This window comes from Alteromonas sp. BMJM2 (assembly GCF_027257845.1).
Classification (GTDB): Bacteria; Pseudomonadota; Gammaproteobacteria; order Enterobacterales; family Alteromonadaceae; genus Alteromonas.
On the sequence record NZ_JAPVOT010000008.1, the window covers coordinates 115,344 to 173,014 of the forward strand.

General features: G+C 44.1%; 40 protein-coding genes (1 of these 40 only partly in view). 4 read left to right on the plus strand and 36 right to left on the minus strand.

What is annotated here, in order from left to right:
- The 5 genes from nhaC (O9X84_RS10800) to O9X84_RS10820 all read right to left on the minus strand — a co-directional run.
- On the minus strand, nt 1–1,032 hold the 5' portion of the coding sequence (nhaC, locus tag O9X84_RS10800) for a Na+/H+ antiporter NhaC (RefSeq protein ID WP_269519765.1). It extends 363 nt beyond the left edge of the window; the window shows 1,032 of its 1,395 coding nt (coding positions 1–1,032); its start codon is at nt 1,030–1,032; the stop codon falls past the left edge of the window.
- A gap of 111 nt (nt 1,033–1,143) precedes the next feature.
- Entirely contained in the window at nt 1,144–2,577 is a 1,434-nt protein-coding gene (locus tag O9X84_RS10805) for a DUF2254 domain-containing protein (RefSeq protein WP_269519766.1), read from the minus strand.
- Nucleotides 2,578–2,694: 117 nt separating this feature from the next.
- Nucleotides 2,695–2,841: a DUF2256 domain-containing protein gene (locus tag O9X84_RS10810; protein WP_081926553.1), complete on the minus strand. Its 147-nt coding sequence runs from the start codon at nt 2,839–2,841 to the stop codon at nt 2,695–2,697.
- A complete protein-coding gene (locus O9X84_RS10815; protein WP_269519767.1) occupies nt 2,828–4,366 on the minus strand; it encodes a cryptochrome/photolyase family protein in 1,539 nt (512 codons plus the stop codon). Before O9X84_RS10815 ends, O9X84_RS10810 begins: the two co-directional genes overlap by 14 nt.
- The gene (locus O9X84_RS10820; RefSeq protein WP_269519768.1) at nt 4,367–5,794 is read right to left on the minus strand and encodes a cryptochrome/photolyase family protein; all 1,428 of its coding nucleotides are present in this window, start codon (nt 5,792–5,794) and stop codon (nt 4,367–4,369) included.
- Between the two features lie 124 nt (nt 5,795–5,918).
- Here O9X84_RS10820 and O9X84_RS10825 point away from each other — a divergent pair, with 124 nt between their 5' ends.
- A complete protein-coding gene (locus tag O9X84_RS10825) occupies nt 5,919–7,247 on the plus strand; it encodes a DASH family cryptochrome (protein WP_269519769.1) in 1,329 nt (442 codons plus the stop codon).
- A gap of 58 nt (nt 7,248–7,305) precedes the next feature.
- A complete protein-coding gene (locus O9X84_RS10830) occupies nt 7,306–8,973 on the plus strand; it encodes a cryptochrome/deoxyribodipyrimidine photo-lyase family protein (protein WP_269519770.1) in 1,668 nt (555 codons plus the stop codon).
- 37 nt (nt 8,974–9,010) lie between these two features.
- Here the strand turns inward: O9X84_RS10830 and O9X84_RS10835 are convergent, their stop codons facing one another.
- A complete protein-coding gene (locus tag O9X84_RS10835; protein ID WP_032096224.1) occupies nt 9,011–9,298 on the minus strand; it encodes a hypothetical protein in 288 nt (95 codons plus the stop codon).
- A gap of 130 nt (nt 9,299–9,428) precedes the next feature.
- Here O9X84_RS10835 and fabA point away from each other — a divergent pair, with 130 nt between their 5' ends.
- Nucleotides 9,429–9,947 carry a 3-hydroxyacyl-[acyl-carrier-protein] dehydratase FabA gene (fabA, locus tag O9X84_RS10840; RefSeq protein ID WP_032096223.1) on the plus strand — a complete coding sequence of 173 codons (519 nt, stop codon included), beginning with the start codon at nt 9,429–9,431 and terminating at the stop codon, nt 9,945–9,947.
- A gap of 75 nt (nt 9,948–10,022) precedes the next feature.
- On the opposite strand, the gene rmf is transcribed toward fabA, so the two are convergent.
- The 28 genes from rmf to O9X84_RS10980 all read right to left on the minus strand — a co-directional run bounded on the left by rmf (nt 10,023) and on the right by O9X84_RS10980 (nt 50,546).
- On the minus strand, nt 10,023–10,199 hold the full coding sequence (rmf, locus tag O9X84_RS10845; RefSeq protein ID WP_032094108.1) for a ribosome modulation factor: 177 nt from the start codon (nt 10,197–10,199) through the stop codon (nt 10,023–10,025).
- A gap of 375 nt (nt 10,200–10,574) precedes the next feature.
- Nucleotides 10,575–12,332 carry a DUF3466 family protein gene (locus O9X84_RS10850; protein ID WP_269519771.1) on the minus strand — a complete coding sequence of 586 codons (1,758 nt, stop codon included), beginning with the start codon at nt 12,330–12,332 and terminating at the stop codon, nt 10,575–10,577.
- 12 nt (nt 12,333–12,344) lie between these two features.
- Nucleotides 12,345–14,285, minus strand: a complete 1,941-nt coding sequence (gene uup, locus O9X84_RS10855; RefSeq protein ID WP_269519772.1) for an ATP-binding cassette ATPase Uup — start codon at nt 14,283–14,285, stop codon at nt 12,345–12,347.
- Nucleotides 14,282–14,515: a glutaredoxin family protein gene (locus O9X84_RS10860; RefSeq protein ID WP_269519843.1), complete on the minus strand. Its 234-nt coding sequence runs from the start codon at nt 14,513–14,515 to the stop codon at nt 14,282–14,284. The genes uup and O9X84_RS10860 overlap by 4 nt, the downstream gene beginning before the upstream one ends.
- Entirely contained in the window at nt 14,512–16,608 is a 2,097-nt protein-coding gene (rlmKL, locus tag O9X84_RS10865) for a bifunctional 23S rRNA (guanine(2069)-N(7))-methyltransferase RlmK/23S rRNA (guanine(2445)-N(2))-methyltransferase RlmL (protein ID WP_269519773.1), read from the minus strand. Before rlmKL ends, O9X84_RS10860 begins: the two co-directional genes overlap by 4 nt.
- Nucleotides 16,609–16,670: 62 nt before the next feature.
- Complete coding sequence (gene pyrD / locus O9X84_RS10870) at nt 16,671–17,678, minus strand: quinone-dependent dihydroorotate dehydrogenase (protein ID WP_269519774.1); 1,008 nt, start codon at nt 17,676–17,678, stop codon at nt 16,671–16,673.
- Between the two features lie 71 nt (nt 17,679–17,749).
- Nucleotides 17,750–22,588 carry an NAD-glutamate dehydrogenase gene (locus O9X84_RS10875; protein ID WP_269519775.1) on the minus strand — a complete coding sequence of 1,613 codons (4,839 nt, stop codon included), beginning with the start codon at nt 22,586–22,588 and terminating at the stop codon, nt 17,750–17,752.
- Nucleotides 22,589–22,762: 174 nt separating this feature from the next.
- The gene (locus O9X84_RS10880; RefSeq protein WP_269519776.1) at nt 22,763–25,081 is read right to left on the minus strand and encodes an efflux RND transporter permease subunit; all 2,319 of its coding nucleotides are present in this window, start codon (nt 25,079–25,081) and stop codon (nt 22,763–22,765) included.
- Between the two features lie 15 nt (nt 25,082–25,096).
- Complete coding sequence (locus O9X84_RS10885; protein WP_269519777.1) at nt 25,097–26,143, minus strand: WD40/YVTN/BNR-like repeat-containing protein; 1,047 nt, start codon at nt 26,141–26,143, stop codon at nt 25,097–25,099.
- A 79-nt stretch (nt 26,144–26,222) separates the two neighbouring features.
- Nucleotides 26,223–27,590 carry a DUF1329 domain-containing protein gene (locus tag O9X84_RS10890; protein ID WP_269519779.1) on the minus strand — a complete coding sequence of 456 codons (1,368 nt, stop codon included), beginning with the start codon at nt 27,588–27,590 and terminating at the stop codon, nt 26,223–26,225.
- A 12-nt stretch (nt 27,591–27,602) separates the two neighbouring features.
- The gene (locus O9X84_RS10895) at nt 27,603–29,666 is read right to left on the minus strand and encodes a DUF1302 domain-containing protein (RefSeq protein WP_269519780.1); all 2,064 of its coding nucleotides are present in this window, start codon (nt 29,664–29,666) and stop codon (nt 27,603–27,605) included.
- Nucleotides 29,667–29,939: 273 nt separating this feature from the next.
- Nucleotides 29,940–30,182: a DUF2835 family protein gene (locus O9X84_RS10900; RefSeq protein WP_269519781.1), complete on the minus strand. Its 243-nt coding sequence runs from the start codon at nt 30,180–30,182 to the stop codon at nt 29,940–29,942.
- Nucleotides 30,169–32,781 carry an aminopeptidase N gene (gene pepN / locus O9X84_RS10905; RefSeq protein ID WP_269519782.1) on the minus strand — a complete coding sequence of 871 codons (2,613 nt, stop codon included), beginning with the start codon at nt 32,779–32,781 and terminating at the stop codon, nt 30,169–30,171. The genes O9X84_RS10900 and pepN overlap by 14 nt, the downstream gene beginning before the upstream one ends.
- Before the next feature lie 31 nt (nt 32,782–32,812).
- Nucleotides 32,813–34,288, minus strand: a complete 1,476-nt coding sequence (gene nhaC, locus O9X84_RS10910) for a Na+/H+ antiporter NhaC (RefSeq protein WP_269519783.1) — start codon at nt 34,286–34,288, stop codon at nt 32,813–32,815.
- An 83-nt stretch (nt 34,289–34,371) separates the two neighbouring features.
- On the minus strand, nt 34,372–35,706 hold the full coding sequence (locus O9X84_RS10915) for a sodium-dependent transporter (protein WP_269519784.1): 1,335 nt from the start codon (nt 35,704–35,706) through the stop codon (nt 34,372–34,374).
- 83 nt (nt 35,707–35,789) lie between these two features.
- Nucleotides 35,790–37,832: a carboxy terminal-processing peptidase gene (gene prc, locus O9X84_RS10920; RefSeq protein ID WP_269519785.1), complete on the minus strand. Its 2,043-nt coding sequence runs from the start codon at nt 37,830–37,832 to the stop codon at nt 35,790–35,792.
- A gap of 2 nt (nt 37,833–37,834) precedes the next feature.
- Complete coding sequence (gene proQ, locus O9X84_RS10925) at nt 37,835–38,503, minus strand: RNA chaperone ProQ (protein ID WP_269519786.1); 669 nt, start codon at nt 38,501–38,503, stop codon at nt 37,835–37,837.
- 16 nt (nt 38,504–38,519) lie between these two features.
- Nucleotides 38,520–38,810 carry a hypothetical protein gene (locus tag O9X84_RS10930; protein ID WP_032094124.1) on the minus strand — a complete coding sequence of 97 codons (291 nt, stop codon included), beginning with the start codon at nt 38,808–38,810 and terminating at the stop codon, nt 38,520–38,522.
- The gene (locus O9X84_RS10935) at nt 38,807–39,265 is read right to left on the minus strand and encodes a GAF domain-containing protein (RefSeq protein WP_269519787.1); all 459 of its coding nucleotides are present in this window, start codon (nt 39,263–39,265) and stop codon (nt 38,807–38,809) included. Before O9X84_RS10935 ends, O9X84_RS10930 begins: the two co-directional genes overlap by 4 nt.
- 12 nt (nt 39,266–39,277) lie before the next feature.
- Nucleotides 39,278–40,024 carry an SIMPL domain-containing protein gene (locus tag O9X84_RS10940; protein WP_269519788.1) on the minus strand — a complete coding sequence of 249 codons (747 nt, stop codon included), beginning with the start codon at nt 40,022–40,024 and terminating at the stop codon, nt 39,278–39,280.
- 394 nt (nt 40,025–40,418) lie between these two features.
- Complete coding sequence (locus O9X84_RS10945; RefSeq protein WP_269519845.1) at nt 40,419–41,498, minus strand: pyridoxal-phosphate-dependent aminotransferase family protein; 1,080 nt, start codon at nt 41,496–41,498, stop codon at nt 40,419–40,421.
- A 649-nt stretch (nt 41,499–42,147) separates the two neighbouring features.
- Nucleotides 42,148–42,666, minus strand: coding sequence for a gamma carbonic anhydrase family protein (locus O9X84_RS10950; RefSeq protein ID WP_269519789.1), 519 nt, complete (start codon nt 42,664–42,666; stop codon nt 42,148–42,150).
- Between the two features lie 149 nt (nt 42,667–42,815).
- Nucleotides 42,816–43,676, minus strand: a complete 861-nt coding sequence (locus O9X84_RS10955) for an acyl-CoA thioesterase (RefSeq protein WP_163106322.1) — start codon at nt 43,674–43,676, stop codon at nt 42,816–42,818.
- Nucleotides 43,669–45,522, minus strand: a complete 1,854-nt coding sequence (locus O9X84_RS10960; protein ID WP_269519792.1) for a protein kinase domain-containing protein — start codon at nt 45,520–45,522, stop codon at nt 43,669–43,671. The genes O9X84_RS10955 and O9X84_RS10960 overlap by 8 nt, the downstream gene beginning before the upstream one ends.
- A gap of 2 nt (nt 45,523–45,524) precedes the next feature.
- Nucleotides 45,525–46,376, minus strand: a complete 852-nt coding sequence (locus O9X84_RS10965) for a 23S rRNA (adenine(2030)-N(6))-methyltransferase RlmJ (RefSeq protein WP_269519793.1) — start codon at nt 46,374–46,376, stop codon at nt 45,525–45,527.
- Nucleotides 46,377–46,600: 224 nt separating this feature from the next.
- Nucleotides 46,601–48,364 (minus strand): dihydrolipoyllysine-residue acetyltransferase, encoded by a 1,764-nt coding sequence (locus O9X84_RS10970; protein ID WP_269519794.1) that lies wholly within the window; start codon nt 48,362–48,364, stop codon nt 46,601–46,603.
- 17 nt (nt 48,365–48,381) lie between these two features.
- The gene (locus O9X84_RS10975; RefSeq protein WP_269519795.1) at nt 48,382–49,359 is read right to left on the minus strand and encodes an alpha-ketoacid dehydrogenase subunit beta; all 978 of its coding nucleotides are present in this window, start codon (nt 49,357–49,359) and stop codon (nt 48,382–48,384) included.
- Nucleotides 49,359–50,546, minus strand: a complete 1,188-nt coding sequence (locus tag O9X84_RS10980; RefSeq protein WP_269519796.1) for a thiamine pyrophosphate-dependent dehydrogenase E1 component subunit alpha — start codon at nt 50,544–50,546, stop codon at nt 49,359–49,361. Before O9X84_RS10980 ends, O9X84_RS10975 begins: the two co-directional genes overlap by 1 nt.
- A 521-nt stretch (nt 50,547–51,067) precedes the next feature.
- Between O9X84_RS10980 and O9X84_RS10985 the strand changes: the two genes are divergently transcribed.
- A complete protein-coding gene (locus O9X84_RS10985) occupies nt 51,068–54,487 on the plus strand; it encodes a S8 family serine peptidase (RefSeq protein ID WP_269519797.1) in 3,420 nt (1,139 codons plus the stop codon).
- A 106-nt stretch (nt 54,488–54,593) separates the two neighbouring features.
- On the opposite strand, the gene rmuC is transcribed toward O9X84_RS10985, so the two are convergent.
- Nucleotides 54,594–55,985, minus strand: a complete 1,392-nt coding sequence (gene rmuC, locus O9X84_RS10990) for a DNA recombination protein RmuC (RefSeq protein ID WP_269519798.1) — start codon at nt 55,983–55,985, stop codon at nt 54,594–54,596.
- A 132-nt stretch (nt 55,986–56,117) separates the two neighbouring features.
- The gene (locus O9X84_RS10995; protein WP_269519800.1) at nt 56,118–57,647 is read right to left on the minus strand and encodes a fumarate hydratase; all 1,530 of its coding nucleotides are present in this window, start codon (nt 57,645–57,647) and stop codon (nt 56,118–56,120) included.
- Between the last annotated feature and the right edge of the window lie 24 nt (nt 57,648–57,671).

A 57,671-nucleotide genomic window follows, 5' to 3' on the forward strand; every position in this document is an offset into this window, starting at 1 on the left:
AAGCGAACTTAAAAAACCGGCTCCGTGTAAAACGCCGCCTAAGGCGATAGCCATTAAGGCAAGCAATAGTGTCCAGCTCATGCTCGTTATACCGCCGCGACCGAGTAACGCGTCTAAGTTTTCGATGCCAGTCGATTCCGGTTTATTTTCCCATAGCGCATTCAACACGCTGATAAAGCTCTCGCCTTGATAAAAGATGGCAATAAACACGGCGAGTAAAATACTGAATGACATGGTGACTTCTGCAGGTACTTTTTTAATGCTTAAGGTGGCCAATACTATAAGTGGAAGCAAGGTGACAATGGGTGTCAGGCTATAGTTGTTTGCCAGTGCATCTTGAATCAACGCGACTTCACTTAGGTTAAGGTTTTGATCTCCATAGCTTAACCCTATGACTACAAAAATGATGAGGGTGATAATAAATGTAGGTAACGTGGTAAAGAGCATGGAATAGATATGGCGAAACAGTGTGGTTCCAGCACTCATTGCTGCAAGGTTTGTGGTATCTGAAATAGGTGACATTTTATCGCCAAAGGTAGCACCACAAACAATCATTCCCGCCACCAATGGAAGTGGAATATTCATGGTGCTTCCTATACCTATTAACACAACGCCCAGTGTACCCACCGTGCCCCAAGACGTTCCAGTTGCCACAGACATAATCGCGCACAGTATCATGCCAACGGCTAAGAATAAGCTAGGGCTTAGCCAGCTCAACCCGTAATACATCAGCGTCGCGATTGTACCGCTGTGCATAAAACTAGAAATTACCATGCCAATCAATATGAAAATATAGATAGCGGGCATGGCTCGAGCCAGTGAATTTGTCATTAGCTCGCGAATTTGTAGGTAGTTGTACCCAATTAAATAGGCATTTAAACCCACCCATATTAGGCACAAAAACATCAGCGCATGCAGACTAATACCCAGTCCAAAAATACCGCCAGCTAGGGCAATAACAATCACGCTAAAGCAGATGAAAGACTGCAGGAATGAAGGCGTGCGCAGTGGCGATTTAGTGGATTTGGACATAAGTAGTAAGATTGCCTATTAGCGACTAAATTATTGATTAAAGCGCACTCGTGTTTATAGGTGCATTTCGTTAGTTTAGCTATTCGTTATTGGTAATACTTTTTATAAGGACTATTTATCATTAGCGCTTTGGGAGTTACCTCGGTAGATTTTTTCTAACCGCGCTTTATCTTGCTCAAAGCACAGTTGCTGCTCACTGCGTTTAAAGCTTTGTGTGGCAAAGTCATTCGCCACTTTTGAAAAATCAGACGCTAATTCGCTACCGGTGTCTTTTTTGAGTTTCTCGAAACACGCAAATAACGTTCGTAATGACTTTTGAATTCTTATGGCAACTTCAATGTTGCCAGCGCCATCTCTTGCGATACTTGTATATGCGTCATCAAAGATATCGTGTATTGAAATTTTAGGAACGGAAATGCGGTCGTACTTTGGTTTTTCATAATGGGGTTTGTCATTATGCGGTTTCTCATAATGCGGTTTGCCATGATTCGGTTGTTCATAGGTATTGTCGTCTGAGGTCCTTGCTGCTTTATTATGGTTGGAGGCGCGCCCGTCCTGATTGGTTTTGTCAGTGTTCTTATCTGGTTTCGACCACAACAGCATTAAACGGGTGATACTGCTAACAATGCCGATTGCAGTTCCGTGGTCGTTTACCGATGGAGACAATGCACGTGACGCTATTTCTGCTAGCACAATAAAACCAAAGCGTGGATCAGCCTCAAAAGAGCGCGACGAACTTATATTAAACGCTGAGATTAACCCTTCACAGTCAATATCTTTATTCACGTAAGCGATGTGTTTTTCCGGCGTAACAAATTCCCCAGGCAGCATGGCAATGTTAACAAACAGATCGTTGTTGTTTGCCCACTCTTGAATCTTGGCAAGGTCTATTAGCTGTATGTACCCAACCTCTGAGGTCTGTACCGCAAAACTCCCCTGCTCTTTAATATCGCCTGCTGGTATGGCGCCTAAGCAGGGGTTTTTAATTCGTTGCTCAATGGCGCGCTGTGTCGCTTCTTCAACTTTCAGTGTGGTAGATTCAACTCGACCCAAACGAGCTACACTGTCAACCCAACGAATAAAGGTTAAAATTACCACAGCAAATGCCAAACAGGTAATGCAGAAGAGCAGAAATACACCCGCCTGTTCGTAAAACCCCTGGCTCATTGCAGTCAGAGCAACTGCGCTGTAAATAAACGCGCCAACAAATGTTGATAGCGCGTTTTGCGATACATCATCTGAAATGATGAGCCCGAGTGAGCGAGGTGTTGATGACTGGCTTGCAGATGCATACGCATTTACCATGGCACCGGCGGAAAACGTGGCAATCACCATCATGCTCGATGCCATAATAGAAAGCAGTGTTTTAACCGAATTAGGTTCAATTTTTGGTAGGTGTTCAGCAAGAGAAGTGCCGTCTACTATCTTTGCAGCGAAAACCGCGAGTAGCGAAAGCAGGCAGAAACTTAAAGGTTTAATCCACAATTTTTCTTTAAAACTGAATAGCAAAAACCGTACTTTATCTACCGACAATGGCGCGTCCATACCTTTACTCCTGTTGGTTTTTACTTGTTAGTATTGTTGTCTGATGCTTACTTATATTCGGCGGGGATATAAATAGCAAGGGCGAATGTAGGCTCGCCCTTTCACTTATGTTACCAATTAACTTGCTGGTGTCTTGTTTTTGTTACCGGCGCACCGTTTAGAACAGTAGCGAACGTGCTCCCAATCTCTTTCCCATTTTTTACGCCAGCTAAATGGCCTGTTACATACTGGGCACATTTTGGTAGGCAGATCAGACTTCTTCATTTTTCGTTATCTTCGTTAAAAACTTGGCGGCATCCTCTTTCATCGCATTAATATTGTCTTCTTTCATTCGGCCATAGGTCTTAAGGATCATAGCCATGCGATGGTTGTTACTGAGCTTTTCCTTATTCTTATCAATGAAATGCCAATATAAGTAGTTAAATGGACAGGCTTTTGGCCCCGTCTTTTTTGACACTTGATAGCCACAATTTTTGCAATAGTTAGACATTTTATTGATGTAGCTACCGCTTGCTACATAAGGCTTGCTGGCTAAATTTCCGCCATCACTATACAAGATCATGCCAGCCACATTAGGTAGTTCTACCCACTCATAGGCATCAGCATACACCGCGAGATACCAGGCCTGCACTTGTTCAGGGCTAAGTTCGGTGAGCAAACTGAAGTTTCCAATCACCATAAGTCGCTGTATATGGTGGGCGTAGGCATTTTGCTTTGTTTCTTTAATGCATTGACGCATGCAGTTCATATTGGTTTGCGCGTCCCAAAAGAACTCAGGCACATTTCTGTCGTTATTAAAGTAGTTATCCGTTTTAAGTTGCGGCATAAAGTGCCAATAAAACCCACGAATGTACTCACGCCAGCCTAGAATTTGACGAATAAAGCCTTCGGCGGAATTAAGGGGAACTTGCCCGCTGTGATAGGCTTGCTCCGCGGCGCTTATCGCTTCTTTGGGTGTCAGCATGCCGCAGTTTAAATAAAATCCAATATGTGAATGATACATCCACGGTTTGCCTTCAACCATTGCGTCTTGATACTGACCAAAGTTAGGCAGGCGTTCCTCAATAAACGTATTCAGTACCTTAAGGGCATCTTTACGGGTGACAGCAAAAAAGAAGTCGTCTAGGTCGCCAAAATGATCGGCAAACTCGTTTTCAACAAGCTCAATGACCTCTCTAGTTATATCGTCAACATCAAAGGTGCTGTGTTTTGGTACTTTATGATCGTCTGGCATCGATTCGCGATTTTGTGCATCATAATTCCATTTGCCGCCAACAGGATCTTTTCCTTCCATGAGTACGTTATGCTTTCGACGCATCTCACGGTAAAAGAATTCCATGCGTAGCTGCTTTTTCCCTTCGGCCCAGTCACTAAATTCCTGAGGCGTTGCGAGAAAGCGATTATCTTCTGAGATTTTAACGGGCTTTTTTAGCGTGTTTTCCCATTGCTGTATACTACTTAGAAGTCGGTGCTCGCCCGGGGAGGTAACAACCACTTGGTCAAAGTCGCCAGCACTTAATGCCTCCTCAACCTGAGCCAATAAGCTGCCCTTGTTGCGTTCATCATTGTAGGTAACGTAATCTACGTTGTAGTTGTTATCTTTTAGTTCTTGTGCAAAGTGGCGCATAGCACTGAACAAAAACGCTATTTTCTTTTTATGATGCTTTACGTAGGTTGCTTCTTCCCTCACCTCTGCCATTAAAATGGTGTCTTGCGTCTTTGTTGCATTCGCAATAGCCGGCAGATTATCGGTAAGCTGATCGCCTAAAACCAGAATGAGTGAAGCCATCTATTTTCCTTTAATTTCTTGGAAAGCATCAAGAGCACGCTGCCTAGAGGCTTTTAAATCTACAATGGGTTCGGGGTAACTTTTACCTAACTCTAACTTGGCGTCTTTGGCTATTACGCCCGGTGTTTCCCAGGGCTTATGAATGTACTTATCGGGAAGTTCGTTTAATTCAGGGCAGTATTTACGTACGTATTTACCTTTCTTATCAAACTTCTCGCCCTGCAAAATCGGGTTAAATATTCTAAAGTATGGGGAAGCATCGGCGCCTGAGCCAGCCACCCATTGCCAACCTGCGCTATTACTTGCTAAATCTGCATCTAACAAGGTATCCCAAAACCATCGTTCACCTTCGTGCCAACTTAAAAGTAAGTTTTTAACAAGGAACGAGCCAACAATCATACGTACCCTGTTGTGCATATAACCTGTTTGCCACAGTTCGCGCATGCCAGCATCCACAATCGGAATACCTGTATTGCCGGTTTGCCACGCTTTCAGTGCTTTGGCGTCTTTGCGCCATGGGAACTTATCGAACTTGTCGTTAAAGTTTTTATTTGGCAATGTAGGGAAATGAAACAGCAGGTAATAGCTAAACTCTCTCCAGCCAAGTTCACTCAAATAGGTGTCGATACTCTTATCTTCTGTGGAGCCGAATTTATCTTTTATCGCATACCACACCTGATTGGGAGACACTTCGCCAAAGTGAAGATGGGGAGAAAGTCTCGACGTTCCTTTCATAGAAGGAATGTCTCTGCCGTCTTTGTACTGTCTAGCCGCGTGTTGTATAAACTCTGACAGGTTGTCCGCTGCACCTTCTTCACCGGGCTTCCACATTTTGCTAATGGTAGAGTCCCATTTAATCTCAGGAAGCAAGTTTAGCGCATCAAGTCCGTCATCTTTATACTCATCATCCGCGTAGGTAATCCTCGCTGGAGGCGCCTTGGGATAGCGTGGCTCTTCAATCTTTAGGCAACCATTTCGATAGTAAGGTGTATACACTTTATAAGGTGTTCCATCTTTTTTTAATACCTTCATCGGCTCCCAGAGTAAGCTGCCGTTACTGCTGTAAGCTTCAAAATCACTATCAATAAGCTGTTTTTTAATTTCCTTGTCACGATTTATTTGCCACGGTTCGTAGCAGCGATTCCAAAAAATCGCCTTAGCGTTGATCGCTTCCATAATCTTTGGGATAAGTACTTTCGGGTCACCCTTAAAGATTTTTAAGTGGCCGTTTAGCCTGTCATTAAGCGAGGTAAGCGAGTGATGCAACCACCATTGACTCGCGCCGCCAGGTACCCTCCCATCGGGAGTGGTATCGTCATAAATGTAAATGGGGAGAATTTTACCCATATCACAGGCTGCGTTAAGTGCTGGGTTGTCATTCACTCTGAGGTCTTGTCTAAACCACATAATACTTACGGGAACGGTCACTTTTTTTCCTTAATGTGTTGCTCTAATCTTTGATTACTAACGTAATTGAACTTGTACGCAATTCGGCGGGTTCAGGATCCGTTGTGATTACAAAAGTGATATAAAAATAAACCTGAGAATTACTATGTCAAATCAAAACCTTAGCAGTGACAATACAACATCAAAACAACGAGGTGTCTTTTGGTTTAGACACGATTTACGGCTTCACGACCAAGTTGCACTGGACTCGTTGTGTGAGCAAGTAGACGAAATTTCTTTTATTTATATATTTGATGAGAGCTATTTTTCACCCTCCAAATACGGGTTGAAACAGATTGGTGATAATCGATATCAGTTTTTACTGGAAACGCTCAGCGACCTTAAAGCGTCGTTAGAAAAGAAAGGACATAAACTCACGGTTCTCAAGGGCAGTATTTCAGAATGTTTGTCTAATGTACTGAAGCAAGGTCAATTTACCCATCTTGGAGTGACTAAACATTGCGGTTTTCATGAACAGAAACAAATAGAGGAACTTGCTCGGTGCTATCCAAACATGTCTATTGTTGAGGGTGAGTCGATAACACTGTTTAATGAATCTGACTTACCCTTTTCAATTGAAGAAATGCCTGATGTGTTTAGCCCGTTTCGCCGTAAGGTGGAAAAAAAGCTAAATCCTAGAGAAGTTTGCAGCCCCGTTGACATCTATCCTACTGCATTTGCCCTTGAGCATCTCTCTGCCGATACGTTAATTATTGAAAACGAACTCGCCAACCAACGCGAAACCTTGCAACAGAGCAGTAATGATTTTGAAGGTGGTGAAAGTGCAGCCCTTGAGCATCTAAATAAATACCTATTTGAGTGGCATGCTGCAGCCACCTACAAAGAAACGAGAAACGCCTTGGACAGTTGGCGTGATAGCACAAAGTTGTCACCGTGGCTTGCCGTAGGCGCATTGTCGCCAAGAGAGGTCGTACGCCAAGTTACCTTGTTTGAAGAACAGGTTGAGAAAAATGAATCCACTTATTGGATTTATTTTGAACTGTTGTGGCGTGATTTCTTTCATTGGCTTCAAGCAAAATACGGAGACAAATGGTTTAAATTTGGTGGTATTCAGCAAAAAGTGCCGGGCACAACGCATGACCCCAAGGTGTTTGTTGATTGGTGTAATGGCAATACCGGTTACCCCATTATTGATGCCTGCATGAAACAGCTAAAAGCGACAGGCTATATGTCTAATCGCGGAAGGCAATTAGTAGCGAGCTGCTTTGTACACGAATTACAGCAAGACTGGCGCTTTGGTGCAGCATGGTTTGAAAATCAGTTACTCGATTTTGATGTGGGCAGCAATTGGGGCAATTGGCTTTACCTTGCCGGCGTGGGAAGCGACCCTCGCGGACATAGACAGTTTAACCTCGATAAACAAACGGCCACCTATGACCGAGACGGTGCATTTCGTGATAAGTGGTTAACCTAAGTATTTTAGAGAGCGAGATATTCAAGAGAATGAACAGCAAGCAGGTGAACATAGAAGTATGACTCAACAAGCCGTTTCTGTAATTTGGCTTAAGCGCGACCTCAGGCTTCGAGACCATCAGCCGCTGTTTGATGCTGTAAATAACGGTGACAACATCCTTTTACTTTATTGTTGGGAGCCGTCCTTGCTTGCCGATCCTCATATGGATGTTCGTCATTGGCGATTTGTAGAGCAGAGTCTTGACGATATTAACGCCCAATTACCCAGCGGTATTCGAGTATTGCAGATGCACATGGAGGTGCATGAGGCTCTATCGCAGATTCAGGAATATTTCACCATATCCTCCCTAAGAAGTTACCAAGAAATTGGGCTTTTGGTTACGTATAACCGCGATAAGGCAATAGCAACCTATTGTATTAAATGCAAAATACCATTTTTAGAGTGTAATACAGGCGCAGTGATAAGGGGCTTGCCTAACCGTGCACGTTGGCAGAAAAATTGGGAGGCACACTTTAATTCCCCAACCTATGATTTCGATATTCAATTGGCAAAATGGGTAAATTGGACTCAGCATGCGCGTTTAGCTGATAGTGACACCACCTACTCTGCTTTTTTACTTTCTGGCTCAAGTTCTGATGTGAAACCTGGCTCAATTTCAGGTGCACTTCAAAACCCATTAGTATCAGGTGGCGCATCAGCATCAAGTAGTGCAACAGAGAACTCAGCTGAAGGCTCATCTGAAGCCTCACATGATGAAGGTAGCGGCCAAATGCAAAAAGGAGGAGAAAAACGAGCGTGGCACGTAATGAAGCATTTCTTTGAGGAGAGAGGAAAGTACTATCACAAGCATATATCTCGCCCTTTTGACGCTCGTCGTTCCTGTTCGCGATTAAGCCCCTATCTTGCTTGGGGAAATATCTCCATCAAGCAAGTTTATCATTTTGTTGAAAAAGAAAAGCAAATAAAGAAAGCGTCCTCCGGTAAAGACAAAGCACTGTGGTCGCGAGCACTGTCGGCCCTAACATCCCGGCTTCACTGGCACTGTCATTTCATTCAAAAATTTGAAAGTGAACATACTATTGAATGGCGACCGATGAATGCTGCCTATGAAAAATTTCCATTTATTGATGGCCCCGAGGCAGAGCGACGTTTTCATCATTGGAAAAACGGGACTACCGGCTACCCACTGGTTGATGCCTGTATGCGGGCTCTCGCCCAAACGGGTTATATTAATTTTCGAATGAGGGCAATGGTAACGAGCTTTTTGTGCCATCATCTCAATGTACATTGGCTAAAGGCGGCGCACTATTTGGCCACACAATTTTTAGACTTTGAGCCTGGTATTCATTACCCGCAAATTCAAATGCAGGCCAGCGTAACAGGCATTCATACGGTGCGCCTCTACAATCCACATACTCAATCTATGAAACTGGATCCAGAGGGCATGTTCATTAGGAAGTGGGTACCAGAGCTTGCCGAATTGCCCGGTGACACTGTGCATGCTCCCTACGCCATGCCGCCCTTAGAAGCGATTATGCTGAATTTCGATGTTGAAAAAGACTATGTGTTACCAATTGTGGATATTGGCAGTATGGCGAGAAAGACCGGGGAAAGATTGTGGCAGTATAGAGAACGGGACGACGTATTGCGCGAAGCTCGTCGAATAGTGCATCGCCACACCATGCAAAACAGCCCGAGTAGACAGTGGCTAAAAAAGAAAGCCTAGTTTCAGTTATCACCTAATTTGATTATCACACCACCTGTTAACGATTGTTCTTTCTGAGCCACTCGGTAAGAAGCTTAATTTGCCCGCATTTGTACGATGCATACATAAGACGCATGGCATTTGACATGGCCTCGCTATCTGTCCACCCAGTCTTCTCGCGAATTTCGTCATAACACGCTTTGGCTTCTGGAGACACATAGCCGCGCACGAGTTTTTTACCGGCTTCTTTTTGACGTTCTCTAAAGCGTCGCTGTTTATCAGCATTTGCTTTCGCTTTATCGCTGTTATTTTTTTGAAGCGCTGTTTTTGATTGTTTTTCTGTCATATTGTTCACGTACCTTTTGAAGAATTTAGTGTACCACGCGTTTTTCTTTATAAAAATGACTGTTCGGAGTTGTTTAGCGCACAACTGTTCGCTAAATTAGCACTGAAATTTAAAACAATACGAGTTGGGAATGTCTGAGAGAAAAAATAGCTTTACTAGAGACGACTTACTAGCGTGTAGTCGTGGGGAAATGTTTGGACCAGGTAACAGCCAACTTCCTGCACCTAATATGTTAATGATGGACCGTGTGGTCTCTATAACCGAAGATGGTGGAGAACACGGTAAAGGTGAAATTATCGCTGAGTTGGATATATCACCAGACCTATGGTTTTTTGATTGTCACTTTCCTGGCGATCCGGTAATGCCCGGCTGTCTTGGTTTAGATGCAATGTGGCAGCTTGTCGGTTTTTTCCTGGGCTGGAGCGGCGGTCCGGGTAAAGGCAGAGCATTAGGCGTAGGTGAAGTAAAATTTACTGGCCAAATTTTACCAACAGCAAAGAAAGTCACTTACAAACTCACTATGAAACGCGTGATAAAACGTAAACTCTTCATGGGTATGGCTGATGGCACTGTGGAAGTTGATGGTAGAGAAATTTATGCGGCGAAAGACCTCAAAGTAGGTCTGTTCCAAGATACATCAAATTTCTAATTTTTCCGCAAGTACAAAAAAAGCCCCTTATTTAGGGGCTTTTCCTTTTGCATAATCAGTATAAAAGAGAATGTATTATTTTACAGTAAGTCCTAAGTGCCTATCTTCTACCGCCTCACGCCATCCACCTAACCACTGTGAACGGGTTTCGTTCTGCTGAAATGGACAATTTTCCTTCGCACGACCACTAATACCAGCTTGATAGCCTTTAGAATGTGCACGTGTCATTTTATCTCTTTTTTGTCTTTTCATTGACTAGCCTCTTCTGTTTGTTGAAAGTACAACAACGTCAGTTCGCGGGCGCTCTACATCATATTTATTAAAAGTGCCGGAAAATCTTTTGCGTACATTACTTAGATAGTGCACTTAGCCAATTGGTTCAAGAGAATTTTGAAATTAAAATTCTTGACATTTAATAAATGAATGAAGTTTATATGAAATTATTTTTACAGTTTTGTGAATTTTTTTCGCACATATTTTTTGTGAACGAATGAACGTTTGATTTATGAACAGACATAAAAAAGGCCACTCAACAAGAGTAGCCTTTAACGTCATTTACTTTCAAGGAAATGTGCAACTAGGTAATCACTATTACGTGTAAGTACTAATGAGTAATTAATAAGAACCTTAGCGTTTAATTCTGCGTCTAAATAATCCAGCTAACAACATACCACCTAATGCTAATAGCCCTGTCGATGCGGCCTGTCTTTCATATGGCTGCTCATTTTCAGGTACTTCACAGTCGTCTATTGTGCCGTTTGATAGCGGAGATAGTTTAACCGCAACAATAGAATCAACGGCGTTAGTTTCACCGGCGCTGTCTACAATTTCCACGCCAGTAATATACTTACTGGTGGTTCTTAGGCGTGCGTTAGCAATTATTTCATTGTTATCGTTAATATCTACGGCTTCAACAAGCTCGTAGGTGTTATCACAAGACACCAAATCGTTTAAATCAATTAACTCTTCAGTTTCAATGTTGTACATGAAAGCCGTTGTTTGACGCTGGGTTTCATTCGTCGCTGTCACATCTGCGCTACCCACAACAATATTATTGTTGTTAATCGCATTCGGCGTTACGCCACCGCTAGTGAAAAATCCCTCTGGGTATGCTTTCTCTTCAGTTTCTAAGTTGTAGACAAAGAGACGAGAGCGTGAAGCCGTACTTGATGGCGGCAACACTGCACCGGTTACCCAGTTGTTATCATTAATACCAATGGCTTGGCTTATGATATTTTCATCACGAGGAAGTAATTCAATAGTTTCACCGTCTCTAAACACGGTTGCTACACGCTCACTTTCCGCTCTTGCCGATGAATTTGGGCGAGTAATAGCAACAAAATCCCCGGTTAAGCTTTCACCGACTGCAATACCTTGCTCATTAATATCGAAAGCGTAGGTATAAAGGTAAAAGGTGTTGTCCTCAGCAGGCTCTTCAATCAGCGGATACGTCTGTGTGTCAATAACATCGCCGTTGACATCAAGTTGCCAAATAGTGGCGTTAACTTCTGACAGGCTTACAAAGGCTGGAACCGAAGGGTTTTGTGCTGTCACAAAAGGCGTAGATACGCGAGGAGCAGTAAATTCGCCCGTGTATAAATTGAATAAACAACGGTCAACAGAAATATCACCGCGCTCTTCGTCATCGTCACAGCGCGCTACCGCATCATCAACAGCGGTTTGAAAGCTTACCGTACTGAATCCAGCTACTTGTAGATTATTGTTGATAGCTCGCGCTGAAGCAAAACCGCCGAGGGTATCATCTACAGGAGGAAGTACTTTGGTCGTTCCAGATACTTGCACAAACGCCTGCTGTGAAGACTCTGGGTACGTATAATTAATGGTGTCACCGTCAGCATTCTCATAGGCATCTAAAACAACTAAACCGCCAGAGTCGCCGACAATATAATTGCCGCTAAGGCTGTCTCTGCCCGATACCCGAACTGATTGAGTGTAATCATCAAATTTATCGGTAATTTCGTCTAACCCAGGTACTAATTCCGCATCTACTGTATCGGTAATGTAGGTTCTAAACTGTGTCAGCTTTTGAATCTGAGGAAACGTTTGGTTGCTAATGATATAGCTGACAATAGTGGAGTAATCTGAGTCGGTAAACACCCCTTCCCTCGCACTATCTTCATCTTCCAGCGAAGGACCAAAAGTTTCGAAGAAAACGGTGCCATCGATCAGTTGGTCAACGTCGATGGGAGGATTGTATTCAAGCTGCGCTATCGTTAGCATTTGTCCTGCTTCATCAATAGAGCGACCAAAATTGCTTCTTGCAGAATCCTGTAGCGGAAGAGGTGTCACTGAGTAAGTTGCGGCATAAGCCGAAACACTTCCTGTTGCCAACAGAACGGCGGCGGCAAGCTGAGTTCGTTTCATCTAAAATCCTATTTACTGCTGATTATCTTCCAGCATACTTTCTAATTCATCCCATCGCGCATATTTTTGGGACAACAATAATTCTTGATCTGCTAAAAGCGCTAAGGCTTTTGCAGTGGTGTCACTGTCTTTTTTGAAGAATTCAGGGTCGTTTACCTGTTCTTGCATCGCTTCTAGCTCGGCCTCAAGACTTTCTAGCTCGGCGGGAAGTGATTCCAGTTCACGTTGGTCTTTGTATGATAACTTTTTAGCCTTGCGGGGTGAAGGCTTAGCACTAGGACTATCTGAACTTGAATTAGTTTCATTCCTAGACTTCGCTTTTTCTTCTTTTTCAACCTGAAGGCGTTTTTCCTGCTGCCCTTTATACCAGCTTTCAACGTCAGTGAAACCCCCAATAAACTCACGGAGTCTTCCCTCACCTTCAAATACTAAACTGCTATTTGCTACATTATCCACAAATTCCCTATCGTGGCTCACAAGTAACACAGTACCTGTATATTCGTTAAGCAGGGTTTCTAACATTTCCAGTGTTTCAACATCCAGATCGTTAGTCGGTTCATCGAGAACTAACAGGTTGCTGGGTTTAAGCATAAGCTTAGCCAGCATAAGGCGATTTTTTTCTCCGCCAGAAAGTGACTTCACCGGCGCATTTACACGCTCTGGTGTAAAGAGATAATCTTGCAGATAACTGATAACATGTCTGGGGTGACCGTTAACCATTAAATCTCGTTTGCCATCGCCCACAGCGTCAATCACTGTCTGCTCTAAATCAAGACCATGCCTGTGCTGGTCGAAGTACGCGACTTCTAAATTTGTACCTCGCTTGCAGTTACCACTATTTGCTTCTAGCTCGCCTAACAGCAATTTGATGAGCGTACTTTTACCACTGCCGTTAGGGCCGATAAGCGCGAGCTTGTCGCCTCTTAGTACATTCAGGCTCAAATCTTTAACAATGCAAAGCTCACCAATGTTGTAGGAAAGGTTTTCAACTTCGAAGACCATTTTGCCAGAGCGTGCACCTTGGTGCTGGTTTACCACTGCACTTCCTTGCACTGCGCGGCGCGCCTTGCGTTCATCACGTAATTTTTTAAGCGCTCTTACGCGACCTTCATTTCTTGTGCGACGGGCTTTAATACCCTGTCGTATCCACACTTCTTCTTGCGCTAGTTTTTTATCAAACTCAGCGTTTTGCGAAGCTTCGACTTCAAGGTCGTGCTGTTTTTTCTCTAAATAGGTTTCGTAATTGCCTGGGTAGCTGGTGATGCCGCCGCGGTCTAGATCAATAATACGGGTCGCCATAGAACGAATAAATGCTCGGTCATGACTCACAAACACAATGGCACCATTGTAATTGCTCAAGCTTGATTCTAGCCACTTGATCATTTCAATGTCTAAGTGGTTAGTCGGCTCATCAAGAAGCAATAGATCAGGCGAACGTACAAGTGCTCTTGCCAGCGCCGCTTTTCTTCTCCAACCACCGGAAAGCGTCGATAACGACGTTTCTGGCTCAAGTTTAAGCATGGTAAGGGTTTGTTCAATTTGTTGTTCAAATTGCCAAGCATCACGTGCTTCTAAGGTTTCTTGTAAACGCTGTAATTTATTGAGATTAGCTTCGCTGGGATCTTCACCAACCAATCGAGTTTGATGAAAATAGTCTTTAAGCGTCTCGCCAATGTCAGATAACCCCTCTGCCACGTAATCAAACAAGGTGACGTCAGTGGTTTGCGGCGGGTCTTGCTCTAAACGCGCAATTACTGTGTTGTTCTCAATAATTCGCTGGCCATCGTCGGCAATGATGTCACCAGAGATAACCTTCATCAACGTTGATTTTCCACTGCCATTTCGACCAACAAGACACACCCTTTCCTTCGGCTGTACCACAAGTTCAATACCGTCTAATAGCGGCGGGTTGCCATAAATAACCGTAATATTTTTTAACTGCAAAATACTCACTGCAGAAATGCCTCCAGGTCGGCACTGTCAAAAGGCCAACCGATTTCTTTGTTTGTGTCTTCCCGTTTTAATACGGGAATGCGTGCACCATAAAGATGATAAAGCTCGGTGCTGTCTCTTATATTTACTTTCTCTACTGTTAGCGACGAAAACACGCTGGTTTTCGCAAGCTCGACGTCAGCTAGGTCGCACAAACCGCATTGTGGTCCCGTATAGAAAAATATCTTCACGCCTGCAATGTCCAGCACTGATGAATTTTACCCTTTCTGGCAAAGTCTTCAGGAATGGTCTTTGCCGTAATATTTTCAATACCAAATCCAAGGGCCTCAAGGGCTTGGGTATCAAGTTTAAATCCGCGCTTGTTGTTAGAAAAGATAACTGTACCGTTTTCATTTAAACAGGCTTTTGCCCGAGTTAACATATCAACATGGTCACGCTGAACGTCCCACGTATTGCTCATGCGCTTGGAATTCGAAAACGAAGGTGGGTCGATAAATATCAGGTCGTACTTGCCTTTGTGATCCGCCAACCAGGTTGTACAGTCGGCCTGAACAAAAGCGTGAGGCCCATCAAGCTTATTAAGCGCTACATTTTTCTTCGCCCAGTCTAGATAGGTGTTCGACATATCCACGGTGGTGACTGATTTCGCACCGCCTTTTGCCGCGAATACCGACACGCTGCCCGTGTAAGAAAACAGATTAAGCACGTCTTTGCCCTTGGCCATATTCATAACAATCTGGCGGGTATCGCGATGGTCTAAGAACAAACCGGTATCTAAGTAATCCGTCAGGTTTACTAAGAAACGTGCGCCGTTCTCATACACTTCCATCATATCGCCAGACTGATTAAATTTTTCGTATTGCTTAGTGCCTTTTTGCTGGCTACGCACTTTTAACACAATGTTTTTAGGCGCAATGCCCGTTACTGCGGGTAAATGCAACAGCACTTCTTGAAGGCGTCTGCGCGCCTTATCTTCTGACACTGTCTTAGGTGGTGCGTACTCTTGTACCACTAACCAATCGCCATACTTATCCACGGCCACGTTGTAGTCAGGCAAGTCAGCGTCATAAATGCGATAGCAGTTTGTATCTGCGCTTTTTAACCAAGGTTTGAGTTTTTTAAGATTTTTCTTAAGGCGATTAGCAAATTCATGGTTACCGGTGTCTTCGCTGAACTGAACGGTATTTTCTTCGTTTAACACATAGTTAGCTAAACGACATTCTAGCTTACCGTTATTCATTGCGTAGTCTTTGCTCGCGCGCAGCTTAAGTACTCGCAACAAGTCTCGGTTACTGCTTAAAAGGGATACATGCCAGCCTTTCCACGCTTCTTTAAAACGCTTGCCCCATTCGCTGAATAACGGAATAAGAGACGTCAGTTCCCCTAATCGCTCACCGTAGGGCGGGTTTGACACAATGTACCCTGGTGTAGCGATAGGTGGTGATGATTTGGTGGCATCTTGCTGACTAAAGCCAATATCGTTGTAAACCCCCGCAAAATCAGCATTGGCTTTTGCGATTGAAATCATTTTACGGCTAAAATCGGCAGCATAGATACCGCTAGTAGAAGGCTTTTGATTGTCTAAGGCGTCATCAACGAGGTTGTCCCACGTACTCTCTTCGTGACCTAACCACTTGGTGAAACCCCAGTATGAACGCTTAATCCCCGGAGCGATATTACGCGCGATATACGCAGCCTCAATGGCGATAGTGCCCGAGCCGCACATTAAATCGACTAATGGCGCATCGGTGTTTTCAGTCCAACCGCTTCGCATCAGCATGGCGCAAGCAATATGCTCTTTAAGAGGCGCATCACCCGCTTCTTGTCGGTATGCACGTTGATGCAAGCTCGCCCCCGCCAAATCTATACCGATAATAACGTTGTCACGTTGCAAGCGGGCGTAAACGGAAATGTCAGGGTGTCTGCGCTCAACAGACGGCCTTGCCAAACCTTCTTCAACAAACGTATCAACGATGGCATCTTTAATACGAACAGCCCCAAACTGGGTGTTTTTTATCGCAAAATTAGTTCCCACAAATTGAACAGACAGCGTATGCCTAGAGTCCATTTGCATCTGCCAATCTACGGTCATTGCCGTATCGTAAAGGCTTTCGGCGTTATTTGCTTTGCCCGATGCTAAAACCCAAATTACTCGGTTAGCCAGTCGCGACCATAAGCAGAGTTTATAGGCGTCTTCTTTAGAGCCCTCGAACTGAAGCATACCAGGAGCTTGCTTTATTTGTGCCTCAGGACACAAAGTGAGCACTTCTTGTTTAAGTAGTTCGTCGAGACCGCGGCTGGTTGTAACCAGAATTGTATTCATTCATTTACCTGTAACTGGCGCACGACATTAGCACGTGCGCACTTTATGAGAGTTCGGGGGTATTATAACGCGTTTACGATACGTTTAACGAGCGATGGACCTTGATAAATAAAGGCCGAGTATAACTGGACCAAGGATGCACCAGCATCTAGGCGTGCCTGAGCAGACTCAGGCGAATCTATACCCCCTACGCCGATAATAGGCATAGCTTTGTCCAATGCTTTATTTAATTTCTTGGTTACTTGTAAACTCATGTCAGTCATCACTGAACCGCTAAGCCCGCCCATTTCATTAGCATGGGCTAAACCTTGCACTGCATCACGAGACAGCGTTGTATTCGTGGCAATGACCCCATCCATTTTGCTGTTCATCAAAGATACCGCAATACTGTTTATCTCTTCATCGCTCAAATCAGGGGCGATTTTAATGAACATGGGCACATATTTACTGTGTGTCTGCGTTAGCGTTTCTTGAGCGGCTTTAAGACCTACAAGCAGTGAGTCTAATGCTTCGCCGTACTGTAGATTTCGTAGCCCTGGCGTATTAGGCGACGAAATATTGATTGTGATATAGCTGGCGTACGGATAAACCTTGTTTAGGCAAATAAGGTAATCTTCTAGAGCCTTGGCGTCTTCGGTATCTTTATTTTTACCAATATTGATGCCGATGGGACCTTTGAATTTGGCTTCTTTCACTTGTTCAATCAGGTGGTCAACACCTTTGTTGTTAAAACCCATGCGATTGATAATGGCTTGCTTTTCAGGTAGGCGAAATAAGCGTGGCTTAGGGTTACCCGGCTGTGGACGAGGCGTAACGGTGCCAATCTCAACAAAGCCAAAGCCCATGCTTGAGAATGCATCTATGCAATCACCGTTTTTGTCTAACCCTGCAGCAAGACCCACTGGGTTATCAAACTTAATTCCTGCTACCGTCACTGGTTTTGCAATAGGCGTGGTGCTGTACATCCATTTCAGCGGTGTATGTTGCGTTTTATTCAGCCAGTTAATAGTAAGATCGTGGCTTTTTTCAGGTTCACACTGAAGGAGCAGCTTTTGCACTAAAGATTGCATGGGTATTCTAACGCTCGCTAATATAAAAAAGCCCTGTTGAACAGGGCTTAAATCATTAAGGTGCGTGTATTCTAATGGTTAGACTTCACGCTTAAAAGCATCAATTCACGTAAAGCGACAGAAAACTTCGCAAATTCGTGCGTTGTGCTCGTTTTAAACTCAGACATCATGTGATACCAGCGCTTTAACAACACTTGGTTGCTGTCTATCCAATCATCAAGAATTTGATCGGCATCTGCAACATCGGTGCGTGATTGCAGCAAGTTAGCGGCAATAGAACGCTGCTGCCAATCCAGCTCTTCTCTATAAGATGCACGAGCAAGAGCTTGCCAATGGTTGCTTACTGCCTGATTATTGATTTGGTCAAGGAACCAATGCAGTTCCAATCTCGAACCAAGTTGATAATAAAGCTTAGCGACCACATCGGTCTCATGTTTATCAGCATCAACAATTTGTGCCAAATCGAAACTAGAGAACATGTTCGAGAAGCTGGCTACTTGATAGGCAATATCATGGGGCACGTCTTGCTCGATATATTTCTGCGTAGTAGCCTCAAGTTGCGAATATTCACTTTCCACCAAATAGTGCTGAAGGTTCTTTGACAAGGTATCGAACGTACCGCGATAGTTTTCGATGGCGTCTTCTATAGACTGAGCTTTATCGCCGTGTCGAATATACCAACGGGCGCCTCTGCGCATAATGCGCCTTGCTTCATCAAGCATCGTAAGTTGAAGCTTGGCACAAATGACATTGTCTAAATCTTCGATACGGCTCCATAGGCTGTCCATATTAAAAATACCGTGAACAATTGCATAGGCGTCGGCAATTTCGCTTACGCTGGCGCCGGTTTCTTCCTGTAAGCGGAAAACGAAATTCAAACCCATATCGTTAACCATATTATTGGTTAATTTGGTGGCAATAATTTCACCGCGCAGTGGATGCTGCTGCATATGTTCGTTAAAGCGGCTGCGAAGCACTTCAGGGAATGCCTCTAACAACAGGCGAGCATGATAGGGATTTTCAGTGATCTCAGTAATATTGAGCGCATCTTTCATCACCATTTTGCCGTAGGCAATTAACACACTTAGTTCAGGGCGCGTTAAACCTTGGTCTGTAGCAACGCGATCTGAAATTTCATCATCACTTGGAATAAACTCAAGCTCTCTGTTTAATTGCCCTTCCCTTTCTAATCCGTGGATAAAGCGAAGTTGCTCTTTAAGCTGTTTTACACCAGCTAATTCAGTAATTGAAATAGACTGGGTTTGACGATAGCAATCTTTAAGCACAATGGCAGACACATCATCAGTCATATCATAAAGCAGCTTGTTGCGTTGCTTGATTGTAAGCTCACCGTCATTAACTAGACTATTAAGCAGTATTTTGATGTTGACTTCGTTATCAGAGCAATCAACACCGCCCACATTATCGATAAAGTCAGTGTTGACTCTACCGCCGTTAGCAGCGTATTCAATACGACCTAGTTGAGTAACACCGAGGTTCCCCCCCTCACCCACAATTTTCGCCTGAACGTCTTTACCGTTTACCCGTAAGTCGTCGTTAGCGCGATCGCCCACCGCAGAATGTGATTCTTTAGAGCTCTTAATGTAAGTACCGATACCGCCATTCCACATTAAATCGACAGGCATCTTCAATACATTATGAATAAGCTCGTTGGGTGTCATGGTTTGTTGTCTAGTGCCTAACCATTTTTTCATTTCTGGGGTTAGCTTAATAGACTTAGCTGAGCGGTTAAATATACCACCGCCTTTCGAAATCAATTTGCTGTCGTAGTCTTCCCACGACAACCTTGGGTTTTCAAATAAGCGCTGACGCTCTTTATAGCTGTCTGCTGCATTTGGATTAGGGTCGAAAAATATATGTAGGTGGTTAAATGCACAGATAAGCTTTGTATGCTCAGATAACAACATACCATTTCCAAATACATCACCCGCCATGTCACCCACACCGATACAAGTGAAATCGGTAGTTTGGCAGTTTACGCCCATTTCGCGGAAGTGTCGCTTAACAGACTCCCAGCCACCTCTAGCGGTAATACCCATTTTCTTATGGTCGTAGCCAATGCTGCCACCTGAGGCAAATGCGTCGCCTAACCAAAAGTTAAATTCTTCTGCGATACCATTAGCAATATCAGAAAAGGTTGCCGTTCCTTTATCTGCGGCAACAACAAGATAAGGGTCGTCGTCATCTAGTCGCACTACATCTTTTGGCGGTATAATTTCACCGTTTACAATATTGTCAGTAATGTCCAACAAACTAGTTATGAAAATACGGTAGCACGCTTTTCCTTCCTCTTGAATAGCTTCACGACCTTGCTCCACTGGAGATTTCTTACAGACAAAACCACCTTTTGCACCAACGGGAACAATAACCGTATTTTTAACTTGCTGGGCTTTTACTAGACCAAGCACTTCTGTACGGAAATCTTCTTGACGGTCTGACCAACGCAAGCCACCACGGGCTACTTTACCACCTCTAAGGTGCACACCTTCAACCCGAGGGCTATACACAAAAATTTCGTACTTAGGACGAGGTAACGGCATGTCCGGAATAAGTTCTGGAAGCATTTTAAACGAGACATAAGACTTTTCGTTCTCAGACTCATCAAGCTGATAGAAGTTAGTTCTCAGTGTCGCTGACATCATATCTAAATAACGGCGAATGATTCTGTCATCATCAAGATTATTAACGCCGTCTAACTGCGATTTAATATCGGCCAGTATTGCGTCTTCTTTTTTCTTGTTGCGTTTTTTATTCGGATTAAAGCGCTGGTCAAAGAAGTCGACTAACAAGCGAGCAATGTCAGTGTAATTGGCTAACGTATTAGCAATGTAATCGTGGCTGAATGAACTGCCGGTTTGGCGCATATATTTTGCGTAGGCACGCAAAATAGTCACTCGGCGTCCGGTGAGATTTGCACCGAGAATTAACCGGTTAAACGCGTCATCTTCTAGGGTGTTGTACCACACTTTGGCAAACGCATCTTGAAACAGTATTTGGGCGTTTTCCATGTCGAAATGCTGCCCGCTTTTGTGCAGCATTTTGAAATCCATGATCCAGTTATGCTCACCACCTGAACACGTTATTTTATATGGGCTCTCGTCAATTACGCGTAACCCAAAGTTTTCCAGCATTGGCAGTACATCCGACAGATGGATGGGCTCTGCACGGTGGAACAATTTAAGTTTAACAATTTGACTCTCAGAGTCTTCTTCTTGGGGCCGATAGAACAACATATCTAAGGTATGTTTATCGTCTAGCATCTCCAATTTACCCATGTCTACCAACGCTGCAGATGGCAGGTTGTGTTCCATGTAGCTGCGAGAAAATGCATTGCTATATTTACGCTCTAATGACTTTCCAGACGCCTCGCCGTGAGATGCTGAAATAGCTGACGCAAGCCTGTCATTCCATGTTTTGGTAAGCTCGATGATATTTTGTTCTATTTCCTTCACATCAAATTCCGCATTGTTATCGTTAACTCGCGCTATGTAGTGTGTTCTTGCATAAACAGATTCAGAGAAGAAGGTTGTAAACTCCACCTCTTCTGATGCGTTAAGCGACACCTTTAATAGTTCTTGCGTCTCTTTACGCAACTGCGTGTTATAGCGCTCTCTTGGTACAAATACCATGCACGAGAAAAAGCGACCAAAGGTATCTTTGCGTATGAATAAGCGAGAAATCCCTCGCTCCTGCATTTGGAAAATACCCATGACAATTTGAGCTAACTCCTGTGCTGGCGTTTGCAATAGCTCATCTCTTGGGTAAGTTTCTACAATGTTAACAAACGCCTTGTATGCGTGAGTACCAGGCTCGAAGCCTGATAAGGCACAGATTAGCTGAATCTTTTCTCTTAAAATTGGCAGTTCAATAACGCTTTGGTTATAAAACGATGCCGAATACAGCCCTAGGAAGCGGTGCTCACCGACCACTTGGCCATTATTGTTGAAAACTTTCACACCGATATAATCCATATACGCGGGGCGATGAACGCGAGCCCGAGTATTGGTCTTGGTTAAAATGAGGGGATTTTCACTTAACGCTTCACTGCGAGCTGAGGCTGGAAGCTTCGATAAAAGACGCTCGCGGTTATTGACGGAGTTCTTTAGTAAACCTAGGCTACTATCGTTTTTAGGGATCCAGCGATGGTCACCTTCTATGGCTTTTACATCGTAATAACGGTAGCCCATCATGGTGAAGTTATGATCGCCCAACCAGTTTAGAAAGCGATTTATCTGGTCTTTTTGCTCACCGGACACGGGCCAGTTAAACGATTCGCTGGTTTTAATTACCGTGTGCAGTGTGCTGGTCATATCTTGCCAATCAGCCACGGCCAGTGATACTTCATCGACCACTGAGTGAAGCTCTTTCGTCAGTATGTCGATATCTTTTTTGGAAGTTTGACGGTCAACTTCTATAAAAATAACGGTTTCTTTTTTCGCACCTTCCAGCGTTTTACCCTGCTCAGAAAAGCTTTCTACCTTGTTGCTGTTGTCACGCTTAATGCCTATGGGGCTGTGCAAAAATAAATGTGCAGTTATGTTCAGTCTATTCAGCGACATTCGAACCGAATCAACGAGGAACGGCATGTCAGACACAATCACTTCAACAATAGTGTGGCTTGAGTGCCAACCGTGTTTTGCAATTTCTGGATTAAAGACGCGTATATGGGGCGCAGAGTTATCGAATCGAGAAAGTGCATTCCATAAACTCAGAGTTGCACCGTAAAGATCGCTGTCGTTGCGATTTTCTAAATCATCGCTTGATATGTTTTTATACAACAGACGTCCGAATTGCTGCACAAGAGACTTCTGCTTCGTATCTACTTTTTTATCGATAAGTGCGAATACATTATCTAGCAGTACTGAGTGTCGCTGTGAGGTGACTGTCATTTGTTAACCTTTTAGTAATATCGTAAGTGCTGAAAACCTTTGTATTTTCTCTAATAAAGCGGCTTATTAAAAGCCCCTTTTTAACCTTATATTAACAGCATAGATAACTATGCAGAAAACACCTAAAAAAAGGGCCTAAAGGCCCTTTTTTTTGATTAGCTATGCAAAAATAATTTATGCACCAGGGTCATTTTTGTTCCACCAGAGGAACCTAGCTAACGCTGGTAGTACAATTATTGCACCAAGCATGTTAACAACGAACATAAATGTGAGCAGTATTCCCATATCCATTTGGAATTTGAGCGATGAGAATACCCATGTGCTAACGCCAATTGCTAACGTTACCCCGGTAAATAACACCGCACTGCCGCGCTCTTTAAGCGCTGCGAAATAGGCTTCTTGTACCGTTGCACCCTGCTTCAACATAAGGCTCTTGGTCGATAGTATATAAATACCATAGTCCACCCCTATTCCCACACCCAGTGCGATAACTGGTAAGGTAGAGACGGTGAGACCAATTTGCAGATAGGTCATCAATGCTTGGGCCAGCACCGACACTACGTAAAGCGGTATAACAACCACTAATGTAGCGCGTATTGAACGGAAGCTGATTAAGCATAAAGCGATGACCGCACCGAATACATATAGCATCATTGGATCTTGCGCTTCGCTAACCGCTTCGTTCGTTGCAGCCATAACACCCACCGGACCAGACGCTAAGCTAAACTTCATATCGTCAGTTTCATATTCTGTACGATAATCTTTAACCGCATCAACAACGCGAGAGATAGTTTCTGCCTTGTGATCTTCCATAAATAGAATGATGGGCATCACAGAGCAATCGCCGTTTAACAGACCTGATGATGTAGGTATACGAGATATAGCTTGAACCAATGTTTGTTGGTTTCGTGGAATAACCTGCCACTTCACATTGCCTTCGTTGTAACCCGCATTCACAATTTTTGCGACTGACGCTAGAGACACTGCAGACTGAACGCCTTTGGTATTCTCCATTTTCCACTGGAAGTCGTCCATGGCTTTCATGACATTGTGTGATGTACACGCTTCAGGCGTGGTTTCTACCAAAATAGAAATGTAGTCAACGGTCACTTCGTATTTATCGGTAATTAAGAAGGTGTCTTGGTTATACCGAGAGTCTTCGTGAAGCGCTGGTGCACCGGCATGTAAATCACCGATTTTCATTTTTTGCGCTTGGAATTGACCAAACATAAATAAGATAGCGGTAATTATTAATATAATTGCAGCGGGTTTCTTACGTGAACAAGCAGCAATCATATCCCAGAACTTACTGTTAGCTTTTTCCTTGCCAGCAAACTTTTCTACATAGCGTTCGTCAAGCTTCAAGAAGCTCATCAATACAGGAAGTAACAGTAAGTTAGTTAAAATAATAACCGCTACACCCATACTCGCTGTAATCGCTAGCTCTCGGATGATACCAATATCGATAACCAGAAGGGTCATGAAACCAACGGTGTCAGAGAGCAGTGCAATACCGCCTGGCACAAGTAAGCTTCTAAATGCTGCCATGGATGCTTTTTTAGCACCTATACCCGTTACCGCTTGTTTCTCTACTGCATTTATCATTTGCACACCATGGCTTACGCCGATGGCAAACACTAAAAACGGGACAAGTATAGACATAGGATCCATACCAAAGCCGATAGAGGTGAGTAGACCAAGCTGCCAGATAACGGCAATCACAGAACACAGTAGTGGCAATACTGTTAACATTATGCTGCGAGAGAAGAAGTACACCATGATGGCAGTAATACCAATGGCGATGGCAAAGAATACCAGTACGTCTTTGGCACCATCGGCTACGTCTCCAATCATCTTGGCAAAGCCAATGATATGAATCGACGTATCTTCGTTTTCAAATTGGCCGCGAAGCTGCTCTTCTAACTCTGCCGCAAGGGCTAGTGTATCGAGCGGTTCGCCGGTTTGAGGGTCAATATCTAGTAATTGCGCCGTCACCATTGCACAGCTGTAATCGCTTGCAACTTGTCGTCCAACAATATTGGCTTTTTCAATATTTGCCGCAACTAGCTCCAATGCCTCTGGGTTAGAGGAGTTAAAGTCTGCAGGAATAACTGGACCGCCAGCAAATCCGCCCTCAACAATTTCAGTAAATCGAGTAGACGGCGAAAACAGCGATATCACCAATGAGCGATTGACGCCGTTGATAAAGAAAAGTTGGTCGTGCACATTTTTTAATGTGTCGAAAAAATTCTTGTTAAAAATATCATCGTTTTTGTCACATACAGACACAAGAATATTGTTTGCACCACCAAAATCTTGGCGATGTTCAATATAGGTCTGCATGTATTCATGATTAAGAGGAATGTTTTTTTCAAAACCAGCGTCTAATCGCATTTGAGAAGCTTGATAGCCCAGAAACACCGTTGCGATAGCGAATAGTGCTACCACAAGCTTTCGGTTACTGAAGACTAATTTTTCGAGAAAATGGGTCATTGCTTTTATTCTGCCCTATTTTAAATTCAACGTTTTAACGCCATTCGCTGAGACCGCGAGATTCAGGCCTTTGAACTGCTTAGCATTAAGAATTGCAGCTTTATCTTCAATCTGAGACACCGAAATACCTTCCCCGGGCTTACAATCAACAGGATTTGCGTAAGGGTCGCGCATACTCGTGGGTATTGGTCTGTTAGCCTTCACCATTTTGCCGTTGTTGCCAAGGGCATAAACAACAGAGTCTGAGCTAACAAGAATTGAATTTAGCGTACTGGTTGAGCACGTTTGAATATATTCCCACGACGATTCATTGTGATTAATGAACATATTGCCGCGCAAACCAACCGCTAGCACTGAATTATCGTCAAGTGGCTTGATATCAAAAAACGAACCGGTGTAATCAACGCTGTAGCGTTCCCACGACTTGCCCATGTCAGTGCTTTTAGCCAATAAACCGGCTTCACCAGCAAGATACAGGGTATTGCCGTCTAGCGTAATGCGATTAATATGGGGAAGAATAGATTCCAGTTCTTGTAGATAAAAGGCTTCGTCTTCTTTTCGGATGTCTTCCAAATATTCTCTATCGTATGGGTCTAGCAAGGTTGCATGGCGTTCTGCGTTCCATGTTTTTCCGCCATCGTCAGTACGGTAAAACAAGCCATATGCCCCTGCGGCAACGCCCTGCATTTCGTCAAAAAAGAGCACGTCGAGAAACGGACGCTGTAAATCAGGTTGGTATTGCTGCACCTCCCACGATTCACCTTTGTCAGATGAATGAATAATAACGGCGTCGTGACCTACCGCCCATATATTGTCACCGACTACGGTTGTAGCGGTAAGCGTTGATTGAGTTGGCACTCGTTTTTGTTCGAAAACGTCTCCGTTTTCAGAAATAAGTACATGACCACGTTCACCGACAATAACAACAAACTGATCAGCGTCAATATCGAGCAGAACAGACTGTTCTACCAACGGTGCCATAAATGCTTCTTCAGCGATTGCAGTGCTTACGTTATTGACTGCAAAGGCGGCGGCAATGCACGCTGCAATGGTTTTTTTCATATTGAACCATTCCCCCTAATAATAATTGTCTGCAAACAAAAACGGTTGGCAAGTGCCAACCGTTTGGTGTGTAAGCCGATTAGCGCATACCTTCTCGTCGCAATGCTTGCGGCGTAAACTCAACATCTCGAGGACGTACAGTAAAGTCGTACATTTGCTCTTCGTTGTCTAGGCCGATGGCTAGATATCTACGAGAATTCAAGTCATGGTACGAATCAAGTGTAGACCATTGAGTTGGTACTTCGTAGTAGTTTACACCATACGCTACTGCAACACGATATAGTTCGCCACGATTATCATACATATCAGCAACTTGAATCTGCCAGCTGTCTTCATCAATGAAGAACACACGTTTTTGATAGATATGGCGGAAGCCTTCTTTCAACGTAGCTTCAACCACCCAAACACGGTGTTTTTCCCAACGCGTCAAATCAGGATTAACGTGATTTGGCGTCAGAATGTTTTCATAACTTGCGTTATCAGAATGTAATGCATAGTTGTTATACGCTACGTACATTTCTTGCTTACCAACCAAGTTCCAGTCATAACGGTTTGGCGAGCCATTAAACATATCGAAATCATCGGTGGTACGCAGGCCATCAGCCGCCGTTCCCGGTGTATCGTAAGCAATGTTTGGTGCAAGACGAACACGACGCTGTCCGGTATTATATGTCCATGCTTTACGTGGTTCCTTAACTTGGTCAACGGTTTCGTGAACAAGCAAGGCTGTCCCTGCCAAACGCGCTGGCTGAGTTACTTTTTGCTTGAACATAAACAACACGTTGTCTTCTGTTAGCTGTTCAGGCGTCGCATTATCTTCTGCGTATTTAATGAGCAGCTGCTCATCAAATCCGATAACGTTATAGTCACCGCCAGTGGTAACCGCCGCTTGTCCGCCGTTACGTTGAACCGCAGCACCACGATAGCGAAGAATATGGTTCCAAATTGCCTCTAGCCCATTTTGTGGGATAGGAAAAGGAATACCAATCGCAGCGCCCTTAATACCATTACCACCGTCTAACAGCTCAGCACGAGTGGCATTCGCTTTAGTTGCGTCATAAATATCCTGCGGGTTTGAAGCAGAGCGACGTGTCGGATATACCGGCATGCGGAACGTCTCTGGATAGGTCTCAAACATTTTCATCTGCCCTTCAGACAGATACTCAGAATACTCTTTGTAGTTCTTTGCAGTAATTTCAAATAATACTTTATCTTCAGGGTACGGATCCGGGTGATGGTCGCCCACTGTATACCCTGCTGGTGCAGAAGTAATACCCCCTGTCCACGCCGGAATACTACCGTCTGCATTGGCAGCAACTTCACCACCGAGTGGGGTTAACTCTTTACCCAGTTTACCGGCTTCGGCATCTGTGACTTTCGCCATGGCGCTTGCACCAGATAAGGCAAGTGACAAGGCTGCTGCAATAATTCCTACTTTTCTAATCATAAGTACCACTCTTTAGATTGCATATTTGACGTTAAATGACACAAAGTCTCTGTCTGCAAGAGCATTAGTTGTACCAATGCCTCCCCAGAACGCGCTGTATGACGCCGTAGCAGACCACTTGCTTAAGTAGTCGAATGTCATTGATAAAGCAGCAGACTTAACATCTTCTGTGAAAAGGAATAGAGGATCAGGTGTGGTGCCCTCTACATCATGTGAAAACGTTGCACGAACACGCAGGTTCATACCGGCATAAATCGAATTATAATCGGCAACAGCGAGTAATCGGTAGCCCCATGCGTCATCAGTGGCAAACGGATTGGTTTCCGGTCCATCTGATAGCGCTTGGTGTAGACCTTGTCGTGTATTACCTGTTGGAGTCGGCTCCAATGAAGGTGTTCTCGCTGTGCCAGGTGCATTCAGTCTCACCACGTTTGGATCTGGCATATCAACAACGTTTACATACCCTGCCTCGCCGAGTAAAACAAAGTTATCAGCGCCAAATTTAGGACCAAATACGTGAGACGCAGTAAACTGCATTTGCCATGTATCAGAGAAAATGAAGCCTTGGGCGGTTTCACCCGGACCTACTGCTCTTCCGATGTTGTTTAGCTGAGAAATTCCTGCAAGGTCAGGACGCAAACCAGCATTAGCAAGCTGTTCTGGCATGCCCATGTAAAGTAATTCAACGTCGTCTATTTGAAGCGGCTCATCAACACGGTAAGCAAATTCACCGGCCAATGCCGTTGTGCCAATGTTTGTGTTGAAGCTCATACCATACAGTTTGATGTCTTCAGGGTAGAAAAATTCAGATTTGGTAAACGCACGTAAATCTGTGATGTTATCGCGCGTTATTTCGTTCTCAGCAATAAATGCAAGGTCAGCGCCAATGCCAGCTTGTGTGAAGTCTGACGTAACACCTGAGATAAGCGGACGCTGGCTGTGATAGTTTATATGGTAAAAACTGAATTCTGTTTCGTTTATCTCTGGTGAGAATACCGTTAAACGTAAACCGTACTGACCTTGGTCATCTGCTTCGTTGTGCGGGTCGTCCCCAAAGCCACGTATTGCAACCTTAGTTGGATACGCTAGATAGGCTTGAGAAATATCAGCTGGATTTGCGCCAGCATCCAATAAATCGCCAAAACCGTTTAGTGCAGATAGTAAGTGCTCTAGATCAATATCTGGGTTACCACTGAAACCTAGTTGGATATTCTGGCGTTGACCGCCGTCTCCCGCAAAGTCGTTACCGGCAAAATAACTGCCTGAAACAGGTAGCCAACTGCGCTGGAACTCGTATTGATAGTACCCCGATATACTTACGTCAGGCGTTAAGCCTAATGACGCGTATACCATACCAACAGGTAAAAATACTTCTCTTAGCTCGGCGCCAGGTGCGCGAGCACGAGTGACGTCAACGGGGTTGGTGGTGTTTATACCATGCTGGATAAACGTACTTTCACCCCAACTGATTACCTGACGTCCAACTCGCAACGTAAGTGGCTTATCGCCTAACCACCAATCGCCGTAGAAAAAAGCATCGTATAAACGTACGTCAGCACACAGTAAGTCTTCCGCCTCTGGATCCTGACATAGGTCGTACTGGTTACCCGTTATAGGGTTTGAATAAGGGCGGTCACCGTCCATTTGCTCAAAATCATAGAACCAAAATCCGCGAGCAAAGAAGCCGTAATCACCGAAATTAATGTCCAGTTCGTGAGTACCTGAAATCTGTGTGGCGAATGCGTCGCCTGGATCGTGGGCCAAATTACCTAGATCGCCATTGGTAGAATAACCACCGTCGGCCAATCCCCATACGTCACCACTAGGGTAAAGTGGGTTGAAAGCTGCGTGATAACCGGACCAGTCAAATTGAGGATGGTTGCTGTTACCAATTAAATCATAGTCTCTCGCTTCTGTACGAATACTTGTCGCAAGCGAGAACGTTGAATCTAACGTTATATTTACATCACCTACTTGCCAATTTGCGGCGTGAGCAGGAACTGCTGCAGCTCCTAGCAGAGTGAGAACCCCTGCGGCAATTGGTGAAATTTTGAAAGCGCTAGGCCTGTTTTTCATATTTTTATACTCCCAAGTCGACGCGTGTGCATGCCCGACATCATGACCATCCATAACGATTAACAAAATCATTACATCATTTCACCAGAACCGCAAGAACTAATCCTACCAGTTAACAACTTTTACAACATTAATCGTATCAAATAGTTATTGCTTTATGCCGAGTATAAAAGGCATTTATACCTGTGCACAAAATTTAGCTTAAAAGTGAGTAGAAATCGTCCATTTGTAAGTCTTTTGAGGCGTAAAATTAATACGACCTAACATTTCTACCTACCTAATGCGTTCTATCGTCCTGATTTTATTATTTTGATCTACAATCATACGAAACCGTCCCTTTACTCCATCTGAGGTAATGAATTGGCGTAAACGGTTAGTAGGAACCTGCACCCGAACACCAGACTCAGCCATCATGACAACATTTGGTATTGCAGACGAGTAAAGCGCCTCACACTGAGTGTAAGGCACATTTATTGAAAAATAAAATACGCTATCTGTAGGTTCAATCTGCGCCATAAGCAAGACTCTTGCTCACTTTTTCAAACACATCTTTGCTCAACCCTTTATGATTAAGCAAACGACCTAGCTGTTCTTTCATTAGGGTTTGATGTTCAACAGCGAACCCCTGCCATTGGGTTAGCGGCGTTACGATACGTGCTGCAACCTGTGGATTTAACGCATCGAGTTTAAGCAAATAATCAGTAACAAATTTATAGCCGCTTCCGTCTAATGCATGAAACATCTCGCTATTATAAAACGCGAAGCTACCAATAACTGAGCGAACTCGATTGGGATTACTCATAGTAAACTGAGGGTGTTCACACAACATCGTTATTGTAGCGAAGATATCCTTAGATGCTTGCGTAGCGTGTAGCGCAAACCATTTGTCCAATACAAGCGGGTCGTTACTCCACTTTTGCTCGAACTTCGCCATGAGCGAATCAAAGGTGTCACGCTCACAAAACTGTGCGCTTCGCAACGCTCCCAGCGTGTCGGTCATGTTATCTGCTTGTTCAAATTGCTCAATAACAAGGCTTTCGTGCTGCGGTAACCGCGCCAAGTGTGCAAGAACAACATTCTTACAACGTCGCTGATTCACTGCATTCTGATTGTAAGCATACGGTGCACTTCCAATGTTATTAAATACGCTAAGCAATGATGACTCGAGATGTTGTGCAAATTGAGAACAAAATGCCTTTCGAGCGGCACTTAAGGTTTCAACATTTATCGATGTTCTAGACTGGCAGAGCGTTTCAAATGAAGGAATAACCAGACATTCGCCAAGTAGCTCAACGTTATCTTGCTCACGTGCAATGGCTTCTCTTATGCCCGCCCAAATATCGTCATCGATAGATTTGTTAGGAACACTTTCTAATTCACTGATACAGCGATTGTAGATAGACTGCATCGCATCCCAGCGATTAAATGCATCTTTGCCATATTTGAAAATGGTTAATAACGAGGTAGTTGGTAACTCGTTATTCACTTTTGCAGGGGCTGAAAAGTTGCCTAATACCACCGGTGTCAATGTTTTGTTTGGCGCATCGATGGTGAAAGACACCGATTCTTTATCTAAAATGATCATTCCATCATTAATAATGGCTTCATTGTCGGTGTACTGCATTCCGTCTTCGTCCATCACTTCTATGTTGATTGGCAAATATAACGGGTGCTTTTCACTCTGCTCAGAGGTGGCCGGCGTATGTTGAGATAATGTAATGCTATGCTTGCCATCGTCGAGCTTACTCTGCTTTACACTGATAATGGGAGTACCAGATTGACTATACCAACGTGCAAACTGGCTGAGATCTAATGACGTTGCCGATTGCATAGCAGAGACGAAGTCATCACAGGTTACAGCTTGCCCATCATGGCGTTTAAAGTATTCATCCATACCTTTTCTAAACCCATCTGGGCCAAGCAGTGTGTGGAACATACGAATAACCTCGGCACCTTTATCGTACACCGTTACCGTGTAGAAATTATTCATCTCTATCACTTCATCGGGTCGTATAGGGTGGCTCATTGCGCTTGCGTCTTCGGCAAACTGGTGTTCGCGCATTACGCGCACATGCTTAATACGATTGCTAAGTTCTGACGTCATATCAGCGCTAAACTGCTGATCTCTAAATACCGTAAGCCCCTCTTTCAAGCTAAGTTGAAACCAATCTCGACAGGTGACTCGGTTCCCGGTCCAGTTATGAAAATATTCATGGGCAATAACCGCTTCCACATTAAAGAAGTCATCGTCGGTAGCCGTGTTTTGGTCGGCCAAAACAAACTTACTGTTAAATACATTAAGGCCCTTGTTTTCCATGGCGCCCATATTGAAAAAGTCTACCGCCACTATCATATAAATATCGAGGTCATATTCTAAACCAAAGACGTCTTCATCCCATTTCATTGCGCGTTTTAACGACTCAAGAGCAAACGTACCTTGGCTTTGCTTTCCCTTATCCACATAAAGTTCTAGCGCAATCTCTTTACCGCTAGCTGTGGTAAACGAATCAGAGAGCATGTCAAAGTCGCCTGCCACTAGGGCAAAGAGATAACACGGCTTCGGATGTGGGTCGTGCCATTTAACAAAATGTTGGCCGTTACTTAACTGCCCTTTGTCAATGGGGTTACCGTTGGAAAGTAACATAGGAAACGATGTATCACCCACTACGGTTACCGTGTAAACCGACAGCACATCAGGGCGGTCCATAAAGAAGGTAATACGTCTAAATCCTTCTGCCTCACACTGCGTGCAGTAAGCACCGCCAGAAAGATATAAACCCTCTAGTGCTTTATTGTGCTCGGGGGCTATCGTGGTTTCAATCTCGAGCGTAAATTCATCGCTCTCAACGGGAACAGTCAACGATGAATTATCAAGCAGGTAGCCTGGGGTGCTATCACTTTTTTGTGACAGTTCGATACCATCAATAGTAAGTTTGTTAACGGGAAGGTTGTCGCCGTCTAAAACCAAAGGCTCTTGATGACTGCCCTGCCTACTTATACGAAGAGAACTAAGTACACGAGTTTCAGTTGGATGAAGTGTGATGTGTAAATCGACGGTAGATATAGCAAAAGCCGGCGGCATGTAATCCGCTCGGCGTTTAATTTGAACTGACATAGAACTCCTTAATGAAGCGTCTATATAATGTTTATACGGACCCTTCGCTTTTCGTTTCAAATGTTGGCGGCGTTATACGCAAAATTTTAATTCCCAAATAGGCGTAAACGATAGCAAGAAATGGGTTAATTAAATTAAAGAACGCGTAGAAAATGTAATCAAAAGGATTCACTAGGAGCACGCTATGCATATAGGCACCGCAAGTGTTCCAAGGAATAAGTGGTGATGTAAGCGTACCGCCATCTTCTAAACTGCGTGATAGATTTAGTTGGTCTAACCCTCTTTTAGCATATTCTTCTTTATACATGCGGCCAGGCATTACAATAGCAATATACTGATCGGCAGTGACTAAGTTTGTCGCGAAGCACGTCATGATGGTTCGACTTACCATATCACCAGCAGATTTAGCGCCCAGTAAAATAGTGGTCACAGCACGTTTGAGTAGCCCGACTCGCTCCAGCACAGCGCCAAAAGACATCGCACATATTATTAGCCATATTGTATTGAGCATAGAGGACATGCCGCCTCTAGATAATAAGCTATTTAAATTCTCATCCGGCGTTGAAAAGCTCACACCGTCAAACAAAGCTGTCCATACTACTTTTAATGCACCAATACTTGCCGTGTCGTCGGCATTAGCCATTGCAGCAACAACATCCCATTGAAATATAACAGCCCAGATTCCACCGAGTAAGGCTCCAATAAATACCGCTGGGAACGCTGGCATTTTTTTAATTGCTAATGTAAGCAATACAATAAGTGGAACAAGAAGGTGCCAACCAAGATTAAAGGACTCATTTAACAGTTGCTGCATTTGCTCAATGCGCTCAGCTTTCGCCTCACCCACTTCGCTAAAGCCAATAACAGTAAAAAGTATAAGCGCAATAACGAAACTTGGGATTGTGGTCCAGAGCATGTAGCGAATGTGGTCGAAAAGATCGGTACCTGCTACTGCTGGCGCTAAGTTAGTGGTTTCAGAAAGAGGGGAGATTTTATCACCGAAATAGGCACCAGACACCACCGCCCCCGCAGTGATAGCCGCTGACATTTCCATACCCGCTGAAACGCCCATTAACGCAACACCCACGGTAGCTGCAGTTGTCCACGAACTGCCTATACTCATGGCAACCACAGCACATATTAAACACGTCGCGGCATAGAAAAATGAAGGGTTAAGTAACTCAAGTCCAAAGTAAATGAGTGTAGGTACCGTTCCCGATAGCATCCATGTGCCAATTAAGGACCCAACAGCTAGTAATATTAAACATGCACCCAATGACATTGAAATGCCATCGACTATGCCTTTTTCTATTATCTTCCAGCTGTAGCCGTTTTTCATGCCAATAATGGCTGCCATACCCATAGCCAATAATAGTGCTATTTGATTGGGGCCATAAGACGAATTGTCTTCAAACAGATATACGGCTGTTCCCATCATGAGAACTAGCGCAACAATAGGTATTAATGCATCGAGAAGTGAAGGTGTTTTTAACTCTTTATTAGTCATTGTTATTATTTTAATAAACCTTTTTGAAAGCTACTTAATTTGCGAACTACTCATGTTGGATCGATTCGCTGACAATGCAGTATTTAAAAAACAGAACGATAAAACATTAGCGCAATGATAACAGGGCAGACAAAGCGAACATACCATGGCCAAATCTTCCAAAATAAACCGTGTTCTACATTTTCATTGCCTTCTTTTAGTTCAGCTAAAATGGCATCTCTGCGCCACACCCAACCGGCAAATATACATAGGGTTAAACCTAACAATGGTTGGCTATATTCTGTTGTCAAAGCAATAACGAAGCCAAACAACATTTCAAAATTAAAAATTATGATGCAACTTAAAACAAAAATTAACGCTGTCATAAACACGACTGCTGCGCCGCGCTTTAGGCCTTTACTTTCTACCAAGAACGCTACCGGTACTTCTAACATTGAAATCGAAGAAGTCACCGCCGCAATCGCCATGAGTGCGAAGAAAGTAAATGACACCAATACGCCTACAGTGCCAATAGTATCAAATAATGCAGGAAGTACTTTAAAGATAAGCGTGTCGCCTTGAATTAAGGCTCCCTCTGGGGTGAATATTTCTACACCATTGTTTAGCGCTACATACATAGATGGAATGATAAGCATACCTGCTATTACCGCTACACCAATATCAACCAGTGCAACCGAAGCGCCAATCGTTGGCAGGTTTTCTTTTTTACTTAAGTATGAGCCATACACCAACATTGTGCCCACACCCAAAGACATTGAGAAGAAGGCTTGACCCATTGCGTTAATTAACAAGTCAGGGTCGAGTACTCGTGAGAAGTCAGGTACTAAATACGCACTCCATCCTTCACCTGCACCAGGTTGCATACTAACGTACACGATTAGCGCTAGTATAAGAATGACCAAGGTAGGCATTAATCTTACAGACCATTTCTCGATACCGGCTTTAACACCACCCACGACGATATACGCAGTTAGCATCATAAATATTGCACAAAAAATAACGTTACGCGTAACTGAAGAAGTAAGCAGCCAATCGCTTGCAGACTGCAGTCCTACTAGTCTTACCGCTGAGTCAGCAAAGTAAACCAGCATCCACCCACCGACAATGGCATAGAAGGCTAAAATAAGAGAAACAGTAACACAGCCCCAAATACCGGTTGCTCTACCTACATAACTACCTGATATTTTGCCCAGCGCGTCGACCATATTTGAGCGTGTACTGCGCCCTATGATTAACTCGGCCATTAAAACAGGATAAGCAAGAACAAAGGCCAGTAATAAATAAACGAGTACAAATGCAGCACCACCGTTACTTGCTACTTTTGTTGGGAAACCCCAGATATTCCCAAGTCCAACCGCAGATCCTGCAGCCGCTAGCACGAATCCTATTCGAGAAGAAAACTCGCCTCTTATCGCCATGTTATTTGCCTTTATTATTGTTGTAATATTTGTATAGACACAAAAAAAGGGCTGGCCCTAGACCAGCCCTTTTCCGACAGCGCTTAATGTGTAGTAATAGCGTATCGGCCTGTTTCAATCATATCGAAAGTAATATTTGCTGCCTCGTCTAAAAACGGGTCTAACTCTTCCATGTCTTCTGGAAGGTCATCAAGCGCGGTTACCGGCTCTAAGCCTAGACGCTGAAGGCGTTCGTTAGCGCGTGCTAATGATTTTACCTCAGCTTCTTTTTTCTTGGCTTCTCTTTCAGCCTTAACCAGTGATATGAAATCTTTGTCTTTATTCTTTTTGTATTCCTCGATGTCATCATTAATGTATGAAAACTCGGGGTTTTGCATAATTCGTTTACTGTGCTTCGCTGACAATACGTCTAACGCAGATTGGCCGTCAGCAAACGTAGTGTAGTTAGCCCTGTTAATGCTATCCCATGGAAGCGCGTTATCAGCCTGACTTTCGCCCCATTCTGCAGGTTCGATAGCCGAGGGATACAAAATATCGGGAATAACACCTTTATGTTGTGTGCTGCCGCCATCAATTCGATAAAACTTAGCAATAGTAAACTGTACGCTGCCTAACGGGTTGTCGTACAGGTCGTAAATTTTACCTAGGCCACGATGCTGCTGAACCGTACCTTTACCGAAGGTTTGCTCACCAACAATTAAGGCGCGATTGTAGTCTTGCATTGCTGCTGCAAAAATTTCTGAGGCTGATGCGCTGTAACGGTCAACAAGCACAGTCAGTGGGCCGTCATAAGCCACTTTCCCATCGGTGTCACGATTAACGCTAATCTTAGATTGTCCGTATCGAATTTGAACCACGGGACCTTTTTCAATGAACAGTCCAGACAGCAATGTTGCTTCTGTTAACGAACCGCCGCCATTGCCGCGAAGGTCGACAATAACGCCTTTCACGTTTTGTGACTTTAACGCTTCAATTTCTTTTGCAACGTCAACACTTAGGTTGTTGTAAAAACTAGGAATGGTAATAACGCCTAAGGGCTGCCCTGAATGCGGACCTTCCTCAGGTACATACACTTCAGACTTTGCCGCTCTATCTTCCAGTTTTATCTTATCTCTGGTTAGCTTTACTACTGATGTTGTTTTTGATTCTGTTGCGCCCTTCTCTACTTGCAAGCGCACCAAGCTGCCCTTTGGACCTTTAATCAACTCGACAACTTCGTCGAGTCTCCATCCAATAACATCAACAAACTCTTCATCGTCTTGAGCTACACCAACAATTTTGTCTTCTGGCTTGATTGCCCCAGACTGATCTGCTGGACCACCTGGCACTACACTCTTGATAATGGTGTAGTCATCTTCGCTCTGCAGTACCGCACCTATACCTTCAAATGATAAGTTCATTTCCATTTGGAAACGGTCTGCATTTCGAGGAGAAAGGTAACTCGTATGTGCTTCGATAGTTCTTGCAAACGCGTTCATGGCAGTTTGAAAAACATCTTCGCTTTTCGCCTGCTTTGTACGTTTTATTGCACGGGTATAACGCTTAGTAAGTAGCTCTTTCGCTTCTTCCCAGGTTTTATCCGCCAATATCAGGTTCAGCGCATCGTATTTAACTCGCTGACGCCAAATTTCGTCAAGTTCGTCAGTGTCTTTCGCCCAATCGGCGTCTTCTCTGTCGTAATAGAACTTGTCGTTTTCTTTAGCAAAATCAAAAGGCCCGTCGTCTAGCAGTGCTAGAGCATATTCATAACGCTCTACTCTGCGCCTTGCCGTAACGTTATACATGTCATAAGCGATAGATAAATTACCTTTACCTAACGCATCGTCAAACAAGTCTCGATACTTTTCGAAGCTCACCACATCGTCTAATAGAAGCACTTGCTTGTTGTGGTCAAGAGACTCGATAAAACGCTGATAAACGCGGGCTGATAGAAGATTATCCAACGAAATTTCTTTGTAGTGAGCGCGAGTGAATAAAGCACTGACTCTCTTAGCTGCCACGCTGTGCTGAGATTCCTGTTGAAGGATAGGAAGCTCATCAACGTCAGGTGTTGATGTAACTGCACCAGCACCGACGCCTACCGTCAAAAAAGCGCTAGCAATAGAAATTCGAAGGATATCTTTCATATTTACGACCTCTTGGAACGTGCCAAACGTAAAGCATCTGCTTTTACTTTTACCACCATACCTGTATCAAGTTGAACATGAATACCGTCTTTAGCAATCTCGGTGATAGCCGCTGGCATAGGTTCTTTACCTAACTTCACGGTGACGCGAGTGCCTTGCTTCATGTCATCTTCGGTTAACTTAGCAGGTGGTGTAGTATTTGGTCTGCTATTCTTCGCTTTAGTTCCGCGCTTTGTCTCAGGTTGCGCAGAATTAGCCGTTTTTTCGCCTTTAGGACGATTAAATTGACGCTTTTCTGAACGCGTAGGCTGCTGTGCTAGCTTTGCCTTACGTTTTTCAGCAGCCTTAGCTTTACTCTCTTCGAGTTGCTTTTGCGCATGATCTGAATGTTCTTTCTCAATTGCTTCGCCCTTTTCACCATCAAGGTCAACGCGGTGAGCGCCTTCCTTAATGCTGTAGAGGTAACGCCAGCTGTTAGTGTAATGACGAAGGGTTGAGCGTAAAAGTGTTTTACTTACGCGCTCTTCGTCGTCTAACCGTTGGGCAAGATCTTGAAAAATACCAATCTTAAGTGGGAGGGCCTCACCTTCAATGCTAAAACATTTTGGAAAGGTCTCTGCAAGGAAAGCAATAACTTCCTTACTCGTAGTAAACTTCTCTGTTGATTCCATTAACTTTCTAAATTATTCAGGAGATTTCATCGTTATTTGCATCATCCCAAGTTGCCAGCGTGTGGTCAACCCAATCGAGCAATTCGTCGTCATCAATTTCTAATAAATGTGCATCTTGTTGCCAAGACTCCCAAGCGTAGTGCAAAATTTGCTCTAAACGCTGTGTTTCTATATCCTCTTCAGCAGCATCATATATTCCGTGAAGAATGAAGTTTAAACGTTCAGATGCCTCATCTGGGTCATCATGAACGTCTTCCATGTCCTCGAATGTAGATAATACTACATGAATATCGACGTTTGATTTCATAGTGCTTGCTGAGTCGCGATCAGTATTTTCGCAATTTCGACAAGGCCATCCTCATCATCTTGCGTAAAACGGGCGTGGTTTGGGCTATCAATATCTAGTACCCCGATTAGTGCATTATTAACCACGATTGGAACAACGATTTCAGAATTTGACGCCGCATCGCATGCTATGTGGCCATCAAATCCGTGAACATCGTCAATTCGTTGAACGGTTTGTGTAGATGCACTGGTACCGCAAACACCTTTACCCATCGGAATTCGAATGCAGGCAGGCTGGCCCTGAAAAGGACCAAGAACAAGCTGTTCGTCTTTGTATAGGTAAAAACCAGCCCAATTAACATCTTCGAGACCATTAAACAGCAGTGCACTGATGTTTGCCATGTTGGCAATTAAGTCCTGCTCGCCCGACACTAAGCTTTTCGCTTGGCTTATCAACTGGTTATATTGTTGTTTCAAACGGTGACCCTGTTATTGATTAATAGTAAACGTAACATTTACACGGGCGTTTACGCTTTCTTGTCCTGGCAGAGACAGTGACATTTCTTTTGCAAACGTATCGGCACGCATAACTGGTATCGGCATATTGCCACCAGATTCAGATATTGCAACCACTTCACCCACTTCTACACCTAATTCTTTTGCTAACATCTGTGCTCTATTCTTTGCATCAGCGACCGCTGTTACCAACGCTTTCTGATAGACAGAGGCTTCACCCATGTTTATAAAATTGAATTGTTGGATACGATCAACACCTCTTTTGAGTACGCCATCAAGCACACGATCGTAATTTTCTAAATCTGTTGAGGTAATGGCGATTTCTCTAGACAGTGTAAAACCATCTTGTTCTCTACCCTGCGGCGTATTGGTGTATCGAGGAGAAAGACGTACTTGCATACTTTGAATATAACGCTCTTCGATTCCCTCTTCTAATAAGAAACTAACGATAGATGTTAAATCGTTTTCAAGCTGCCCATTGAGCTTTGTTACCGTTGAGCCTTGTTCTTCAACGATAAAGGTAACGGAGTAAGCATTAGGTGTAACATCAATAGCGCCAACCCCTTGTACGGTTATCGTTCCCGATGCAGTGTTTGCTGCTGGCGATGCGCTTTCCTTGCTAGCCTCACTGCTCGTTTCGGAATGCGCATAGCTTTGCGACCCATATAGCAGAGCCGCAGAAACAATGAGTGTCTTGGTGAATATAAGCAGGTTTTGCATGTCAGTTCCTTAAATCGAAATTGGCGTTTAGCGTAAAGCATCCAGTTTATCTCATCATATATGAACCTTAGTTGAATAGATAACAAGACTTAGACTCTATATTCATCTGAGTTGAGCAACGTTAGATACGAAATAAATTTTGAAAAAGGAGCACGTTCAATCTACAGAAACCATGACGGACTCGAGGCCTACTGAGGTGAGTATAAATCTGTGTTCAAAGACTTAGATGGTCGAAATTACAGCTTTAGTTAAGAAAAAGCTCGGAGTTGAGACGGGATAACCAAACGCATCGCACTATGGTGGAAAGGCTAAGTTTTAACACATAAAGCTGGGGCAGCTATCGTGCCGCCAGCTCTAGGGTTGACTGTATTAATGGTTGATTAAAATAGCCATTTTACTTAAGTACGGTTTTAAGCGACGCGATACAGTGATCGATGTTGCGCTGTTTACAGGCATATCCCATAAGACCAATACGCCATACCTTTCCAGCATGTTCTCCTAAACCAGCGCCAATTTCTAAATTAAACTCATTAAGTAACTGACTGCGTACCGCAGCGTCATCAACACCCTCGGGTATTCGTACAACGTTGAGCTGTGGCAATCTAAAATCGCTATTTACCGCAAGCTCTAGACCAATTTCTTCAAGACCTTGTGCAAGCTTTGCATGTCCGCTTGCGTGTCTGTGCCACGCATTCTCAAGACCTTCCTCTTTCAATACGAGAAGCGATTCGTACATCGCGTACATACTGTTAACCGGTGCAGTATGGTGATAAGCACGTTTAGCGCCCTTGCCCCAATACCCTACGATCAAATTCATATCGAGAAACCAGCTTTGCACTTTTGTTTGTCTATTTTGAATCACTGAAACTGCTTTATCACTGAAAGACACTGGCGCTATACCGGGAACGCAACTGAGGCACTTTTGCGAACCTGAGTAGATGGCGTCTATTCCCCAGCCGTCAACATCGAGTTCGATACCGCCAAGCGAGGTAACAGCATCAACAATAGTTAAGCAGTTATGTTTCTGAGCAAGCTCACACAGCAATTTGGCTTCGTTTCTCACCCCTGTTGAAGTCTCTGCATGGACAAATGCCACTACCTTTACATCGGGATTGGCGTTCAGCGCATCTTCTACTGCATTAAGGTCGGTCTGCTCTCCCCACGTGTTGTGGATGGTAATTGCAGTGCCGCCGCAGCGTTCTACATTTTCAACCATGCGCAAACCGAAAACACCGTTGACGCAAACAATGACTTTATCTCCAGGCTCAACAAGATTCACAAAGCATGCTTCCATGCCAGCAGAGCCTGGGGCAGATATTGGCATTGTTAGCGCATTTTCAGTTTTAAACGCGTATTGCAGTAAGTTTTTGGTTTCATCCATCAACTCAATGAACAAAGGGTCAAGGTGTCCTAGTGTAGGACGCGCCATGGCGTTAAGAATCCGAGGGCTTACATCAGAGGGGCCCGGTCCCATTAAAGTGCGCTCTGGTGGAATAAATGTTGATAATGATTTTGTAAATGGCGTTGTAGATGCTTTCATATTAGCCCCTCTTACATTCAGGAGTTTTAATTCATAGCCACATACTACAAGGTTCGTCATGTGGTACAACCATCTGTATTCAACATAAATCTTGTGAATATAGTTTTAGCTAAACATTTTCAAAATATGGAGGTATTTCAGACTTAATGGAGGGAGATTTTGACACTACATAACGGAATTTCTATCGATAACACACTTATAACTTAGTAGGTGGTGTGCAAAAAATAGGAATAATTTAATGGTCGAACCAGAGGCATTGGTTCGTAATGCATTGTTATTATTAAATAAATTTTTATAATAACGGTGTCACAAAAAATTAACCGTTAATTTTTTTATAAAATGCACAAAGCTATTCTATACTCAAGGTACAACGTTAATACATACATTATCTCTCCCTGTAAAAGTTAGCGCACGGCTCAGAGATGAGCCATTCCCCTAGGCCCAGAACGATTGTTCTGGGCGTTTTTTATTGGGCTAACTGTTTTATGAATTTAAGCCTTCATGCGTCTGAACTGTTATGGATCTAAATTTTATAGATCTATTTTTTATCGAGCTGAAGTTAATGCGCAGGAACTGAGTGGCATCACAAAGCAGTTAGGTGCTTAAAATAGTGTTGCGCATTGCCTCGATAATGGGCAGCGGAAGCTTCTAGCTTTGACGCGACGCTCTCATCAAGTGTTTTAACCACTTTTCCAGGTGAACCAACCACCAAGCTATAATCCGGTATTTCCATGTTCTCGGTGATTAAAGCGTTTGCACCAATAATGCAATACTTTCCAATATTTGCCCCATTTAAAACAACTGCATTAATACCAATTAACGAGTAATCACCAATGGTGCAACCATGAAGCATCACTTTATGACCAACGGTAACACCTTTGCCAAGAGTAAGAGGAACACCAGCATCAGTGTGCAGGACACTACCATCTTGGATGTTGGTATCTTCTCCTACCGTAATTGTATCCATATCGCCACGAATAACCGCGTTAAACCACACGCTGCTTCCCTGCTGAAGGTTCACGTTACCGATAACATGAGCGCCAGGTGCGATATACACACTTTCGTTAACCGTTGGCGTTAATTCGCCCAATGAATAGTGCATGTTGTTCTCCTTCAAGTGTCCTTTGAATACCATTTGAATACCCTTTTAAAAGCCAAGCAGGCTTCAAACCAGGTTCTGTTCTTCTTTTTTCGTGTCGATTGACTCATAGATGATACGCAAATGGTAAATGTGCTTTTTGCCCTGTAAAATTACACGTCTACTTGACGCATCAACCCTTCCTGAGACGTTGAGGCGACAAGCTCGCCTTGCTGCGTAAAAATTTGACCTCTTACTAAGCCACGAGCACCACCACTGAAAGGACTGTCCATGGCATAAAGTAACCATTCATTTAAGTTCACAGGGCGATGAAACCACATGGCATGGTCAATGGTTGCCATTCGCAGAGATTTGTCGGTTACCGCGACGCCATGCGGTTGTAGTGATGTACTTAAAAAATGATAGTCAGACGCGTAAGCAACAGCAGCTTGATGAACGGACAAAGATCCAACAAGGGGATCTCTCGCCTTCATCCATATATAGCGCGTTGGGTCACGCTTTACTGGTTGATAAGAGTTAGCCGCATTAATAGTGCGTATATCTACCGGTTTGTGATAGCTCAGGGCCTCTCTCATTGGCCTCGCTATTTTACTAAAATTCTCTTGGTAAAAATCGATATCTGACTGCACCTCTTCAGGTGGCGGCACGTCAGGCATTTCGGGCGCCTGATGATGCATGCCTTCTTGAGGTACTTGAAATGATGCCGTCATATAAAAAATGTTTCGACCGTCTTGAATAGCCTTCACCCTTCTCGCAGAGAAGCTGCGGCCATCACGGACAATTTCAACATCATAAACTACCGGTTTTTTCGCATCGCCAGGTAATAAAAAATAGGTGTGAAACGAATGGGCAACGCGGTCTTTATCAACAGTTTCATAGGCTGCTGCGAGGGCCTGACCAAGCACTTGGCCACCAAAAAGCGCTCTAAATCCTAGGTCCCAGCTTTGTCCTCGGTAAAGACCTGCTTCTACAGTTTCTAACTCAAATAGCGAGGATAGTTTTATGTCAGACATGTTGTTCTTTCTCTTGGTTTAATGCTTTGGGATTTCTTGGATAATACTTTTCAGGCAGTGATACCTTATGCTCAAAAAAGCGAGTATCTTTATAGGGTAACTTCATAAACCCTGAAATACCTAACCCTTTTATAAGCGGAATTTGCGCTACTAAGTTTTCAAGAAGTGCCTTAAAGGTATCTTCTTGACTGTGGTCGAGTAGCGTATAGTAATTATGAATTTTCAAGTGCATGGGCAAAGCCTCAAAAATAATGCATCCCGTATGATGAATCGCATTCAGCGCCTTGATAGTGTCGATAATGGTTTCAGGCAGCTTAAGTAACTCATCGGGATCATCGCCATCTTCGAAGTAAGAATGGGTTCTGCTGTCGTCTTTTGACAATGACACTTTTGATAACTCGTACGGAATGTGTAGCGCCTTAGACGGAATAAAGTCTTGTTGCTCATTATCACGTTCAATGTGTACGGTGTTTTTCGCATTGAACATACAGCATTTAAATACTGCTGGCTTGTGAATGGCCCTCGCTAGAGTAATTACATTATTGACGGCTTGTTCAAAAGCACGGCGTAAGTTTGGGTCGTGCAGATTCAAGCTAGAGTCTACATAGATACCCTCCGGCTCCCACCTGACAGCCATTCCCCCGACCACGGGGTAGCGACCTAAACGGCTGATAGCAGAAACAAACGCTTTTTCAGTATCTCCCATACCTTGAAGGTAGTTTTTGTAATATCGATCAAACTGGGCGTCATCAATATACCGCAACTCTTCACTTTCAAGGGCCGCTTGCTGACGAAGATACGATTTTCTGGAACTGTAAACCACCGTCTCAATATCTTGGCTCGTTTGGTGAACCCAGGTAGGAATAAGCGCCGTGTAAGCAGTATCTTTATCCTCGGAAAACACCATATTTTTCAGCACATGAAGATGCTTAAAAAAATAGTCTCCCCCCTGCCTTCTTTTGGTCGCATCTTCATCTAACATGTAGGTGAGTATATCAGCCAGCATTTTAGGCAGTCCTAAGGAAGAAGGTGTAATAACTTTACTGCCATAACGGCAAGATTGCCCAGATGCCAGTGCATATAGCGTACTGGCTAGCCCCTGCTCATCAAAGCGAGGGGTGGATAAAGCGCCGTTAAGTTGCTCTTCACCGATAAAATACACATCCCCAAGACGAGCGTTAGTTTGTTGAAGCTCCCCCGACATTAAATCCATAACGTTATTGGTAATGAATTGCCCTGACGCGTCAGTTTGGGCGAACACCGACGAGCCCCAGTCGATAAGACCAATACACTCGTTTTCGGCGTCCCACACCAAGTTTGACGGCTTAATGTCGCCATGTACGATGGGTTTTTCCAGCCCCTTGTCGACAAAATGCCTAAAATGAAACAGTAGCTGACCAAGTTGCACCGCAATTTTAACAATTACTCGCGGCGGTAAGGGGCCTAATCGAAGGCTCACCTTTTCAAGGTCCTCTCCTGGTGCTTGGGCCATCACCAGAATGGACTGTTTTTTAATCTGTTGATATTCAATAAAGCGAGGGACAAATTCATGCTTTACATGAGACAACATGAACGCTTCTTCTTCTAATCGTTCTCGAATATGTTGGGGAAGCGTGATCCGAGAAAATTTAAATACCCGTTGTTCGCCGTTGGGCGATGTACCAGAGAAGGCAAAACCAAAGGCGCCTTTTCCTAACAGTTCAATATTGATATAACCTAGGCTTTTAAGCTCGGCCATACACAGACTCACCCAGTCTTTTAACTTTTTAGCATCTGCATGGGACAGCAAGTAAATAGACTGTTCGTCGGGTATATAAAAGTGCTTAAGACCTTTGAGTTGGGACATGATTAATTATCTTCGTTAACCCAAATAAGTCTACATGTGCTGTTTTCACCAATGTAACTTGTTACCTCATTCATAGCTGCACTCAGTGTGGTATCAAGCTGCCAGGGTGGGTTTATCACCATTATTCCTGAACCATACATACCTGCATCATGGGTATTTTCAGCTACCAGCATTTCAGCTTTAAAGCAAGGTGCTCCCAATGCACTGAGTGCTTCGCACATACGTTCACTAGCACCGTGTTTTGCCCCTGCACGCTCAGACAGTAGCGGATACCACACCACTATTTGGGCCTGTTGCCATCGCTTTAAAACGCCCTCGATACCGGTTATCACATCGTCGTATTCGTTGGCTCTCTCGTAAGGCGGGTCTATTAATATCGCCCCTCTATTTGGCTTTGGAGGGGTAAGCGCTATTAGGCCTTCGAATCCGTCTCGCTTGTGACAGTGTGAGTGATGCCCTGCATAGGCAGCAAAATTAGCCTCAAGCTTGGCATACTCTGCGGGATGAAGTTCCATAGCATGAAGTACGTCGTGGTCCCGCTTTAATTCGGCACTGATGATGGGAGAGCCTGGGTAGGCATCTTTGTCTACAAATCGTTTGCATAGCGTAATGTAATCATTGAGTAGTTCACAACTTGCTGACACATTGCTTAAACTCGACACACCAGTTTCATACTCTTTATTCTTCGCAGATAGCGAATCGGTAAAGTCGTATAAACCGGCACCTGCATGGGAGTCATAGAGGGTAAAGGGCTTGTCTTTTTTCTTAAGCGCTTTTATTACGCCTAACCAGCACAAGTGTTTAATAACGTCGGCGTGATTGCCCGCGTGAAATGCATGTTGATAACTTAACACAAAACCTCTACATCGATTTTTGATAACTCTGTAATGCCATAATAACCTCTCGTGTTAACCGAGTACATTCCTAAGCCAACAGGGGTTAAAAAAAGGGCTAGATAAAAAGGCAATAAAAAGGGCTAATTGACATACCAATTAGCCCTTTTAAGACATCACTTTCTGAGCACTCCGTTAGTCACGCTGTCTTAGCTCTTACAAACGATAGCTCGTTCAAACAATAGCTATTTCAAATGCATAAGCATTTTTTCAGGAGAAGTAAGGTAGCTCATCCATAGGTTATTGAAACGAACCATGGTTGCGCCATCAATTATGCGGTGATCGCCAGACCAATTAACCGCCATGATATGCTGAGCAATCACGTTATCGTCGGCATCAAATCGTGGCAATTTTTGGGTTTTGCCCAAGGCTACAATGGCTGCTTCCGGTTTGTTAATCACAGGAGTCGCTGTGATCCCACCAATCGCACCGATATTTGAGATACTGATGGTACCTCCTTTAAGGTGCTCACCGGATACTCGCCCTGCTCTTGCTTGGTCAATAATTTCCTGCATTTGCACGGCAATATTGAGTAGCGACAGATGCTGAACCCCTTTAATATTGGGCACTAACAACCCTATCTTCGAGTCCACAGCAAATCCAATATTGTGGTCTTCAAAATAGGTGAGCTCAGTACCATCATCGTTGAGCTGACTGTTGATGACTGGAAACTCAGTAAGCGCTAGCGACATGGCCTTGACGAAAAACGGCATGAAGCTAAGTTTAACCTCTTTCTTCTCAAACTCGGGCTTGAGGTTCTTGCGAAGTGCAATGAGGTTATCCATTACCACTTCATCACTTACCGTAAAGTGTGGGATGGTATACACAGAGGCTGCCATTTGTTTCGCCATTGCAGATTGGATACCGCGAACTTTTTCCACGCGAGTTGCCCCCGTAACAGCGCTTTGAACTGCACTCGTTGATGACTCTTTCGCTGGCGCTGCTTTGGACGTAGCATCTTTACCAGACACCGATTGGCCTCTCTTAGAAGAAGACTCAGAAGAAGACGCAGAAGCAGACGCAAAAACAGAAGTAAGTACGTCAGATTTTAAAATACGCCCCTTTTTCCCCGAACCCGATACGTTGAGCAAATCAATATCTTTCTCTCTGGCGATACGACGCACCGCAGGACTTGCTAGCACTTTACCTGGAATAGAAACAGGTGGCTCAAAGTCACCATCTTTCCATTTGATATCGTTTTCTCGTTCGACTGCTTTACTGCCGCTTTGTGCATTAGCATTCGAAGACGTCGGTTTGGCGCTAGCTGCACTGTTAGAGTCTGATGCCTTGGCGTCGATTGGTGCTTGCTCTGGTCCTCTAACGCTGCCTTCAGCGCCCTCAACAGACAGCGCGAAAAGTGGGCTGTGTACTGCAGCAATTTCACCCTGTGCATAATAAAGTTTATGAACGATACCCGCATTTTTGGCAGGAATTTCCACTACAGCTTTATCAGTCATCACCTCAACAACGGCCTGATCTTCTTCAATGCTGTCGCCTTCTTGCACATTCCATTTAACAATTTCACATTCAACAATCCCCTCACCAATATCGGGAAGGATAAAGTCTTCGATAGTCGATGAATGAGATGACGCATTTGAAGTTGTTGAATTGCTACTTTTTGTCTGGGGCGCGTCTCGTTCTGCGATGTCTGTTTCAGCAATATCTGTTTCAGCAATATCTGTTTCAGTTTCAGCTGCGCCTGCATCAGAAACGTCTGGCTTCATAGAGAATAGCGGCTCGTGCACTTTTGCTATTTCACCAACAGCATAATGCAACTTTTCCACTACGCCAGCATGCATAGCAGGAATTTGTACTGTTGCCTTATCCGTCATCACTTCGGCTACTGGCTGGTCTTCTTCAATGTGTTCACCTTCGCTAACCAACCACTCCAACAGTTCGCATTCAACGATACCTTCACCAATGTCGGGTAAAATAAATTCAATTGTCATTGCTACTTCTCCCGTCATTAATAATGAAGCGTACGCTTAATAGCTTCGTACGTTTTAGTTTCGTCTGGCATATATTCTTTTTCATGAGCCAGTGGGTATGGCGTATCTAAACCGCACACCCGTGCAATCGGCGCTTCTAGGTATAAAAAACAACGCTCTTGAATACTTGCTGCAATTTCACTGGCAAAACCGCCTGTAAGTGGTGCTTCGTGGTTAATCAGCAAACGTCCCGTCTTCCTAGCTGACTGCATGACGGTTTCCACATCCCATGGCAATATGCTTCTTAAGTCAACAATTTCACATGACACACCATCTTCTAGTGCCATATCTGCCGCTTTTTGCAAAATCTCTATTTGAGCACCCCATCCTAGCAACGTTATGTCGTTACCTTCTTGCACAATATCGGCTTTACCAAGAGGCAGTTCATAATCTTCTTCAGGAACATCGGCCACAGACGCTCTGTAAAGGCGCTTCGGCTCCATAAACAGAACCGGGTTTTTGTCTCTTATAGAGGCAAGCAGTAACCCTTTTGCATGGTAAGGGTCTCTTGGTACCACAATTTTAAGGCCTGGGCAGTGGGCAAAAAACGCTTCCGGAGATTGACTATGATACAAACCGCCTGCAATGCCGCCACCGTAGGGAGTGCGAATGGTCAACGAACCAACATCAAACTGGCTACCTGAGCGGTATCGCCACTTCGCTGTTTCATTCACAATTTGATCGAATGCGGGAAAAATATAATCGCCGAATTGAATTTCTGCTACCGGTACTGAGCCCTGTGACGCTAATCCATTCGCAAATCCGATAATTCCTTGCTCGGTTAATGGCGTGTTGAAACATCTACCTTTACCGAACTTTTCTTGTAAGTGGCTTGTTGCGCGAAAAACACCGCCAAAGTGGCCAACATCTTCGCCAAACACCATTACTTTTTCGTCATCGGTCATGGCTGTAATGAGGGCGTTATTGATTGCTTGTAGTAAATTCATTTTAGCCATTATTTCACTCTCCCCGCTGTTTTAGGGTATCTCTGAGGATATTTCTTTATATGTGCCTTTAATGAGGCTAACTGTTCTTTCAGATGCCAAGGTGGGGTGTCGTATACATCTTCGATGATGTCGTCGATATCACACACATCTGTTTTTTCACACGCCTTCATAGCTGCAAGCACGTCTTGTCTCGCTTTTTCCACGCGCTTGTCATTTTCTTTCTCATCAAACCATCCCTTCCCTTCAAGCCAATTGGCCATTCGGGTAATTGGGTCTTTGGCGCGCCATTTGTCTTCTTCGTCTCTTGAGCGATAACCCGTTGGGTCGTCAGACGTGGAGTGTGCAGCAAGGCGGTATGTCATAGCTTCAATGAGCACGGGACACTTCTCTGCAATAGCAAGGACCCTAGCTTCTTTCGTTGCAGCGTAAACTGCCAGCGGATCATTACCATCAACGCGAATAGTTTTAATGCCATAACCAAGACCACGAGACGCTATTCCGTCACCGGCAAATTGCTCTTCAGCAGGTGTGGAAATGGCGTATCCATTATTACGGCAGAAGAATATAACTGGGCAGTTTAAGACCGCAGCCATATTCAAACCGGCGTGGAAATCACCCTCAGATGCAGCACCTTCACCAAAATAGCAGATGGTAACAACGTCTTTTCCAGACATCTTCTGCCCGTAAGCATAACCCGATGCCTGTGGGATCTGGGTACCAAGGGGTGATGAGATAGTCATGAAGTTCAGCGCTTTGTCACCATAGTGAATGGGCATTTGACGACCTTTGTTTGGGTCGTCTTTATTGCTGAACATTTGGTTCATGAATTGGTTTGTTGTGTAACCACGATAGGCTAATGCGCCCTGCTCTCTGTACTGCGACATGATCATATCGTCTGGCGACAGCGCTGCCGCGCTTGCTACCGACGCAGCTTCCTCGCCGGTACTGGCAAGATAAAAACTAATACGACCCTGGCGCTGCGCACCAACCATTCTCTCATCTAAGACACGAATGTATTCCATCGTGTCATAAATTTTTAGTGATTCTTCTTTTGTCAGTGTGGGTTCCACTGCGCCATCGATGACACTTCCTTCAGCAGATAAGATCTGAAGCATTGGGATGTCGACCACACCATTTTTTATTATTTGTACGTTGGATACGGTTTTTACATCTGCGAGATGATTTCTATCTTTCACAATTTTTCCTCTTATATTTGAGGGCTAATAGCAATATCTATCGTTGTAAAAGATGGTAGTAGAAACAATGAGGAAGTGTATTCCTCATTAGAAATGAATTTGTTTGCAAGATGAAGAGCCTGAACTACTAAACCAGCTCAGGATAGGATATCTATCCTACAAAGGTAAATTCGTTGTAAAAATTGTGACATTAATGAGAAATATAATTCTATTTAATGAACAGATAGGTGTCGGAAAAGAAACATTTGCCAAAGCCGAAATGTGTAATTTAGTTACGAAACTTGCGCACCTGATAGCGAAAACTTCGCAAAATTATTTTTATTTTATTCGAAAATCGTGCTCGCTGTAAATGTAACAAAATATGTAATGTATTTAATTTTGAAACACTCATGACATTCATGTGACAAGTGTGCTAATAATTGTAGTGTCTTGATGAGAGAGGCAATGTCGATTTGCCAGCTTAACAAAAATAAAAGCACAATCATCGAGGCATCGGGGAATAAAACCACAAGAGATGAACTATGAAAAAAACAACTTTAAGCGCTGCAATATTGGTGGCTTTATCTGCCACAACTGCTGCGGCGAATGACAGATTCGATTTAGATGCCCTTACTAAGGGTTTCGAGAAAAATGCAACCGTTGAACAATCTGCACTAGCGAAAGCTGGAACAACATGGCTTGTTAAAGCGAAAAGTTCTACTGCTACATCGGTAGCAGACGTAGCGCTGGCAAATCGCACTGGATTATCTAACCTTTCTAACCCAACAGATGCTGTTTACAACGCAAATACGGGCCTTGATATACTGCAGGCACAAATTGAATCTTTAGGTTTGAATGTATCGTTTAAATCTAGAACAACTAACTTGGTTGCAGGTTTGGTTATCGATGGTTCTTCACAGGACATCGCTAAAATCAAAACCCTTAGCGGCGTAGAAAGTGTTTTGCCTGTTGTAAATTCAGAACTTCACATCGCTGACAGTGCAGAATATATCAACGCAACAAGCTTAGTGACTGGTAATGTTGCAAGTGGTCAAGGTGTTCGTGTTGCCATCCTCGATTCAGGTCTAGATTATACGCATGCTGCTGTTGGCGGCCCGGGTACTATCGAAGCTTTCAACGAAGCATCTGCTGACCTTGCTGATACACCTGCGTGGCCTATCGGTAATGTTATTGGTGGTTTCGACTTCTTTAATGGCGACCCAGATCCAATGGATAACAACAACCACGGAACGCACGTAGCGCATTCTGTTTTGGGTGTTTCTCCTGACGCACAGGTTTATGCATACTCAGTATGTGCCGAAAACTGTCCAGGTGCGGCTCAGTTAGCCGGCCTTGAAGCGGCAATGGATCCAAATGGCGACGGCGACATTTCTGACCGTGTAGATGTTATTAACATGTCTCTTGGTGGTGATTTCGGTACTAACCGTGGTGGCGCTGTTGGCGAGCTAATCGACAAAGCGGTCGAGCTTGGTGTTGTAGTTGCCATTTCTGCTGGTAACGATGGCCCTACTCCGTTTATCGTTGGTGGCCCGAGTACTACCACCAATGCACTTTCTGTAGGCGCGATGACTCACCCTACAACGGAAGAACAAGATATTTCAGCCTCGCTAGGCGAAACTGCAATTGTAGCTGTTGGCTCGGCATTTAATCCTGAGCCAGAGTTCTCAATTGATAGCACAACGCCAATTGTATATGCAGAGCCGGAAACTAATGCTACAGGTTGTGTTGAATATGCGGCCGACCTTACCGACCAAGTCGTTTTAATTGATCGCGGTGCGTGTGGGTTTACCACTAAAGTAGCCAATGCTGAAGCTGCTGGTGCTGCGTTTGTTATTGTAGCAAACAACATTGAAGGCGATGGCGCTTTCGTTATGGGCGGTACGCCAGCTGAGCCAATTGGCATCAACTCGGTAATGATTTCGAAAGAAGATGGCGACGCGCTTAAAGCATCAATTGAAGCTGGCAGTGCAATGTTTGCATTCGATTCAGTTCTTGTCGCTAAGCCTGGCGCGATTGCGACCTTTACTTCACGCGGTCCATCAGTAGACGGGTTGCTTAAACCTGAAATTACTGCGCCGGGTACCGCGATTGATACTGCGGCTGTTGGTACAGGCGACGGTACGTCTCCTATCAGTGGTACATCGTTCTCAAGCCCAATTACGGCTGGTGCTTTAGCTATGCTAGCGGAAGTGTTCCCTAACCGTAATGCGTTCGAGCTTAAAGCAACGCTGATGAACTATGCGAACCTTGACGTTACGCTTGAGCCACGCTCAACGAACCCAGAAGCTGAACTTGCCCCAATTAGTTACATCGGTGCGGGTCTTGTTGATGTAGAAAAAGCGTCGATGTCTGCTACTGCGGCATGGGACTCTTCTACTAAGCAAGCTGCTCTAGCGTTTGGCCTTCTTGGTCTTAACGAAACAGCGTCTATTACTAAAACAGTGACGGTTAAAAACTTCTCTGGCGAGTCTAAAACTTACACATTGGCAGATGAAGCTCGCTTCGCCAATGATGCAGAGACTGGCGCGCTTACGATGGAATATCCAAGTACATTAACGGTACCTGCTGGTCAAACAGTCACATTTGATGTTGTGGCGACTATTGACCCAACTAAGCTTCCAGAGTGGACATTAGACAGCACAGTAGCTGGCAGCCCAGATGGAACTGCAGAGCTAACATCGGTGGAGTTCGACGGTGCACTTATGTTCACTGATGAAGCCGAAGAAACAATGCACCTTGTTTACCACGTATTGCCGAAAGCGTACGGCTCGGTAGAACTAGGTACTGAACTAACTGAAGACGGTGTTTTACGTACCGTAACTAATACTGGTTCTGTTGACTTTGACACTGCACTTGTTGCTACCATGATTGATAGCGGTGTAGATGCTGACAAGCAATTTGATATTGTAAGCACGTCACTTGAGTACGCATCAGTACCTGCTGAAACCTGTGAAGCAGGTGCAATCGTATTTACTAACATCACCATGCGCGACCCAGTGGCATCATTGCATTCAGCTGGTTTCTTCATGGACGTGGATGTTGATGGCGATGGCGTTTTTGACTTTACTGCGCAAACTCTTAATGAGTCAGCATTTGGTAGAGACTCTACTGCCGTACTTACCTTCACTCGCCCATTTGGTGCGTTATCTGGTCAGTTGTTTGGCACAATTCACGAGCCAGGCTCAAACGTATTAAGCATGGTAAGCTGTGCGGACGCGTTAGGTCTAACTATTGCTGACCTTGGCAATGCGAGTGCAACTGTTGCCTTCCGTGTTGAGAACAGTGCTTTTGACTTCTTCCCATCTGTAGCATACGACGAAGACTTGGTAATCTCTAATTACTCGTTCCCACTTCTTGGCGCACCTACAGTAGTAGATGCAAGCGGTGAAGCGGTAGCGACTCTAGAACCAGGCCAATCAGCGTTCTTAAGTGGTGTAGGAACAGGCGGTTTCACATTCTTAGGTGCTGACGGTGCTGTTGCAACAACAATACCTGTAGACGGTGGAAATGCACCAACGATTGAAGCGCAGTCTTTTGACGTTGATGAAAACACGGAAACAGGTACGGTTGTCGGTACTATTGAAGCGTCAGACGTAGATGGTATTACAAGCCCAGTATCAGAGTTCTTCGTTCAGTCTTCTAGCTCGATTGCACTGTCTGTTTCTCGTGATGGTACCATCACGGTAGCAGATAGTTCTCTGTTGGATTTTGATGCCGGATTCGAGAGCGTTACTATGGAAGTAGTGGCAATTGATACATCTGGAAAAATCTCTGAGCCGGCTGAAATTACAGTATCGGTTAATAACCTAGCTGACGAAGTGAGTGAGCAACCTGCTCCACCACCGCCTGCTCCAGAACCTCGTTCTACTGGTGGCGGTTCTACCGGTTGGTTGAGCTTGTTACTTCTACCAGCAATTTACCTACGTAGACGTTTTAAATAATTTTATGTAGCTAAAATTAAAAAGCCCCTTTTTCAAAGGGGCTTTTTTTTGCGCAAACTCTACAAGTACAGGTCAATGTTTGAGTTGATGTTTAATGAGCACAAGCTTAATCCTGTTTATCGTCGCTAGATAAACCATGCTGGTTCACATCTAATCGCTTACTAGGCTGTACTCCCAACTCTCTAAAGTTTTCTATTTGGCGAACAATGTTTCCTCTACCACGTGTTAGCTTATTCATAGCCTGTTCAAAGCTGCCTTGGGCACTGTCTAACGACTTACCCACTTTTTCCATATCGTTAATAAAGCCTACAAATTTGTCGTAAAGCTTTCCGGCCTGCTCTGCTATTTTTTGCGCGTTTTGATTTTGATATTCGTACTGCCAAATATTGTTAATTGTACGCAAGGCAACAAGTAAATTAGTCGGACTAACCAACATGATATTGTGATTTAGCGCCAAAGTGACTAGCTCTGGCTCTTCTTCTACTGCCAATAAAAATGCGGGCTCTATGGGAATAAATAGCAGCACATAGTCAAGGGTTCTTAACCCTTTGAGATTTTGATAGTCTTTTGCCCCTAACCCCTTAATGTGTCCTTTGATAGAAGTCACATGCTGGCTTAAATACAGCGCTTTTTGCGATTCGTCTTCGCAGTTGTAAAAACGCTCATAGGCTGCAAGACTGACCTTTGAATCTATGATGACATCTTTGTCGTTAGGTAAATGGACGACAACATCCGGTTGTAAACGCCTTCCGCTATCAGAGTTGGCAGATACTTGGGTCTCAAATTCATGCCCCTCTCTTAGGCCCGACTCTTTTAATATGCGCTCTAAAACCACTTCGCCCCAATTTCCTTGTTTCTTATTATCACCTTTGAGTGCGCTTGTAAGCGCAGAAGCTTCTTCTGTTATTTTTTGATTAAGTTCTTTCAGGCTTAGTATCTCTGTTTTAAGAGACGCCCGCTCTTGTCCTTCTCTTATATGCTGCTCTGATATTTGACGCTTGAAGCCTTCAAGTTCGTTCTTAAACGGCGCGAGCACTGCCTCAATATTTTGTTTGGTTTGCGTTGTGTATCGCTGCTGCTTTTCCTCAAAGATTCTATTGGCTAGATTTTCAAACTGTGTTTGCAGCCGTTGTTCAGAGGCAGCCATATTGGCCAGTTTTTCTTCATGGTTTTCATGAAGCGCATCTATTCGCCCTTGCTGGGCCTCGTTTTGCGCTTTCACTCTAGCTAGCGCAATGCGCTCTTCATGTAACGACTGCACTAGAGATTGATTCGTAATTTCTAGTTGCTCGACTCGTTCAGATTTTGCGCTAACTACTGCGAAGTGTTGTCTTAGAGACGTTAGTTCACTGGATAGCTCGTCATAACTGCTTTCTTTGTTTCGTAATTGAGCGTTGAAATGTAGGGAACGAGCAACAAAGCCGACAAGAAGAATTAAGGTGATGACAGCAATGATGAATAATACAAGGGAGTGTGAGGATAAGTATTGGATAAACATAGTGCGCTTTTGTACTGTTATTTTGTACAGCACTATAAACAAAAACAGGCGCCATTGGCACCTGTTTTTTTCTAGTGTATCTAACATCCCCCAACACATAGTGCTTGAGGAGCGTTTTTACATAAAAACCGCTTATTTACTCAGTGATGAATCTAAATCTTCGATTTTTGCCTTCCAAATAGCAGGCCCAGTTTTGTGGGCATTGGCACCGGTGCTATCAACCGCTACGGTTACCGGCATATCTTCAACGTCGAACTCGTAAATAGCTTCCATACCAAGCTCTTCAAAGGCCACAACTCGAGACTTCTTGATGGCTTTAGACACTAAGTAAGCCGCACCGCCTACAGCCATTAAATATACCGCTTTGTGTTTAGCGATTGAGTCTACCGTAGCAGGACCGCGTTCAGCTTTACCAATCATGCCAATTAGGCCTGTTTTCTCAAGCATCATATCGGTAAACTTATCCATACGTGTTGCAGTTGTTGGGCCTGCTGGGCCAACCACTTCATCGCCAACCGCATCAACCGGTCCCACGTAGTAGATGAATCGATTAGTCAGGTCAACGCCTTCTGGTAATCCTTCACCATTATCCATCATGGTTTGAATGCGCTTATGGGCAGCATCTCGCCCGGTTAGCATTTTTCCAGAAAGTAGTACTGTTTCGCCGACTTTCCAGTCTTGTATGTCTTCTTTAGTCACATCGTTTAAATTTACGCGGCGAGTATTTTCACCGACTTCCCAGGTCACTTCTGGCCAGTCTTCTAAACGTGGCGGCGTTAGTTCAGCAGGACCAGAACCATCAAGGTAGAAATGAGCGTGGCGTGTGGCCGCGCAATTAGGGATCATAGCAACCGGCTTAGATGCAGCGTGAGTAGGCAGTGATTTAATCTTAACATCAACAACGGTAGTCAGACCGCCAAGTCCTTGAGCGCCAATGCCTAACTTGTTGACTCGCTCAAAAATCTCAAGACGCAATTTTTCATCGGTATTTTGCGGGCCGCGTTCAATCAGTTCCTGAATGTCCACAGGATCCATCAAACTCTCTTTTGCCAAGACCGCTGCTTTTTCAGCAGTACCACCTATGCCTATGCCAAGCATACCTGGCGGACACCAACCTGCCCCCATAGTTGGCAATGTTTTTACCACCCAATCAGCAATGTCATCGCTAGGGTTAAGCATAACCATTTTTGATTTATTTTCAGAACCACCGCCTTTAGCAGCGATCATGACTTCAATTTTTTCGCCTGGCACCATATCAATGTGTACAACTGCCGGCGTGTTGTCTTTCGTATTCTGTCTTGCCCCTGCTGGATCTGACACGATAGAGGCTCTTAAGGGGTTATCTGGGTTGAGGTAGGCACGGCGCGTCCCCTCATCTACCATTTCCTGCACTGTCATGTCGGTCTTATCCCAAGACACGCCCATTCCTACTTTTACAAAACAGGTTACTATCCCGGTGTCTTGGCACAAGGGACGTTTACCCTCTGCCGACATACGAGAATTAATAAGAATCTGAGCCATGGCGTCTTTGGCCGCTTGGCTTTGCTCTTTGTTATAGGCTTCCTCGACTGCTTTTACATAGTCTAACGGATGGTAGTAAGAAATGAACTGCAGGGAATCTTCAATACTATCAATGAAGTCTTGTTGACGGATAACGGTCATGACATCCTCTTTTTATTTTGCTTT

What these genes read in the sequence shown, in the direction of transcription:
- O9X84_RS10805 (WP_269519766.1), bottom strand. Translation starts at nt 2,577, where the DNA reads ATGGACGCGCCATTGTCGGTAGATAAAGTACGGTTTTTGCTATTCAGT.
- O9X84_RS10810 (WP_081926553.1), bottom strand. Translation starts at nt 2,841, where the DNA reads ATGAAGAAGTCTGATCTGCCTACCAAAATGTGCCCAGTATGTAACAGG.
- O9X84_RS10815 (WP_269519767.1), bottom strand. Translation starts at nt 4,366, where the DNA reads ATGGCTTCACTCATTCTGGTTTTAGGCGATCAGCTTACCGATAATCTG.
- O9X84_RS10825 (WP_269519769.1), top strand. Translation starts at nt 5,919, where the DNA reads ATGTCAAATCAAAACCTTAGCAGTGACAATACAACATCAAAACAACGA.
- O9X84_RS10830 (WP_269519770.1), top strand. Translation starts at nt 7,306, where the DNA reads ATGACTCAACAAGCCGTTTCTGTAATTTGGCTTAAGCGCGACCTCAGG.
- O9X84_RS10835 (WP_032096224.1), bottom strand. Translation starts at nt 9,298, where the DNA reads ATGACAGAAAAACAATCAAAAACAGCGCTTCAAAAAAATAACAGCGAT.
- fabA (WP_032096223.1), top strand. Translation starts at nt 9,429, where the DNA reads ATGTCTGAGAGAAAAAATAGCTTTACTAGAGACGACTTACTAGCGTGT.
- rmf (WP_032094108.1), bottom strand. Translation starts at nt 10,199, where the DNA reads ATGAAAAGACAAAAAAGAGATAAAATGACACGTGCACATTCTAAAGGC.
- O9X84_RS10850 (WP_269519771.1), bottom strand. Translation starts at nt 12,332, where the DNA reads ATGAAACGAACTCAGCTTGCCGCCGCCGTTCTGTTGGCAACAGGAAGT.
- rlmKL (WP_269519773.1), bottom strand. Translation starts at nt 16,608, where the DNA reads ATGAATACAATTCTGGTTACAACCAGCCGCGGTCTCGACGAACTACTT.
- pyrD (WP_269519774.1), bottom strand. Translation starts at nt 17,678, where the DNA reads ATGCAATCTTTAGTGCAAAAGCTGCTCCTTCAGTGTGAACCTGAAAAA.
- O9X84_RS10875 (WP_269519775.1), bottom strand. Translation starts at nt 22,588, where the DNA reads ATGACAGTCACCTCACAGCGACACTCAGTACTGCTAGATAATGTATTC.
- O9X84_RS10880 (WP_269519776.1), bottom strand. Translation starts at nt 25,081, where the DNA reads ATGACCCATTTTCTCGAAAAATTAGTCTTCAGTAACCGAAAGCTTGTG.
- O9X84_RS10885 (WP_269519777.1), bottom strand. Translation starts at nt 26,143, where the DNA reads ATGAAAAAAACCATTGCAGCGTGCATTGCCGCCGCCTTTGCAGTCAAT.
- O9X84_RS10890 (WP_269519779.1), bottom strand. Translation starts at nt 27,590, where the DNA reads ATGATTAGAAAAGTAGGAATTATTGCAGCAGCCTTGTCACTTGCCTTA.
- O9X84_RS10895 (WP_269519780.1), bottom strand. Translation starts at nt 29,666, where the DNA reads ATGAAAAACAGGCCTAGCGCTTTCAAAATTTCACCAATTGCCGCAGGG.
- O9X84_RS10900 (WP_269519781.1), bottom strand. Translation starts at nt 30,182, where the DNA reads ATGGCGCAGATTGAACCTACAGATAGCGTATTTTATTTTTCAATAAAT.
- pepN (WP_269519782.1), bottom strand. Translation starts at nt 32,781, where the DNA reads ATGTCAGTTCAAATTAAACGCCGAGCGGATTACATGCCGCCGGCTTTT.
- nhaC (WP_269519783.1), bottom strand. Translation starts at nt 34,288, where the DNA reads ATGACTAATAAAGAGTTAAAAACACCTTCACTTCTCGATGCATTAATA.
- O9X84_RS10915 (WP_269519784.1), bottom strand. Translation starts at nt 35,706, where the DNA reads ATGGCGATAAGAGGCGAGTTTTCTTCTCGAATAGGATTCGTGCTAGCG.
- prc (WP_269519785.1), bottom strand. Translation starts at nt 37,832, where the DNA reads ATGAAAGATATCCTTCGAATTTCTATTGCTAGCGCTTTTTTGACGGTA.
- proQ (WP_269519786.1), bottom strand. Translation starts at nt 38,503, where the DNA reads ATGGAATCAACAGAGAAGTTTACTACGAGTAAGGAAGTTATTGCTTTC.
- O9X84_RS10930 (WP_032094124.1), bottom strand. Translation starts at nt 38,810, where the DNA reads ATGAAATCAAACGTCGATATTCATGTAGTATTATCTACATTCGAGGAC.
- O9X84_RS10940 (WP_269519788.1), bottom strand. Translation starts at nt 40,024, where the DNA reads ATGCAAAACCTGCTTATATTCACCAAGACACTCATTGTTTCTGCGGCT.
- O9X84_RS10945 (WP_269519845.1), bottom strand. Translation starts at nt 41,498, where the DNA reads ATGGGACCGGGCCCCTCTGATGTAAGCCCTCGGATTCTTAACGCCATG.
- O9X84_RS10950 (WP_269519789.1), bottom strand. Translation starts at nt 42,666, where the DNA reads ATGCACTATTCATTGGGCGAATTAACGCCAACGGTTAACGAAAGTGTG.
- O9X84_RS10955 (WP_163106322.1), bottom strand. Translation starts at nt 43,676, where the DNA reads ATGTCTGACATAAAACTATCCTCGCTATTTGAGTTAGAAACTGTAGAA.
- O9X84_RS10960 (WP_269519792.1), bottom strand. Translation starts at nt 45,522, where the DNA reads ATGTCCCAACTCAAAGGTCTTAAGCACTTTTATATACCCGACGAACAG.
- O9X84_RS10970 (WP_269519794.1), bottom strand. Translation starts at nt 48,364, where the DNA reads ATGACAATTGAATTTATTTTACCCGACATTGGTGAAGGTATCGTTGAA.
- O9X84_RS10975 (WP_269519795.1), bottom strand. Translation starts at nt 49,359, where the DNA reads ATGGCTAAAATGAATTTACTACAAGCAATCAATAACGCCCTCATTACA.
- O9X84_RS10985 (WP_269519797.1), top strand. Translation starts at nt 51,068, where the DNA reads ATGAAAAAAACAACTTTAAGCGCTGCAATATTGGTGGCTTTATCTGCC.
- rmuC (WP_269519798.1), bottom strand. Translation starts at nt 55,985, where the DNA reads ATGTTTATCCAATACTTATCCTCACACTCCCTTGTATTATTCATCATT.
- O9X84_RS10995 (WP_269519800.1), bottom strand. Translation starts at nt 57,647, where the DNA reads ATGACCGTTATCCGTCAACAAGACTTCATTGATAGTATTGAAGATTCC.